The following is a 57,671-nucleotide window of genomic DNA, read 5'->3' as shown; positions in this document are numbered from 1 at the left end:
AAAACAGTATACGGTAATTTCTCGTTTGCGTCAATTTTCAATAAAGCAATGTCCATTTTAGAATCGGTTCCAATGAGTTTTGCCACATATGATTTTTTGTTATTTAAGGTAATTTCAATTTCTGATGCGCCTTTAATAACGTGATTGTTGGTTACGATATAACCGTCTTCAGAAATGATTACACCGGAACCTGTTCCTACTTGTTCCTGGGATTGTCCGCCTTTATACCCATAAAAATATTCTAAAATGGGATTTGTAATCGTTCTGCGGGAGACGTTTTTAACGTGTACAACCGTATGGATGGTTTTTTCTGCTGCTTCAGTAAAATCAAGTACATCCGATGATAATCCTACTTTCTTTCCGTAGGAATCGGATGCCGTTGTGACTCCTGAATTTTTATCATTAGAAAAATATCCATTGGTGTCAAATAATAATTTGTATGAACCTAGTGTTACTACTCCGCTCAACAGGGAAACCATAAATAGTGTTGAAAATTTTTTCATAATTAAATTCGTTTATTAAGATATTTACCCGTAAAAATAAAACTAAAATTGATTCGGAAAATGTAGTTTAACGCTCTTTAACAATGATTAACATTTCATTAATAGTTCGTACTTTTGTTGGACTCAATACAAATTAAAATGCAACTAGAATTTTATAAATACCAAGGAACAGGAAATGATTTTGTGATGATTGATAATCGTTCGGAGTTTTTTCCAAAAGAGAATACACAACTGATTGAGCGTTTATGCGACAGACGCTTTGGAATAGGAGGCGATGGGCTGATTTTATTGGAAAATGATCCTGAAACTAATTTCAAAATGGTCTATTACAACTCAGATGGAAACCAAAGTTCTATGTGTGGCAATGGTGGAAGATGTTTAGTGGCTTTCGCCAAAAAGCTGAATGTAATCGAGAACGAAACTACTTTCATAGCAACAGATGGTTTGCACCACGCGACAATTGGCGATGACGGATTGGTTTCACTTCAAATGATTGATGTTGAAGAGATAAAAATAAGTCCAGATCATGTCTTTCTAAATACAGGTTCGCCACATCATGTACAATTGGTTGATGATTTAGAAAATTACAATATAAAGGAAAACGGAGCGGCCATTCGTTACGGAGATTTATATGGGAAAGCAGGAAGCAACATCAACTTTGTAAAACAAATTGATGACACCACTTTTTCGCTACGAACGTATGAAAGAGGCGTTGAAGATGAAACGCTTTCTTGCGGAACAGGCGCTACAGCAGTTGCAATTGCGATGAATGTGTTGGGAAAAACAGATGCTTCTTCCATTGATTTGAATGTAGAAGGCGGAAAATTAGTCGTTTCTTTTGACAAAAAAGATGGGCAGTTTACCCATGTTTTTCTTAAAGGACCAGCGGAATTTGTATTTAAAGGAACAATCGAGATTTAAATAAAATTCTAATTCAAAGATGAAAACATTAAAAGGCGACAACATCTATATTCGTGCATTAGAACCCAATGATTTGGAGTTTGTGTATGCGATAGAAAATGACCAGAGTATTTGGGAAGTCAGTAATACACATACTCCTTACAGCCGATTTTTAGTCAAACAATATTTAGAAAATGCCCATCAGGATATTTATGAGGCCAAGCAATTGCGATTGGCTATTTGTCAGGATCAGGATTTTCCCGCTTTGGGTTTAATCGATTTATTTGATTTTGATCCAAAGAATAACAGGGCAGGAGTAGGTATTGTTATCCAAGACAACGAAAACCGAAAACAGAATATTGGTTCGGAAGCTTTGGGGTTATTAATTGAATATGCCTTTTGCAATCTTAACTTACACCAATTATATGCAAATATAGGAACCGAAAATGTAGCTAGTAAAGCACTTTTTACTAAATTTGGATTCGAAATTATAGGCGTGAAGAAAGATTGGACCTTTGTGAACGGCGTCTATAAAGACGAAGCTATTTTTCAATTAATCAATACTAAATTTTAAATTTTTTAGTTTTGAATCAGTACCGTTTCAAAATCAAATGAATAGGAAGAATGACACTGTTGTGATTCCATAAAAAAAAATAATACCACATATGAATATTAAAAAAATTATCACCATTGCTTCTGTTGTTTTAATATCAATATTAATGATTTATGGATTAATATTATTAAAACAGATTTTTTCTGCCAACACAAAATTTACCGATAAAGAAGTCTATGTATATGTTCCAACGGATTCTAAATACGAAGATGTAAAGAAAATAATTGCACCGTATGTTGAGGATATGGAGCGTTTTGAAATGGTGGCTAATAAGAGAGGCTATTCTGAAAATGTAATTCCGGGTCGTTTTCTTTTCACAAAAGGAATGAACAGTTATGAATTAGTAAAAACCTTAAGACTTAATTCGCCTGTGAAATTGGCATTCAATAATCAGGAACGAGTGGAGAATTTAGCCGGACGTGTAGGTTCACAAATAGAAGCCGACAGTTTATCATTACTAAATTCGTTTAAGGATTCTATTTTCTTGAAAGAAAACGGGTTCAATGAAGAGAACGTTTTGGTACTATTTATTCCTAATACCTATGAAATTTATTGGAATACTACGGCTGAAAAGTTCCGCGATAAAATGATTAAAGAATACCGTAATTTCTGGAATAAAGAAAGAGTTGCCAAAGCGCAAAAACAAGGATTAACACCTATTGAAGCTACTATTCTGGCTTCAATTGTACACAAAGAATCCGTTAAAAAAGACGAGAGACCAAGAATTGCCGGGGTGTACTTGAATCGTTTAAGAGCTGCAATGCCTTTGCAAGCTGATCCAACCGTTATTTTTGCGATAAAAAAGAAATCAAATGATTTTGACCAAGTCATCAAAAGAGTTTTTTACAATGATTTGACGATGAGTCATCCCTACAATACGTATATGAATGTAGGGCTTCCTCCAGGACCTATCGCTATGCCTGATATTACAGCATTAGAAGCTGTTTTAGATCCTGAGAAAAATAATTTCATTTATTTCTGTGCCAGTGTAGAGCGTTTTGGATACCATGAGTTTGCCGCTACATTAGAAGAACACAATAAAAATGCCAAAAAATATTCCGATTGGATCAACAGCCAAGGCGTAAAAAGATAGTTTTGGGGCGGAATAAAAAAGCTATTTTTTTATTGCTGTTTTGGATGATTTTCCAAAGTGGTTTTTCACAAAACACATCGGATAGTTTCTTTAAACCGTCCGATTCTCTAGACATTAAAAGGCAAAATGCAGTTGTTATTTCCGAAGCACTTTTGGCTACGGGAACTTTAATAGCTTTGAATCAAGCTTGGTATGCTGAGTATCCCAAATCTGATTTTCATTTTATAAACGACAATTCAGAGTGGCTCCAAATGGATAAAGCAGGGCATGTGTTTTCATCATATCATTTGGGACGATTTGGTGCCGAAATGCTAGAATGGAGCGGTAGCAATAAAAAGAATCAAATACTATATGGAGCGGGTTTAGGCTTTGCATTTCTTACAGCTGTTGAGGTTTTAGATGGCTATTCCTCTGAATGGGGCGCTTCGCTGGGTGATGTTGTTGCAAATGCTTCTGGGACGGCTTTATATGTTTCACAAGAATTAATCTGGAAGGAACAACGTATTACGCCTAAATTCTCTTTTCATACTACAAAATATGCCAATTACAGACCTGAGGTTTTAGGAAGTTCATTAACAGAGCAAATTCTAAAAGATTACAATGGGCAAACCTATTGGCTTTCGGTCAATTTACATTCTTTTGCTAAAGGCTCAAAAATACCAAAATGGCTCAACTTAGCCTTGGGTTATGGGGCTGATGGTATGATAACCGGAAATAAAGAAGATAATCCCCCCATTTTAACTTCAAATCCACAAAGATTTAGACAATTTTATCTGAGTTTAGATGTAGATTTGACAAAAATTAAGACAAAATCCCACTTTTTGAAGACCGTTTTCTCCGTTTTTAATACGGTTAAAATTCCTGCACCGACAATCGAATTTGTGCACTTTAACGATATAAAATACCACTTCATCTATTTTTAGAAAAGTTTAACTGCTTGATTATCAGTATAATTATTTTTGTTGTATCTTTGCGCATAGAAATTTCTTAACGGGACAGCGTTTTGAAGAAAAACAATTTATGATAAAGAAGTGGTATTTTTACACTAGTCTGACTGTGATTACAGTTTTTTTAAGCTCAGGTTTTAAACCGTTTAACTTAGAAACCAGCCCTTGGTTTCTTATCAATGAAGAAGAAGGAACACACTACTTATTTCCTTCTGAAAAGCAAGAAGATTACATCAATTCGAACATCCCTTTTACTGGAAATTTTTTCGTTGGCTTTAAGGAAGCAATCGGATACAGAGAATCTGAAAGTAAATATAAAAAAATCAATTCTTTAGGATATTTAGGTAAATACCAATTTGGTATTGAAACTTTAAAGTCCGTTGGAGTTCGGAACAGTTCTGCTTTTTTGAACAGTCCGGAATTACAGGAAAAAGCATTTATAGCACTCTTAGCTAAAAATAAATGGGAACTGAAAAAAGAGATTGAAAAATACGAAGGAACAATACTCAACGGAATACATGTTACTGAATCTGGAATTTTAGCTGCGGCTCATCTTGGCGGTGCCGGATCAGTAAAAAAATATTTTAAAAATAAGGGTAAACGTTATTTTAGAGATGCTTACGGAACTTCCATAAGAACGTATATGAAACTATTTGGCGGTTATGATACTTCGTTTATAGTTGCAGATAGCAATGCAAACGTAAAAAATATACAGATCTAAAATAATAGTTTAAACAAAATATAAAAGGCTGTCAAAATTTTTAGTGACAGCCTTTTTTTTGATTCTAAATCAATTATTTCGCTTTAATAATTTCTCCATTCGGACGGACTACTAATTTCACGGTTTCCTTATCTTTTTTGATTTTAATGTTATATTGTTTTTTTATGACATCTCCTTCTGACTGTGAATAAAGGAAACTATCATTTACAATGGACCAACCTGGATATGCTCGGTAAATAGAATAGATAACCTCACCGGGAAGTTTTACATTTTTGAATTCTTCCACAACGCGTATTAATTTACCGTTTTCATTATAAGTAGCGGTCAATGAGCCATTTTTTACTTCCATTACTACAAGGTATTCCTCAAATCCTTCAGCATCTTTACCTAAATCAAAGGCAATGAATTTTTCTTCTACAGTTCGTACTCTTTGGTCTGGATTGTTGTCAGGTATATAAACAGAAAAATCTGACCCCACTCTTTTGATAACTACGCCTGGTAATTCTTCGATTTTAATTTTACCTTTAGTAGTTTCTTGTGAATATGATGCTATAGTAACGCTTAAAAAAAGTATAATAATTAGTGCTTTCATGATATTTAATTTTTAAATTAATTAATGATTTTTCGTAATTGTAATAAACTAATATATTCTAAGGCTTACTGTTTTACTCCCCCTTCTTTAGTTATTTAATTATCTATATATCAGTAATTTACAATTTTAAAATTTTAACAAAAATGAATATGCTTATGTAAATTTAGCTTTTTAATTTAGTTTCTTGCGTTAATTTATACTATAACTTATGTTAATAAAATCAGTGAAATCATTCTTTTTTTAATAGGAATAGTATGTTCATCCTTTTTAATAAAAAACAAAAAAAGTACCAATTTTTTGATTGGTACTTTATATAGAATTGAAAATTATATTGTTCTTTTTTATTCGAAACTGTTCATTAAAATTTCTAATATTTTAATGGCGGCTTCACTGATTTTTGTTCCGGGGCCAAATACGGCAACCGCACCGGCATCAAATAAAAACTGGTAATCTTGTGCAGGAATTACTCCGCCAACTACCACCATTATATCTTCTCGACCGTACTTTTTAAGTTCTTCGATTACTTGCGGTACAAGAGTTTTGTGCCCTGCGGCAAGAGAGGAAACTCCTAAAATATGTACATCGTTTTCTACTGCTTGTTTCGCAGCTTCAGCCGGTGTTTGAAAAAGTGGACCAATGTCTACATCAAAACCTACATCAGCATAACCTGTAGCTACCACTTTGGCACCTCTATCGTGTCCGTCTTGTCCCATTTTGGCAATCATGATTCGTGGGCGACGTCCCTCTTGTTTGGCAAATTCATCTGCTAGTTGTTTTGCTTTTTCAAAACTTTTATCGTCTTTTATTTCTTTACTATACACGCCGCTAAAAGATTTAATTTGTGCTTTGTATCTTCCAAAAACCGCTTCCAGGGCATCACTGATTTCTCCTAATGTAGTTCGGTTTCGAGCAGCTTCAACGGCAATTTCAAGTAAATTACCTTCTCCTGTTTGCGCACAAAGGGTTAGTTTTTTTAGTGAATTTTGTACTTTTTCTGTATCTCTGGTCGCTTTAATTCGGTCTAATTGTTCCAATTGTTGCTTGCGAACCATTTGATTATCCACATCCAAAATCTGTAAAGGGTCTTCTTTTTCTAATCGGTATTGATTCACACCCACAATAATATCCTGACCGCTGTCTATTCTGGCTTGTTTTCTGGCTGCCGCTTCCTCGATTCTAAGTTTCGGAATACCAGACTCAATGGCTTTAGTCATTCCGCCTAGTTCTTCCACTTCTTCAATAAGTTTCCAAGCATTTTCGGCAATTTCATTCGTCAAGCTTTCTACATAATAACTGCCGGCCCAAGGATCGACGGTTTTGGTAATTTTAGTTTCTTCTTGTAAATAGAGTTGCGTGTTTCGGGCTATTCTTGCCGAGAAATCCGTTGGTAAAGCGATAGCTTCATCTAAAGCATTGGTATGTAAAGATTGTGTTCCTCCAAAAGCGGCTGCCGCTGCTTCAATACAGGTTCGTGCTACATTATTAAAAGGATCTTGCTCCGTTAAACTCCAACCCGAAGTTTGGCAATGGGTTCTCAACGCTAATGATTTATCGTCTTTTGGTTCGAATTGTTTGACCAATTTTGCCCATATCATTCTTCCGGCACGCATTTTGGCAATTTCCATAAAATGGTTCATTCCAATCGCCCAGAAAAAGGATAATCTTGGAGCAAACTCATCAATTTTCATTCCGGTAGCTAATCCTGTTCTAATGTATTCCAATCCATCAGCCAGCGTGTAAGCTAATTCAATATCAGCAGTGGCTCCTGCTTCTTGCATGTGGTATCCGGAAATTGAAATCGAGTTGAATTTTGGCATTTTTTTGCTGGTAAATTCAAAAATATCAGCAATGATTTTCATCGAAGGTGTTGGCGGATAAATATATGTATTACGCACCATGAACTCTTTTAGAATGTCATTTTGGATAGTTCCTGAAAGTAACTCGGGTTTTACACCTTGTTCTTCGGCGGCAACAATATAAAAAGCCATAATAGGTAAAACGGCGCCATTCATCGTCATGGAAACAGACATTTCATCTAGTGGAATTTGGTCGAATAATACTTTCATATCTTCCACGGAATCAATCGCGACTCCTGCTTTTCCGACATCGCCTACCACTCGTTCATGATCCGAATCGTAGCCGCGATGCGTAGGTAAATCAAAAGCGATTGAAAGTCCTTTTTGACCCGCAGCCAAGTTTCGTCTATAAAAGGCATTGCTTTCTTCGGCAGTCGAAAATCCTGCATATTGGCGCACAGTCCATGGACGGCGAACGTACATCGTAGCGTAAGGTCCGCGTAAATTTGGTGCAAAACCAGCCACAAAATCAAGATGCTTGATGTTCTCAATATCCTGTTCCGAATAGGTTGGTTTTAGTTCGATTCCTTCTGCGGTTAGAAATGCATCAGACAAAGAATTTTCATTCTCCACTTTCAACTGTGTGCTTTCTAATTTTATATGTTGTAAATCTTTTCTTTTCATTTGTTTAGTACCAAATTACACGAATGCTGATGAATTTTTAATTTTAATTAGCCGAAATTTCTGAATGTTATTCAAGATTCAATCGCTCTTGTTCTATTTTTTCTGCCAGACGTTTTTCGATTATTGGTGTAATCAAGGTTTTTCTTGGTTTGACTTTTACAAAAGGAAACAATTCTAAATCATGTTTCATTTTATCCTGTTTATTAGGATGCTTGTTTGTGCCTAATAGAATTTCTTTCCCAGAATCAAATAGTTCCTGAGCTGTATCAGCACTTTCCTGAATTTTCCTTTTGATGATTCCATTGTTAAGTTGTTTCAAGAAACCACCATTTGCCTCAATATCTTTGAATAAAGCCAATGCTTTTTCAGCTAATTGATTGGTAAGATTTTCTATATAATAACTGCCATCAGCCGGATTATTAACTTTGTCAAAATAACTTTCATTTTTGAGAATCAACAATTGATTTCGCGCAATTCGGTCACCAAATTCATTGTCTTTGTGGTACAAGGCATCATAAGGCAAATTAGCAATAGCATCCGCTCCGCCAATAATTGCGCTCATACATTCAGTTGTGGTACGCAACATGTTTACATTATAATCGTATAATGTTTTGTTTCGTTTTGTAGGAGAAACGATAATGTTGCAATCTAAATTGTGGTTGTATTCCTTGGCAATCAGATTAAAAACTAATCGCAACGCACGCAGTTTTGCAATTTCAAAAAAGTAATTTGTCCCAACGGCTACTTCAAAAACTATTGGTTGGTTTATAACTTCAATTCTATTAAAATATTCATTGGCTTGTCCTAAACTATAAGCAATTTGCTGAACCATGTTGGCACCGGCATTCTGATACAAAGCGGTATTGATACTAATTAACGATACTGATGTCGCTGCTGCCGAAAGTAAATTTAGGGTGTCAAAGTTGCTTTTTTCTTTGGTTGTAAACCAGTTCCCGTCTTTGGCTAATTGCCCAATTGGATCCAAATTGCAAAAAATAATGATATTATTTTTCTTTGCAAAAGCATCTATTTTTTTAACGAAATCGATTGAAATAAATCCTAGATTAAAATAAACGGTAACTTTTTCTAATGGTAATTGCTCCAATAGATTAGTAATATCAATTGATTCGTTTTCTATTGTAAACCGAAGGCTATCTGCACCACGACTCAAGGAATCTAATGCTCTTTCGATTGATTTTTCAATATCGTAAACAAATATATTTTGGCAAATTCTAAAATTAGTTGCTTTTGTAGAAACAGGAAAAGCTTTAGTAAATTCATCTTTGTGATAAAAAGGTTTTACCTGAATATCTTCCGGAGAATTCCAAACTAAGGTTTCATTATAATCCGCTCCTTTGAGTTCAAATTGGATTTTTTGTTTCCATTGTTTGGAGGAAATGGGATTGAAATCATCGAAAAGGTTTGTAGCCATTTTGTTTGTTATTTTCCTCACCCCAGCCCTCTTCAAAGGAGAGGGAGCCGAAACTTGGTGTTATGTTTTTAATAATTACTATAAATTTTACGCTCCCTTCCCTTTGGGAAGGGTTGGGATGGGATTTTATTTTTTTTCAATCGTGTCGCCTTCGAATTCAATGATATAAATATCTTCACTATCTTTTTTCATATAGTATTTCTCTCTGGCGTATTTTTCTATCTGTTCTGAATTTTTTAATTGTTTTATATTCTCTTGGTCTTTTTTTATTTCTTCCTTGTAATAATTGGCATTGTCTTCCAATTCGTTGATTTGTTTGTCTAAAACACGATGTCCGAAATAGGAATAGTTGTCCAAGAAAATCATCCAAGTAGCAAAAAACAACAAGACCCAGACATATTTGTTACTTAAAAATTTAAACCAAGGTTTGTCTTTATACGGATTTGTCATTTTTTATTTTTTTTTAGCCCCGATTAAAGTGAAAATCCTTTTAGTAGGTGATGATGACGAAGGAAGATTCACCTACTAAAAGATTGCAATCTCGTCTTCAGGACGAGACGGGAAATAGCTCCTAATAATTATTACTCTAAAATTACAACTAAATTATAGAATTTTTTGATTTATTACAGCACGAACGACATCAATGGCTACCGTATTGTATTTGTCGTTTGGTATAATAATGTCTGCAAATGCTTTGGTTGGTTCTATAAACTGTTCGTGCATTGGTTTCAATGTTGTTTGATATCTGTTGATTACTTCATGCATATCTCGGCCACGTTCAGCAATATCACGTCTCATACGACGGATTAATCGTTCGTCAGAATCCGCATGAACATATATTTTTACATCAAATAATTCTCTTAATTCTGGGTTTGCAAGGATTAAAATCCCTTCCACAATCATCACTTTTCGGGGATGTGTGAAAACGGTATCGTCCGTTCTATTGTGCGTTACAAACGAATAAACGGGTTGATTAATATTGTTTCCTTCTTTTAATTCTTTAAGGTGAGTTACCAATAATTCGAAATCAATGGCACGCGGATGATCAAAATTAATTAATGCTCTTTCATCAAATGACAGTCCGTGATTTTCTTTGTAATACGAGTCTTGCGAAATAATTCCTACTTCGGTTTCTGGTAATTCATTCATGATTTGATGTACAACGGTTGTTTTTCCGCTTCCTGTACCACCTGCAATTCCTATAATGAGCATAATTTTTTTGTTATGTATTTTATCGGGACAAAAATAGGAATTTAATTGGGAGTGAATTTTATTTTTTGAGGAAATCTTGCTAATTTAATATATTTATTGGGAGTTATTAATTGACATTTTTTTCTATCTTTAGTTTCTAAAACAGACTATTTTGTATTCACAAATCAATAAAAACATAAGTCGCTATGTCACTTTTGAACCAAAAGAATTAGAAATTTTTAATTCTTTATTGGAATATAAAACGGTTCCCAAGAAAACGATTTTACTTCATGAAGGCGAAATGTGCAATTTTGAAGCTTTTGTAATCAAAGGTTGTGTCCGGAAATATTATATTGATGCCAATGGTTTTGAAGTTATTTTGCAATTTGCCATCGAAAATGCCTGGGTAAGTGATATTTCTTTTAGTATTTATGAAGAAAGACCAAGTAGGGTATATATTGAAACATTGGAAGATTGTGAGTTTTTTATGTTTAGCCCTGACACTAAAGAAGAACTATTCGTTAGAGCACCAAAATTTGAACGCGCTTTCCGTATCCTAATGCAAAGGAGTCTTGCGGTTACTCAAAACCGTTTATTTAATACTATTTCCAAAACTGCCACCGAGAAATATTTAGAGTTTCTCGACCATTACCCCACACTTTCTCAGCGCGTAGCACAGCATTATATTGCTTCTTATTTGGGTATTTCTGCTGAGTTTCTGAGTAAGATTAGAACTAAAATCGCCAAACACTAAATTCTCGTTATTTTTCATTTCTTGTCCTAGTTCAATGTATGCTTTTTTTTTTTGACGCAACTTTGTACCACAATATTAAAGAACAAGACAATGGAAAACACAGATAAAATAATGGACGATGTAATTACGAATTCAGTTTTGCATAAAGCTGATACTCGCGGTCATGCTAATCATGGTTGGTTAGAATCCTATCACACTTTCAGTTTTGCAAATTACCACAATCCAGAACGTATGAGTTTTGGTGTGTTGCGCGTTCTGAATGATGACAGAGTCAATCAAGGAATGGGTTTTGGGAAACATCCGCATGATAATATGGAAATTATTTCTATTCCGCTTGAAGGTGATTTAGAGCACCAAGACAGTATGGGAAATACTACCGTAATCAAGGAAGGTGATATTCAAGCGATGAGTGCCGGTACCGGAATTTTTCATAGCGAGTACAATAAAAACAAAGACCAGTTGGTTAAATTTTTACAGATATGGATTTATCCGAATCAAAAAAATGTAACGCCTCGTTATGATCAAATTACATTAGATTTAAATGATCGTCACAATAAATTGCAGCAAATTTTATCACCAAATCCAGAAGATGAAGGTGTTTGGATTCATCAAGATGCTTGGTTTCATATTGGGAAATTTGACAACAATTTTTCTACTTCGTATGAATTGAAAAAACCTGGAAATGGAATTTATGCTTTTGTTTTAAAAGGGGATTTCACGATAGGAAACATCGCTTTAAATGAACGTGATGGATTAGGAATTTGGGATACCAATGCAATTAAAATTACCGCTAATTCATCCAATGCCGAAATCTTATTGATGGAAGTGCCAATGAAATTGTAATTATATAAACGAGTAAAAGAAATAACTAATAAAAAATAAAAATACTATGTCAACAACAAAATGGGTAATTGACCCAACACACTCAGAAATTGGTTTTAAAGTGAAACACATGATGTTCACTAATGTTTCAGGTAAATTTTCAAAATTTGATGCAACGATTGAAGCAGAAGACAACGATTTTGAAAACGCAAAAATTGAATTCACTGGAGCAATTGATTCTGTAACAACAGGGAATGCAGATAGAGATACTCATTTATTGAGTCCAGACTTTTTTGATGCTGCTCAGTTTCCAGAAATTAAATTTAGCGCAACTTCTTTTACCAAAATTAATGAAGGAGAATATGAATTGGTTGGTGATTTAACATTACACGGTGTTACAAAATCAGTGAAATTAGCTGCAGAATATGGAGGATTAATGAAAGATCCATGGGGAAATACTAAAATGGCTCTTGCATTAGAAGGAAAAATCAACAGAAAAGATTGGGGTTTAAACTGGAATTCGGCTCTTGAAACTGGTGGTGTTTTAGTAAGCGAAGAAGTTCGTTTGAATATCGAATTGCAATTTTTGCAACAATAATTGTATAGTAAATAAACACAAATCGCAAAGAATTATTTTCTTTGGGGTTTGTGTTTTTTAAAAATAGAATGATGGAAACCATAAACATTTTATACATAGGAAGACATCTGGAAATTTTGGCAACTGTAGTCCGATTAATAAATGCAAACGAGAATTGGAATGGAGTAGGCGTTATGAATGATGAGGAAGCGAAGGAAATTTTTCTAAAAAAAGATTTTTCACTTGTATTGTTAGGTTCCGGAATTCAGGAACAAAGCGAAACTGAATTGTGCACTTTTTTCAACAAACAGAATCCAAATATAGTTATTGTTCAGCATTATGGAGGCGGAAGTGGTTTGCTGAAAGGTGAAATTTTACTTGCCCTAAAGAATAATGAAAATTAGCAGAAACAAAAAAGAGAGCCATGTGACTCTCTTTTTTTATTTTATAAAAAACTATTATTTGTTTTTCTTTGCTTTAATCATCATTTCCAATTGATCCCAAAGTTCTTCGGGAATTGCTTCAAGTAAATTGAACTGTCCGGCACCTTTCAACCATTCACCACCATCAATTGTTATAACATCTCCGTTGATGTATGCAGAAAAGTCAGAAACTAAATAAGCCGCTAGATTGGCTAATTCCTGATGATCTCCCACACGTTTTAACGGTACTTTTTTAGCCATATCAAATTTTTCGGCTAGATCTCCTGGTAATAATCGGTCCCAAGCGCCCTTAGTTGGGAATGGTCCCGGGGCAATTGCATTAGAACGAATTCCATATTTTGCCCATTCTACCGCAAGACTTCGTGTCATGGCCAAAACTCCAGCTTTTGCAGTAGCACTAGGCACCACGTAAGCAGAACCTGTCCAAGCGTAAGTCGTAACAATATTCAAAATGGTAGATGATTTTTGTTTGGTGTCAATCCAATGTTTCCCAAAAGCAAGTGTACAGTTTTTTGATCCTTTTAAAACGATATCAATTACAGTATCAAAGGCATTAGCAGATAATCTTTCAGTAGGAGAAATGAAATTTCCAGCAGCATTATTCAGTAAAACATCTACTTTACCAAAAGCTTTCAAAACTTCTTGTAGCATATTTTCCACTTCTTCATAATGACGCACATCACATTGAATAGGTAGGCATGTTCCACCCGTTTCCGTTTCCAGTTCTGCAGCAGTATTTTTTAGTTTTTCTAAATCTCTGGAAGTAATGGCAACTTGCGCTCCCAATTCCAAGAAATATTTAGTCATTGCTTTTCCTAAACCGCTTCCGCCTCCGGTTACGACAATCACTTTGCCTTTTAGGGCGTCGTCGCGTAACATTTTATCTGTATAACTCATATTTTTGATATTTTTTTATTGTAAATATAATAAATTAAATAGTATGCATGCATAATAAAAAATAAATTTCAATACTGATTTTAGATGGCGCACAATCTTTTAGCGACTTCTTCCAGCGTAGCATTGTCTTTGGCAAAGCAAAACCGAATTAATTTCAGGTCTTTTCCATCGGCATAAAAAGTTGAAATAGGAATTGCAGCCACTCCATGTTCCATGATAAGTCGTTTGCAAAAATCAACATCACTTTCATTTGATATAGCTTCATACGAAGCCACTTGAAAATAAGTTCCTTCGCACGGCATAAGTCTGAATCGGCTGTCTTTTAATAATTGTCTGAAATAATCCCGTTTGTCCTGATATAATTTACCGATTTCGGCTATAGAAACGATGTCTAAATACTCACTAATGGCAACCTGACAAATACTATTTACACTAAAAACTAAAAATTGATGCACTTTTTTGATTTCTTTCATCAGGTATTCAGGAGCTACTAAATAGCCCACTTTCCATCCCGTAACATGGAATGATTTTCCGAAAGAGGAAACCATCACAGAACGGTTTAATAGTTTCTCTCGTGTATGAGCTGAAATATGTTTCTCCTGGAAAGTAATGTATTCATAAACTTCATCAGAAAGAAGTATAATATCAGGATATTTTTCGAGCAGAATTTCCAAGGCTTCAAAATCAGATTCCGATAAAATTTTCCCCGTTGGATTATGCGGATTATTGATGATTATCATTTTGGTTTTTGAAGTACATGCCTTTTCGATAATTTCCCAATTTGGAGTATAATCATCATTAAGTGCTACCCGAACTGGATTTGCGTTGCACAATAATACGGGCGCTTCATAGCAATCATAACTTGGATCTAAGATAATTACATCATCATTATTTTTGACTAAAGCTGTTATGGTGGTAAAAATGACTTGAGTAGCTCCGGCGGTAACTAGCAATTGCGTTTCAGGCTGAATAGTTCTTAAGTAGGAGTTTTTGACTAGTGTCGCTATTTTTGATAATAAGGGTACATAGCCAGACATAGGCGTGTATTGATGCACATTTTCTTTCGCCAGTTTAGCGACAATATCAGTTAATCGTTCGTCAACAGGAAAGTTTGGAAAACCTTGAGAAAGATTGATGGCATTATATTCAGCTGCCATTTTTGACATAACCGTAAAAATACTCGTGCTGATATTTGGTAGTTTACTCATAAAAAAATAACATTGATTACTTTATAAAAGTAGTAGTTTAATCCTAATTTTAATTTTTTACGAGCTGATAATTATCAAAAATTTAAGTTATAACTTTTCTTATTTATTTGCTAAACGTATTCTAAAAAAAAACTACCAATTGGTAGCTTTTTCTTTATGGTTATTAGTGATTTAATTTGCATTAACAATCTCGCCATCTGGTTTGACAATTAATTTACGAACTTCATTGCCTTTTTTTATTTTAAGATTGTACTCTTTTTTAATAATATCCCCTTCTTTTTGAGAATATAAATACTTGTCATTTATAATCTGCCAACCTGGATATGTTTTGTAAATGGAGTAAATTATACTATTGGGAAGTTTTATATTTTTATAATTCTCAATAACGCTAGTCAATTTACCTTTTTCATTATATGTTGCAGTCAATATACCTTTATCGGTTTCCATGATCACTAAATAATTTTCAAATCCTTCATAATCTCTCCCTAAATCATAGGCTATGAATTTGTCTTCAAGTGCTCTTATATTTTTATCTAGGTTTCTATCAGGTAGGTATATGGAGAAATCTTTACCGGCACTTTTAATTACAACTCCTGGTAAATTTTCCATTTTAATATTTCCTTGCCCTGAATTAACTTCTTTATCTTGGGAATAAGATAGTGTGCTTATACCTAAAAAAAATAAAACAATTATATATGATTTCATGATACTTTGTTTTTGAATTAATAGTCTAATAAATAATACATTAATGATAAAAATAATTAATAAGGCTTAATTGATTTCTTCCCCTTTTTGTTATTTGTGATTTATTTAAATCATTGTAATTCATAACATTAGTAGTTTTATTTTTTGAAGTTTGAATAAAAAAGTACTTTGGGCATTAGTAAAATTACTTTTTTTTTACAGGTAGACAGGTTAATTTTTTTGTAAATAATGTTAATATAAATAAGGATTTTATGGGTTTTTTTAGCAGGAAAATCCATTTGCAATAACGAAGAAACAAAGACATATTTGCTGTATCGAAATAATAAAGAACCTTTTAGTAAGTATTTTTTTTAGGTTATTTAATAGACATAGGGAAGTGTTTCAAAAAGTTTAATTTTGAAATGAAATTGCAATACTATAAAAGAAGTATTTTGGTATTGTTTGGAAAGTGATTGACCTCTAATTGAGATTTAAGAATCCAATTATAAGTTCCAAAAAAGAAACATTATATTTTATGAATGATGAAAATAGTTGGGCGGTTGTGTAAATCCACTTTTGCTTTTTTCCAATCAGAAGCTCGCATGGTTTTGATATATTCTGTTGGTAAAGTAATATCTGTTGCAATACAAAGATGAGTGGCGGGATTTATAGCCTGTAAGATATCCTCCAGCATTTTATTATTTCGATACGGAGTTTCTATGAAAATTTGAGATTGGTTTTTATCCTGAGATAATTTTTCTAAATTCTTCAGAGCTGTCTTTTTTTCTCCTTTTTCAATAGGCAAGTAGCCATTAAACGTAAAACTTTGGCCATTCATTCCGGAAGCCATCATCGCCAAAAGAATAGAAGAAGGTCCAACTAAGGGTATAACTTGGATTCCTTTTTCATGTGCTAATTTTACAATAACTGCACCGGGATCAGCTACACCGGGGCAACCAGCTTCGCTCATTAATCCCATATTTTTTCCTTCTAATAAAGGTTTAATGAAATCTAAATGTTCTTTGGTTTCGGTATGTTTGTTTAACACAAAAAGTTTTAGCTCGGATTGTTTCTTTTCAGGATTTACGCCTTTAATTGATTTTCGGGCAGTTTTTTCATTTTCAACAATATAATAATCAATGAAATCAATACTTCTTTTTACGGTTTGAGGCAACACATCCATTGGATCGCAATCGCCCATTGTAGTAGGGATTAAGTACAGTTTTCCTAATAAAGTAGTTGTTTGCATTGCTGTAGTTTTACGTTTCTAAAGTAAATTTTTTATTGATTTTTTGTATAATTTTTAAATCTAAAAATTATTGATGCTTGTCTATTAATTTTTTTGCAATTATATCGCAAACTTCATCAAGCATATTATAAACTATGTCAAATCCATTGGGTAAACCAAAATAAGGATCCGGAACATCTACTTTTTCGTTTGGAAATAATTCATCTAAAATGAGTTGTACTTTTAGTTTTTGTTCTTGATTTTCGGCAAGCTCAATGACGTCGTTATAATTAGAATTATCCATTACATAAATATAATCAAATGAATCGAAATCAGATTTGCTGAATTGTCTTCCTTTTTGATCTGAAATATTTATTTTATTTTTTTTTGCTACGGCAACGGAACGATCGTCCGGTTTATGGCCAACGTGCCAAGAACCAGTTCCTGCTGAATCAACTTTGAATTTATTTTTTGGGAGCTTGGAGGCTAATATGCCTTCGGCTAAGGGTGATCGACAAATATTGCCTAAACAGACCATTAAAATTTTCACGGACATGATTCGTTTACAGCGTTAATTTTTTATTGATATCTTCAACAAATTTCTTGAATTGTTTGTCGGTAGCAACTAAATTATCAACGGTTTTACAGGCGTGTAATACGGTAGCATGATCCCTGTCCCCAATTTGAGAACCAATATTTGCTAAAGATGCTTTTGTGAATTTTTTTGCAAAAAACATTGCCAATTGTCTGGCTTGAACAACGTGCCTTTTTCTGGTTTTTGATTGTAACGTTTCTAAATCCAATTGGAAATAATCCGAAACAATTTTTTGAATGTAATCGATAGAAATTTCTCGTTTTACATTTTTAACAAATTTTTCGACAACACTTTTAGCAAGCTCCAGCGTAACTTCTTTTTTATTAAATGAAGATTGTGCAATCAAGGAAATAATGGCTCCTTCCAGTTCTCTTACATTCGATTTGATATTACGGGCAACATATTCTATTATTTCTTCAGGGATTTCTACACCATCTCTGTACAATATATTTTTTAGGATAGAAATTCTGGTTTCATAATCCGGTTGGTGCAATTCAGCAGACAATCCCCATTTGAAACGAGATAACAATCGTTGTTCAATATCTTGCATGTCAACTGGCGCCTTGTCTGATGTCAAGATTACCTGTTTACCATTTTGGTGCAAATAATTGAAGATATGGAAAAATACATCTTGCGTTCCAGACTTTCCAGAAAGGAACTGAACGTCATCAATAATTAAAACATCAATTAATTGATAAAAGTGGATGAAATCATTTCGGTTGTTTTTCTTAACCGAGTCAATATATTGTTGTGTGAAAATCTCAGCTGAAATGTATAAAACTGTTTTTTCTGGGTACTTGTCTTTTATTTCTACACCAATAGCGTGAGCTAGGTGGGTTTTTCCTAGTCCAACTCCTCCAAAAATCAACAACGGATTAAATGAAGTTCCTCCAGGTTTATTGGCAACAGCCATACCTGCAGAACGCGCTAGTCTATTAGAATCTCCTTCTAGAAAATTATCAAAACTGTAATTAGCATTCAGTTGAGATTCAATTTTTAAATTTCGGATTCCTGGGATTACAAATGGATTTTTTAATTCAGGGTTTAAGTTTTTGAATGGAGCATCAACTTCTTGTGGCTTCATAGGAACTCTGTTGGCACTTGGCAATTGCTCCGTAAACGGTTGTTTATTGCCATAAGTGTTTTCCATTCTGATTTTATAAAGTAACTTAGCGTTTTTTCCAAGTTCTTTAGTAAGTGCAACTTTTAACAATTTCACATAGTGTTCTTCCAGCCATTCGTAGAAAAATTTACTTGGAACTTGAATATATAATGCGTTATCGGTAAGTTCAACTGATTTGATTGGTTCGAACCAAGTTTTGTAAGCTTGATCCTGAATGTTGTCTTTTATAAAAGACAAACAGTTTTCCCATACTGATTGAGCAGTTTTGTTCATATATTCTGTTAAATTATTTTTAATTGGTAATTGTTATCTTACAAAAAAAAAGATGTTTTCTTATTATTTATCGGGGTAACAAATATGTGAACAAATTTCTGTAAAAAAAAATATATTGGACAATAATTTTCCAAATTATTGTCGTAAGGAGCGTTTTGAATTTAAAATTTTTAATACATAATTAATGAAAGATCATCAAATACAAGTTAGGGTGCGTTACTCTGAAACGGATCAAATGGGCGTTGTTTATCACGGAAATTATATCCCTTATTTTGAGATAGGAAGAGTGGAATGGCTTAGAAACAAAGGGGTTTCGTATAAAAGTATGGAAGAAAGTGGAATTGCACTTCCGATAGTTTCCATGAATATAAATTATAAAAAATCAGCTCGCTATGATGAGTTGCTTACCGTTCACACTGTTTTCAAAAGTCAGAGTTCTGTGAAGATAGAATTTGATTGCGCTATTTATAATGAGTCTGATGAGTTATTAACAACTGCCCAATTTATCCTTGTTTTTGTGTCCTTAAAAACAGGTCGTCCTACCGCTCCGCCAGATTATATTTTAGAACTCTTAAAAACAATAGAATAAATTATAAAATAAGCAATTTTGAGTAGAAATTAGATTCGTTTTATATCGATTTCAAACATTGAATTAAAAATGTCGAATACCATTTCGGCATTTTTTTTTCGGGTTTTTATTTCAATTTTGCCTATCGGAAGTCCTGAATCTTCATTTATTTCCATTTCTTGACTTACAATTTCAAGTTTTTTTTCCTTAATTACCCGCATCACTTTATTCATATTTTGATAATCAAATGTGATTGAAAAATGAATATCTATCGTTTTTTCGACAATTTCACAGGTTTCCAGAACCATTTGTGCGGTCGTTTTATAAGCAGAAATTAATCCTCCAACACCTAATTTCACGCCGCCAAATATTCGGACGACAACAATAAGTATATTGGTTACAGAAAAAGACTGAATTTGTCCATAAATAGGCATTCCTGCACTATTACTTGGTTCGCCATCATCATTAGCTCTATACGTTACAGAATCTGCACCTATTTGATACGCATAACAAAAATGTCCTGCATTAGGGTGGAGTTTTCGTAAGGTTTCGATTATTGGTTTTACTGCTTCTTCCGATTGAATTGGAAAGGCGTAACCAAAAAATTTACTGTTTTTTTCTTTGAATAATAATTCTTCAGAGGTAAATTCAATGGTATTATAGGTGTCTTTAAATTCCAAAAGCTACTTTTCTAAATTATTTTTTTGTCAAATAAATGGACAACATCTTCTTTTCCTACTTGTAAATTCCAAACTTGGAATCCTAACGCAAGTGCTGCATCAGTATTTTCTTTTTTGTCATCAATAAACAAAGTGCGTTTTGGTGTTAATTCATGTTTTTTTACCAAGTAATTGAAAATTTCTGCGTCAGGTTTTCGCATGCCTAATTCAAAAGAAAAATAAACCCTTTCAAAACATTCATAAAATTCTCTGTAAAAGGTCATTCCGGCTGTATGCTGAAATTTATCGATGTGAATTGCATCTGTATTACTTAGTAGGAATAAGCGGTATTTTTGCGAAAGCATTTGTAAAAATTCAAGTCTGTACAATGGGAAATCCAATAAAATGGTATTCCAAGCGCTTCTAACCTCGTCTATCGAAGCATTAGGCATGTGTTTCTGGAATCCTTCAATAAATTGAATTTCAGAAATTTTTCCTTTTTCAAATGATATATTGAGTTCATTTAAATCCTCAGTCCATTCTTTTAAACCTAATTTAGTAAACTCGACAATAGGGGCTTCTTTGTCTAAGTTGATAAAAATATCTCCAAAATCAAAAATTATAGTATTAATCATAGTTTCTAGATAGTATTAATTGATCATTACCAATAGATTGTTTTTTGAACTGGTTTTTAGCAAGATTTGGAGCTTTTGTTCCGTCCTTAAATTCGACACTTCCAATAAATATTCTAGCTTCGTCCCAAAGATTGGCATCAATAAATGTTTGTAAAGTTTGTCGTCCGCCTTCTATAATAATGGATTGAATTTGATGCTGATATAGTGATTGTATTATTTGGGTTGCTATATTTTGTTCAAAATCAATATACTCAAAGATACAGTTTTCTTTCTCAATTGGTCGTTTCGATTTAGAAAATAGGATTGTTTTAACTTGATTGTCAAATATATAATTGTCTTTTGGAATGCGATTGTTTTGGTCTAAAACTATTCTAATCGGGTTGTTTCCAGACCAGTCCCGTGCATTTAATTTTGGATTGTCATCAATGGCAGTTTGAGTTCCCACCAAAATAGCTTGTTCTTCCGTTCTCCACTTGTGTACTAATTGTCTTGAATATGGATTGGTAATCCAGACCGGTTTTTTTTCTGATTTTTCTTTTGGCGCGATAAAACCATCTTGGCTTTCGGCCCATTTCAAAATAATATAAGGTCTTTTCTTTTCGTGAAATGTAAAAAACCTTTTATTAAGTTCATTGCATTCTTCTTCAAGAATTCCTACGGTAACATGTATTCCGGCTTCCATTAGTTTTTTGATTCCGTTTCCTGCCACTTTTACATTGGGGTCAACAGTTCCGATAACTACATTTGGAATTTTATTTTTGATAATCAAATCACAACAAGGTGGCGTTTTGCCAAAATGACTACACGGCTCTAAACTCACATAAATAGTCGCTTTTTTCAACAACGATTTGTCTTTTACAGAATTCACAGCGTTTACTTCAGCATGCGGTTCTCCAGCTTTTTTATGCCAGCCTTCGCCAATGATTTTGTCGTCATAAACAATAACACTGCCTACCAAAGGATTTGGGTATGTTGTTCCCAAACCATTTTTGGCTAATTCAATGCAACGTCGGATGTATTTTTCATGTATTTTCACAACACAAAAGTAGTTATTTTTGAGTTTAGTCCCAATCCCGAGGTTTCGGGACGAGATTAGTTTTGAAACTTTCTAAAATAACACTAAACAATTTCTATTTTTGCAGGTAAAATTAGTTTTTGAAGAAAATGGAAAATTACAGCATTAGAAAAATAAAAAAAGAGGACAATCAAGCAGTTGCAGCATTGATAAGAGCGGTTTTTGACGAATTAAACATTCCAAAAGTAGGAACTGCTTATGAAGATCCGTATTTGGATTTAATGTTTGAGGAATATAATAAGCCAAAATCGGTTTATTATGTTGTAGAAAAGGATGGAAAAATCATAGGTTCTGCCGGTGTTGCACCACTTGAAAATGAAGCGGAAACTATCTGTGAACTTCAAAAAATGTATTTTCTCCCAGAAACCCGAGGACTTGGAATTGGAAGTCAAATGATGGCTCAATGTTTACAAAGTGCCAAAGATTTTGGTTTTGAAAAATGCTATTTGGAAACAATGCCTTTTATGCTTGATGCTCAAAAACTCTATAAGAAAGTAGGTTTTGAATACATTTGTTCTCCTATGGGAAGTACAGGTCATACCAGTTGTCCTATTTGGATGCTTAAAACATTATAAATTTTAAATGAAAAAGAGCTCTTTTAAAATTAAAGAATACAGAACCCAATTTATTCAAGAACTGACTCCAATTTATGATGCTGGAGAAGCAGAGAGTTTTTTCTATTTAATATTAGAAGAAAAACATCAATTGAAAAGAATAGACTTGGCGTTGCATCCTGATTTAGTTTTTTCGGAGGAAGAAATCGTAGTTTGGAACTCGATTTTAGAACAATTGAAACTGGAAATTCCAGTACAATATCTTTTAGGGAAAACGAGTTTTTATGGATTGGATTTTGAAGTCAATGAGAACGTTTTAATTCCAAGACCTGAAACCGAAGAATTAGTTGAATGGATTTTAGAAAGTCAAAAGTCGAATCCTGAAACTTCGGGAGAAAGCTTAAAAGATTTGAAAATTTTGGATATTGGAACTGGAAGTGGTTGTATAGCCATTTCATTAGCAAAAAATCTTCCAAATGCCACAGTTTTTGCAATAGATGTTTCTGAAAAGGCTTTGGCTACAGCCAAAACAAATGCAGAAAATAATTCCGTCAACGTTACTTTTATCAATCAAAATATTCTTGAAACGCAAGATTTAGAGCAACAATTTGATATTATTGTTTCTAATCCGCCTTATGTTCGAAATTTAGAAAAGGAAGAAATTAAGAAAAATGTATTGGACAATGAACCGCATTTGGCACTTTTTGTAGCAGATGATGACGCGTTGATTTTTTATAAAAAAATAGCCGAATTGGCTCAGAAAAACCTCTCTGAAAATGGGCAATTGTATTTTGAAATTAATCAATATCTAGGCAAAGAAATGGTTGATTTTCTCGAAAAAATGAATTTCAAAAACATCGAATTACGAAAAGATATTTACGGCAATGACAGGATGCTTAGTTGTCATTGCGAGGAACGAAGCAATCGCATCTAACTTTGGTTATTATTTATGCAAAAGTTCTCGTTTTACGGGGTTTGCGTGAGGGGTAGGAGCGAGTTACCTTGTAACGCGGATGACCCGACGGCATTAAAAAAAGGGGCAACTAGCACGTATGATTAGTTAGCCCTTTTTTTTAATGTGGTCACGCCCAAATTGTTTTGAAAAATATTAAATGTGATCTTTGTTCCTCGCAATGAAGTTGATTACTGCAACTATTCGTATCGCAATGCTTCAATTGGGTCTAGCATAGCCGCTTTTATTGCAGGATATAAACCAGAAGCGATAGCAACCATAAAACTGGTTATAAATGCCGCCATGATTGCGCTCCACGGAATTACAAATGCAAAACTCATAGCAGTAGCAATACCAAAACCAATTAAGATTCCGAAAATTATCCCTACCAATCCGCCTAATTGGCCGATAAGCAAAGTTTCTATAAAAAATTGAAAAGCAATTGTTGTTTTTTTTGCTCCTAAGGCTTTTCGAACGCCTATTTCCCGCGTGCGTTCGGTTACTGAAACAATCATAATATTCATCAAAGCAATCGAAGATCCAAGAACGGTAATAATACCAATAAGCCAAGAAGCAAGTCCCAGATATTGTGTGATTCCAAGGATTCTGTTGATTAAGTCATCACTGCGAACGAGTCCAAAATTATTATCTTCAACGGGACTTAATTTACGAACCCTGCGCATGATGCTGTTAGCATTGTCAATTGCTTGGTCTAGCAATTCTTTTTTACTAACCATAACACTTACCGTATAATTGATGTTAGGCGCCGTGAATAAGGAACGTGCTAATTGTATTGGGATTAAAACCCGCAAATCCTGACTGTTACCAAAAGTTGATCCTTTCTCTTTTAATACTCCAATAACCCTAAACTTAGCGCCTCTGATTGAAATTATTTTATCAATGGGATTCACGTCTTTTAACAATCCTTTTTCAAAATCAGAACCTACAATACACACATACGCATTGTTGTCAATATCAAATCCTGTAAAATTTCGTCCAGCACTGGTTTCCAGTCCGGAATTACTCATGAAAAATTCATCGACACCTACAATTGAATTTTCAGGATCCGTTTTTGAAGATTCAAATTTTACTTCAGCGCCAGAAGTAGCGGTAAACGAAAGTGAAGTTTCAGTAAAAGGATAGTTGTATTTATTCTTAAAAGCCACCGCTTCAGGATACGAAATAATAGGATTAATTATTTCACGTTCGTCTCTTCCCTGTCTTCTCACAGTGTTTTCATACTGTTTTAAGTTGAAGGTATTGGCTCCCATTGATGCAAAATCAGAGGAAATAGTATTTTCTAAAGCAGAAACAACAGTAAGGATACTAACTAAAGCTGTGATTCCAATAGCGATAATCAACACAGTTAGAACGGTTCTCAACAATTGTGTTCTGATGGAACCGAATGCAATTCGAATATTTTCTTTGAATAATTTTAACATCATAGCAGTTTGACACGAAAATACAATTTTTGTTACAAATTTCCTTTTCAAAAATCCTAATTTATTTTTTAGGAGCTATTTAATTCGTCAGTTCGCTTCGCTCGTGTCCAGCTTTTCGCTACAACCTGTCAGTGAAAATAATTTGTTTTTAATTGCCTAAAAGGAGCTTCCTTTGGTCGCTCTTTCAGGCAAGAAAACAATATTATTTTTCACTTCCCTATTTTCGCTGCAAACGAAGTTCACTGAACTCCTATGAAAAATAGAAATTAAGTGAAGTAATCTGGGCTAAACATCTGGTAATAAAATGATGAAATTTGTAAACAGATTTATTTTAAAAATAAGATATTTGCAAAGAATTAGAATTTGGAGTTTTTCAAAAATTCCCAAATCTGAAAATCTAAAATCCAATAATCAAAAAATGGCATCAAAACCGAGCATTCCTAAAGGAACCAGAGATTTTTCACCAACTGAGGTGGCAAAACGAAACTATATCATTCAGATTATAAAAAGTAATTTCGAGAAATTTGGTTTTCAACCTATAGAAACTCCTTCGTTCGAAAATTCCGAAACCTTAATGGGTAAATACGGAGAAGAAGGCGATCGTTTGATTTTTAAAATATTGAATTCAGGAGACTATTTGGCCAAAGCCAATGCGACACATTTAGAAAATAAAGACAGTACGAAATTAACGTCAAGTATTTCTGAGAAAGCCTTGCGTTATGACTTAACCGTTCCGTTTGCACGTTATGTGGTACAACATCAAAACGATATAGAATTTCCATTTAAAAGATACCAAATTCAACCTGTTTGGAGAGCAGATCGTCCGCAAAAAGGACGTTTCAGAGAGTTTTTTCAGTGTGATGCGGATGTGGTAGGTTCTAAATCATTGTGGCAAGAAGTAGAATTGGTGCAATTGTATGATACTGTTTTTTCTGCTCTAGGTTTAGAAGGTGTAATCATCAAAATCAATAACAGGAAAATATTATCCGGAATTGCGGAAGTAATTGGTGCTTCGGATAAATTGATTGATTTTACGGTTGCGTTAGACAAACTCGATAAAATAGGTGAGGACGGCGTGAAAAAGGAAATGATGGAGAAAGGAATTTCAGAAGAAGCGATTCTGAAAGTACAGCCGCTATTTAATTTTACAGGAACTATTTCAGAGAAAATAAACCAACTTTCTGTTTTGCTTGCGGAGTCCAGTGAAGGAATGAAAGGAGTTGAAGAGCTGCGTTTTATTTGTGAAAACGTTTCGGAACTAGGATTGTCAACAGCAATTTTAGACTTAGATGTAACCTTGGCAAGAGGACTGAATTATTACACAGGTGCTATTTTTGAAGTGGCTCCGCCAAAATCTGTAGCAATGGGATCCATTGGCGGCGGTGGAAGGTACGATGATTTGACTGGAATTTTCGGATTGAAAAATATGAGTGGCGTGGGGATTTCTTTTGGATTGGATCGAATCTATTTGGTTGTCGAAGAATTGAATTTATTTCCTGAAACCGTAACGGCAACTTCTAAAGCGTTGTTTATAAATTATGGTGATACAGAAGCTTTTTATGCAATGAAAGCGATAAAAGAATTAAGGAATTCAGGTGTGAAGGTAGAATTGTATCCGGATAATGCGAAAGTAGCAAAGCAGTTTCAACATGCAGATAAAAGAGGGATTCCTTTTGCAGTAATCGCAGGAGAACAAGAAATGGCTACCAATTCTTTTTCTCTTAAAAATTTAGTGAGTGGAGAGCAGACTTCAGTGGATTTTGAAGGCTTGAAAAACGCATTATTGTAGTTTTATTTTAAAAGTATAAAAAAAGCTTCGTCTACTAAACGAAGCTTTTTTTAATATAAAATAATGGTGAATTAATAATTTGTAGGGATTCTTTAGTTTTTCATTTACAGAAAAATAACTGTAAATAATTGAAACAAATTTATATAAACTATATCGAGATAGTCTTAAAATTATATTAAAATTTTGAGTGTGTAAAAATTGTTTTGAAGAGTATAAAATTTAAAAAGAATTATAAATTCGATAAAAAGATGACAATTTGACATTTTAAAAGAATTGGCAGTACTTTTGCACTCCAAAGAAAAGAATAAAAATGAAGTTTAAGAATATTTTTAAAAATACAAGTAATATGACTACTGAAAATACAGAAATTGATCAAGAAATAGATGATGTGACATTAGAAAACAATGCAAATGGAGAGCAAATCATTATTGAGGAATTAAGTCTGGAAGAGCAATTGACTCAAGACTTAGCCAAAGAGAAAGACAAGTATTTACGATTATTTGCAGAATTTGAAAATTACAAACGTAGAACTACTAAAGAGCGTATAGAGTTGTTTAAAACTGCTAATCAAGAAGTTTTGCTTGCAATGCTTCCTGTATTAGATGATTTTGACAGAGCTTTGGTTGAAATTAGCAAATCGGAAGACGAATTGTTAACAAAAGGAGTGGAGCTTATTCATGAAAAACTAAAAAGCACTTTAGTTTCTAAAGGATTAGAGCAAGTTGAGGTTAAGGCTGGAGACGCTTTTGATGCTGATTTTGCTGAAGCAATTACTCAGATTCCAGCGCCAAAGATGAAGGGAAAAATTGTTGATGTTCTTGAAAAAGGATACAAATTAGGAGACAAGATCATTCGTTTTCCAAAAGTTGTAATAGGGCAGTAGTAGATTCGCGATTAATCGCGTATTTATATCACGCATGGATGCGCATCGCAGTGCGTTTCAACATAAGAAAAAATAAAAATGAAAAAAGATTTTTACGAAATATTAGGCATTTCAAAAAGTGCTGATGCTGCTGAAATTAAAAAAGCATATAGAAAAAACGCTTTACAGTACCATCCTGACAAAAATCCTGGAGACAAATCGGCAGAAGATAAGTTTAAATTAGCTGCTGAAGCTTACGAAGTATTAAGCGATCCTCAGAAAAAAGCAAAATACGATCAATATGGGCATCAAGCTTTTGATGGTTCAGGCGGTTTTGGTGGAGGCGGTCATGGCGGAATGAATATGGATGACATATTCAGTCAGTTTGGTGATATTTTCGGAGGCGGTTTTGGTGGTTTCGGAGGCGGAGGCGGTGGAGGCGTTCGTCGTGCTAAAGGAAGCAACCTTCGCATCAAAGTAAAATTGACATTGGAAGAAATTGCCAATGGCGTTGAGAAAAAAGTAAAAGTAAAACGTAAAGTTCAAGCACCTGGAGTGACCTACAAAACATGTTCTACCTGTAATGGTCAAGGACAAGTGATGCGCGTTACGAATACCATTTTGGGCAGAATGCAATCAGCTTCTACGTGTCCAACCTGTAGTGGTTCAGGTCAAATTTTAGATAAAAAACCATCAGAAGCAGATTCACAAGGAATGATTCTTGAGGATGAAACGGTTTCAATAAAAATACCTGCGGGTGTTGTAGACGGAATGCAATTGAAAGTTTCTAATAAAGGAAACGATGCTCCGGGAAACAGTATTCCAGGAGATTTGATTGTTGCAATTGAAGAATTGGAGCATGAGTTCTTGAAACGTGAAGGAGAGAATTTACATTACGATTTATACATCAGTTTTGCTGAAGCGGTTCTTGGAATTTCCAAAGATATTGAAGCTATAAACGGAAAAGTGAGAATCAAACTGGAAGAAGGAATTCAATCCGGTAAAATTCTAAGATTAAAAGGAAAAGGAATTCCAAGTATCAATGGCTACGGAAACGGAGATTTATTGGTTCATGTAAATGTTTGGACTCCAAAAACACTGAACAAAGAACAAAAACAGTTTTTCGAAAAAAATCTTACGGATGAGAATTTTATTCCAAATCCAGAAAAATCAGACAAATCATTTTTTGAAAAAGTGAAAGACATGTTTTCATAATAAAAAGTAGCCATACAATTTATTGATGCTGTTTAAAATATATTCCCCATCCTTGTTAAAATAAGGATGGGTTTTTTATGTAACTATTCTAAGTATTTTGGTACTAATTATTTACTTTTACACCAACTAAAAAATAAGCATGAATAACATTCTTGAAGTGAATAAAGTTGTCAAGCAATACGGTGATTATGTGGCGCTTAACGAGGTTTCATTAACTGTCCCAAAAGGAAGTATTTACGGACTTTTAGGTCCAAATGGAGCCGGAAAAACATCACTTATCCGAATTATAAACCAAATTACATTGCCTGATAGCGGTGAAATTATTTTGGATGGTGAAAGACTGCAACCCAAACATGTTCAATATATAGGCTATTTACCCGAAGAAAGAGGATTGTATAACACGATGAAAGTGGGAGAACAATGCTTGTATTTGGCTCAAATGAAAGGGCTTTCTAAGGCTGAAGCCAAAAAACAACTGGAATATTGGTTCGATAGATTAGAAATTCAAGGTTGGTGGAATAAGAAAATCCAAGAGCTTTCTAAGGGAATGGCTCAGAAAATCCAATTTGTAGTTTGCGTTTTGCACAAGCCTAAACTATTGATTTTTGATGAACCTTTTTCTGGTTTTGATCCCGTAAATGCTAATATTATCAAAGATGAAATTCTGGCTTTGCGAGATCAAGGAGCGACGATAATTTTCTCTACACACCGTATGGAAAGCGTAGAAGAATTGTGTGATCATATTGCTTTAATCCACAAATCGAATAAACTCATTGAAGGGAAATTAGATGATGTAAAAAGACAATTTAAAACCAATAGTTTTGAAGTGGGCATTTTATCGGAGAATGTAGAAGGATTGATGTATGCTATTACACAGAAATTCACCGTTGGTCCGGCTAATTTTAAATCATTGAATAACGAATTAAAACTGGAAATTCAACTAGGGAATGCCACGCCAAATGAGTTATTGAATATCTTGACCCAATGCGGACAAGTAACACATTTTGTGGAAAAAATTCCAAGTGTAAATGATATTTTTATTCAAACAGTAACACAATAGACTTTTTAGACTTCTTAGATTTTTAGAAAATCTAAAGGTTTATAATTCTAACAGTCTAAAATGTCTAACAATCTAACCATCTAAAATGTCTATAGTATCATTAATTATAAAAAGAGAGTTTATTGCCAAGGTGCGAAATAAATCCTTTATTGTTATGACTTTTTTAAGTCCGTTACTATTTGTGGGAATTGCCGTTTTTGTGGCGTATTTAAGTTCCATGAAAGCAGATACCAAACGAATCGCTATTCATGACGAATCAGGTATGTTTGTAAAGGAATTTACGTCGCAGAACAATAAAAATAAAGCGTTCAAATACCTTGATTTGTCTTTGATAGATTTAAAATTCCTGAAAGACAGTATCACAAATGAAAGCTATGAAGGATTATTGTATATCCCAAAGGCGAGTAATACTAAGGATTTCGAAAGTAAAATCCAGTTTATTTCAAACAGTAGTCCCAGTATTTCATTCATTGAAAATGTTCAGGATGTAATTGCAAATAAATTAACTAAAAACAATTTAGAAAAAGCTCATTTAGATACGCTGGCAATTAAAAATGCCCAGTCAAAAGTGAATATCAGTCTGACAAAAGCATCTGGTGAAGAAAGTGTCAAAGGACTTAACGAAATCAAAATCGGGATTGGTGGCGCATTTGGATATCTTATTATGATGTTCATAATCATATATGGAAACATGGTGATGCGAAGTGTCATCGAAGAAAAAACCAGCCGAATAGTAGAAATTATAATTTCCTCAGTCAAACCATTTCAATTGATGATGGGAAAAATCATAGGAACTTCATTGGCAGGATTGTTGCAATTCCTTATTTGGGCAATAATCGGAATGTCATTAATGTTTGCAGCCTCTGTATTTTTTGGAGTAAATGTGGGTCCTACAGCCAGAGTTTCACCAGAAATAATGCAAACTGCACAGCAAGAAATGACAGGAACTGCTCAAATGTATATTAAGGAATTATGGAATTTACCTATTGCAAGTATCTTGATTGGATTTGTGATTTACTTCATTGGCGGCTATTTTCTGTACAGTTCCTTTTATGCCGCAATTGGTGCCGCAGTAGATAATCAAACGGATTCACAGCAATTTTTGTTGCCAATCATTATGCCGTTAATGTTGAGCGTTTACGTTGGTTTTTTTACAGTTATCAATGATCCACATGGTACAGTTGCAGTTGTTTTTTCAATGATTCCGCTTACCTCACCAATAGTAATGTTGATGCGAATTCCGTTTGGCGTACCTTTGTGGCAAATCGCCATATCTGTAACATTGTTGTTCGGAAGTTTCTTATGTGTCGTTTGGTTTGCTGCAAAAATATACCGAATAGGAATACTTATGTATGGCAAAAAACCAACGTGGAGTGAAATGTACCGCTGGTTGAAATATTAAATTTAGATTAATTCGGTTATTCGTTTAATCGATTAAACAAATAGCCGAATTAACGATTAAACAAATTATCAAAAATGAGTAAAATACTAATCATAGAAGACGAAGCCGCAATTCGAAGAGTACTTACAAAAATACTCTCTGAAGAAAATGATACCTATCAGGTTGAAGAAGCTGAAGATGGTGTTGCAGGTCTCGAAAAAATAAAGAACAACGATTACGATTTGGTTTTGTGCGACATTAAAATGCCAAAAATGGATGGTGTTGAGGTATTGGAAGCAGTCAAAAAAATCAAACCCGAAATTCCTATGGTGATGATTTCCGGTCATGGCGATATGGAAACGGCAATTAATACCATGCGTTTGGGAGCGTTTGATTACATTTCAAAACCACCCGATTTAAACCGATTATTGAATACGGTTCGCAATGCTTTAGACAAAAAACAGCTCGTAGTTGAGAATAAAATCCTAAAGAAAAAAGTCAGTAAGAATTACGAAATGATTGGCGAAAGTGAAGCCATCAATCACATTAAAGTGATGATTGAGAAAGTAGCACAAACCGAAGCCAGAGTTTTAATCACGGGTCCTAACGGAACCGGAAAAGAATTGGTTGCCCATCAATTACACGAAAAGAGCGAGCGCGCTAATTTCCCTTTAATTGAAGTAAACTGTGCTGCGATTCCATCTGAATTGATAGAAAGTGAATTATTCGGTCACGTAAAAGGAGCGTTTACTTCGGCTGTCAAAGATCGCGCAGGAAAATTTGAAGCGGCGGATAAAGGGACTATTTTCTTAGATGAAATTGGTGATATGAGTCTTTCGGCGCAAGCCAAAGTATTGCGTGCTTTGCAGGAAAGTATGATTACCAGAGTGGGAGCGGACAAAGACATCAAAGTCGATGTTCGTGTGGTTGCAGCTACCAATAAAGATTTGAAAGTCGAAATTGCCGAAGGGCGTTTCCGGGAAGATTTGTACCATCGTTTGGCAGTAATTTTGATAAAAGTTCCAGCTTTGAATGAAAGACGAGATGATATCCCGATGTTGATTTCTCATTTTGCGGATAAAATTGCTTCTGAGCAAGGAAATGCAGTGAAAAAATTCTCTTCAGCAGCGATTAATTTGTTGAAAGAATACGATTGGACAGGAAATATACGTGAGTTGAGAAATGTAGTAGAGCGCTTAATTATCCTTGGCGGAAGCGAAATTTCAGAGAATGATGTGAAGTTGTTTGCATCGAAATAAAATTAATTTAATGATTTTAAAATTTAACTATTTAAAGATTTGGCACTAGTTTAATCTTTTAATTTTTTAATTTTTAATCTTTCAATCATAAGAAATGAAACTAAAAAAAATAAACGAAGAGTTACAACAAGCCTTAATTGAAAACGGTTTGACTGAAGCCAATGCGATGCAAAAAGAAACATTTTCGACACTGAAAAGTGGTTCGGATTGTATTATTATTGCACCAAAAGGAAGCGGGAAATCAACAACAATTGTGCTAAATGTAATTCAGAGATTGGCAGGCGCAACTGAAGAATCACCAAGGGCTTTGATTATTGTTGAAGACAAAGCGAAAGTATTGGAAATGGAATCTCTTTTTGAAAAATACGGAAAGAATTCTAATTTAGAAGTTTATGGTGTCCATGACAAAGGTGATATGGAATATGATAAAAATTATATCTCCAGCGGAATTGATGTGTTGATTGGGACTCCAAATAAGTTGAGCGAAATGTTTACTACGGCTGGATTTAACGTAAACCGATTGAAAATGTTTATCCTTGATGATGCTGATCCAATCTTGAAATTGCGTCATGAAACAAAAATAATGCGTATTTCGAATAGTATTGTGAGAACCCAACGTATTATTTTTTCGGAACAATTCACGGAACGTATTGAAGTCCTTGCAGAGAAAATGTTAGAGGAGCCTTATGAATTCGACTTTGATGAAGAAGATGATGAAGAAGATGAGGATGAAGACGAGGAAGATTTTGAGGAGGAAGAAAACTTCGAGGCAGATGTAGACGATGATTTTGAGGAATTAGAAGGTGATGAGGAAAACGGTAATAAATAATTAAATAAAGAATAAAATGGGATTAATGAAAGTGTTTTCGGGAAGTGAAATTTTAGCTTTAGCGTTACAAGAAAGAATTGAAGCGATTGGTGTAGATGTAGTCGTGAAAAATAATATACAATCGGCTCGATTGGGAGGATTTGGAAATTCAGATTTAGCAGTTGAATTGTTTGTTCAGGAAACCGAGTTTGCAAAAGTAAACCCTGTTATTGAAGAATTCAGAATGAGTATTTAATTCATTCACAATAAAAGAAATAGAATGAAATATAAAATGTTGGTTTTGGACATGGATGATACTTTGTTGAACGATGATCATACCATTTCAAACGAAAATAAAGTGATGTTGTCTAAGGCAAGAGAATTGGGGGTGCATATTGTTTTGGCATCCGGAAGACCAACGCCAGCAATGATTGCTTACGCTAAAGAATTACAATTGGATAATTCGTATATGATATCATATAATGGCGCTGTTATTACAGATTTAAAAGAAGATAAAGTCATTTTTGAGCAAACGTTAACCCAAGGGCAAATCCATGAATTGTATGATTACAGTTTGAAAAGTAAGACACACATTATTACTTACGTTAATGGGAAAATTGTAAGTGAAACGGATTCTGAATATATTGAAATCGAAAAAAATATTACGGGTTTAGAACATAATAAAGTGGTAAGTTTTAAAGAGGAAGTTCAATCTTCAGCTGTGAAATGTATTTTGTTAGAAGAGCCTGGTTACTTAAAAGAAGTAGAAAAAGACTTGAAAGCGGCAATGCCACATCTTAGTGTCAGCATGTCAAAGCCCTTTTTTCTTGAAGTAGCGCAAAATGGAATTGATAAAGGAGCCAGTATCAAATTTTTAGCCGAAAGACTAAATATTCTTCAAAGTGAGATTATTGCTGTAGGAAATGCAGGGAATGATTTAACCATGATTGAATATGCAGGATTGGGCGTTTGGGTTGATAATGTAGATCCTGAATTGAGAGATAAAGGAGATGTTATTGTAGCTTCTAATAATAATCATGGCGTGGCTGAAGTGGTGAGACGATTTATCTTGAATTAAATCTTAAATCAAAAAATAATAATTTATCATCCGATACTTTGTTTCGTAAAAGAGACTAAGTGTCGGATTTAGTTTTTAATAAAATATGCATTATAGAAAAATTTATAGATTTAGTTCGTAAATTTGCACACTCAATTTTTTGACAACGATTTCATTAATTGAGTTATCTTATGGAAAACAGAAAAAAAGTAGCCTTTTATACCTTAGGCTGTAAACTAAACTTCTCAGAGACTTCTACAATTGCCCGTAACTTACAAGACGAAGGATTTGACCGCGTAGATTTTGAAGAAGTGGCTGATATGTACGTGATTAATACCTGTTCAGTTACTGAAAATGCTGATAAGCAGTTCAAACAAGTAGTGCGAAAAGCAATGAAATTGAATGATAAAGCATTTGTTGCGGCTGTGGGTTGTTATGCGCAATTGAAACCGGAAGAATTAGCAAGCGTAGATGGAGTGGATTTAGTTCTTGGAGCAACTGAAAAATTTAAATTGGCAGATTATATCAATGATTTGTCTAAAAATGATTTTGGCGAAGTGCATTCATGCGAAATTGCAGAAGCTGATTTTTATGTGGGAAGTTACTCAATAGGAGACAGAACCCGAGCATTTTTGAAAGTTCAGGATGGTTGTGATTATAAATGTACGTATTGCACAATTCCGTTAGCAAGAGGGATTTCGAGAAGTGACGAGTTAGAAAATGTATTGAAAAATGCTTCAGAAATTTCGAAACAAAATATCAAGGAAATTGTTCTTACCGGAGTAAATATTGGGGATTACGGAAAAGGAGAATTTGGAAATAAAAAACACGAACATACCTTCTTAGAATTAGTTCAGGAATTAGACAAAGTAGATGGAATCGAAAGATTGCGAATTTCATCTATTGAACCCAATTTATTGAAAAATGAAACCATAGAATTTGTATCGAAAAGTAGAACTTTTGTTCCGCATTTTCACATTCCGTTGCAATCAGGAAGCAATGATATTTTAAAGTTGATGAAACGCCGTTACCAACGTGAAGTATATACTGAAAGAGTAAACAAAATCCGGGAAGTAATGCCGCACGCTTGTATAGGTGTGGATGTAATTGTAGGTTTTCCGGGTGAAACAGACGAGCATTTCCTAGAGACCTACCATTTCTTGAATGAAATGAATATTTCGTATTTACACGTATTCACGTATTCGGAACGAGATAATACTGAAGCTGCTGCAATGGAAGGAGTTGTTCCTGCTAATGTTCGTGCTAAACGCAGCAAAATGTTGCGCGGTTTGTCCGTAAAAAAACGCCGTGCTTTTTACGAAAGTCAATTGGGAAGTAATAGAACTGTTTTGTTCGAAAGTGAAAATAAAGAAGGATACATTCACGGTTTTACTGAAAATTACGTAAAAGTAAAAACGCCTTGGAATCCTGAATTAGTCAATACCTTACACGAAATTAATTTAACAAAAATTGATGAAGATGGAAGTGTACGAATGGATTTTGTTTCGGCTTTGGTTTAATTATTAAACATGTAAGTCATCTAAGTTTTTTAAACCATTAAGAGATTAAGAAAATTAAGCATAAGACTTAATGAAACTTATTCTCTTAATGGTTTTTGGTCATTCGACTTTAAGACTTTTGACTTTCGACTAATTTTAAGGATTTGTAGACCAAATACTGCTGTTTTTGATAAATACGCGTCGGTTTAATTTCAGTTGCGCGATGATTAATTCGGCCATATCTTCTGCCTGCATTACGGTTTCCGGATTACCGTCTGTCAATTTTAATTCTTTGGCCATATCAGTAGCAACAGTACTCGGCGTTAATGCCGTTACACGAATATTATGTTTGCGAACTTCTTGCATCAATGATTCCGTTAATCCTAAAACAGCAAATTTTGAAGCACTATAAGCACTCGTTAACGCATTTCCGCTTAATCCTGCTGTTGAAGAAATATTGATGATATCACCCGTTTGTCTTTCAATCATATTTGGCAAAACGGCACGAGTTACGTAATAGGTTCCCATTAAGTTTACTTGGATAATGCGTTCCCAATCCGTTGGTTCTAATTCTAAGAATTTTCCAAAAGCGGCTATTCCGGCATTATTGATTAAAATATCAATGGTTCCAAATTCGGCTAATGCTTTCTCAACGGCAGCGTTTACCGAATTGATATCAGCAACATCAGCAGTTATTGCCAGTGCTTTTACTCTTAAAGAACGCACTTTTGCAGCTACACTGTATATCTCTTCCTGTGTTCTGGCAACCAAAATTATATTTACACCTTCTTTGGCTAATGCCAAAGCAATCGCTTTTCCAATTCCTTTTCCTGCGCCGGTGATTAGGGCATTTTTATTTTTTAAATCTGTCATTTTGTATATTATTTTAGGTCAATAAGAGACCAAGTTTACTGTAAAAGTAGTACGTTTTATAGTTGAAATCTATTTTGATTTTCTATTTAATCTAAATTTAACGTTCTGTTATTTGACTGAAATGAATATTATTTTTTGTCTAAAGTTAATTTGTAAATATCTGTTTCCAAGACTTCCGTGTCTTTATCTTCACAAAGCAGGAATTCTATTTTTTCTTTTGAATTGGAGTACAAAGTCAATCCTTCGAATTTATGGGTGCTGCTAATTTTTTGGGTAAAATCGATTTTCATGGTTTTCAGGTTGATGCTCCCAATAAGGCTTCCTAAAACTTCGCCATCATCATATGTAGATTCGGTATCTTCGGCTGTGGCCAAAAAATAAATGCTATCACCGACTAAAATAGCATCGGTAAAACTACTGCGCACTCCTTTTATTTTTGGGAGTTTGTAGGCATTAGAAAGAATACTGAAATCATTGGTAAGGTTTTTTCCTTCGATGGTGAAAAGGACATTTTTATTGGAGCTTCCGTTGCCTCGATTTAATAAAAACCAACTTTCGCCATTATAGATGGCGCCTTCGAGGTTGAAATCTTCGGGTTTTATTTCTCCAAAATTTTGCATGACGGCATATAAATCGGTGAGGTCATTTGTGGCGATTATCTTTTTATCAGTAGCATTGACTTGTATCATTTTGTTCCTTTTCTCGGTGGAACCGGAGCCAAAAACGTACAAACTATCACCAAAATGGGTTATGGCTTCAAAATCAGCTTTGTCTTTTTTGAGTGTGTTCTCTGTTGGGTTTTCCAGTAACGGATGGCGTTTTAAATCTTTGGAATCCATTTGATATTCATAAAGAAAACCACTGTTGTCACCAATAATCAGTAGGGAGTTGTCTTTGTAAATAAGTCCTGATGCAGAACCAATACCTATGATTTGAAATAATAATTCGAGTGTGAATTTTTCCATTGTATTTGATTTGAATAGGAGTGCCTAGCCCAGATAGAAGAGGAAATCCTTTTATTATTTTTCTTTAAAATAATAAAAGATTGCAACGAATAGCTGGAAAATGCTCCTTATAATTTGTTATATTTGAGTTTACAAAGATAAAATATTTCTTATGAAGTCTATAAACCCCGATGATTTTAAAGTGATTGGCAAAATTGATTTGTCTAAAATCCCTACAAACTTGTTTAATGGAGCCAGTGAGGATGATAAAGAGGAAAAGCTGGACAAAGTTCAGGAGAAATTGAGCGAGTTGCAGGATGTGATGTACGCGCACAATCGATACGGCGTTTTGATTTGCTTGCAAGGCATGGATACTTCTGGGAAGGATAGTCTGATTCGGGAAGTTTTCAAGGAATTTAATCCGCGTGGTGTTGAGGTGCATAGTTTTAAAACACCCAATTCAACGGAACTGGAACACGATTACCTGTGGCGACATTATTTGGCTTTGCCAGAAAAAGGGAAATTCGCTGTTTTTAACAGAACACATTATGAGAATGTTTTGGTGACACGCGTTCACCCAGAATATATTATGAATGAAAATTTGCCTGGAATTGAAAAAGTAGAAGATGTGACGCCACAGTTTTGGCAAGATCGATTGGAGCAAATTAATAATTTTGAAAAGCACATTACACAAAACGGAACTATTGTTTTGAAGTTTTACTTTCATATGAGTAAGGAAGAGCAACGCAAGCGCTTGCTGCGTAGATTAGAAGAAGTAGAGCACCATTGGAAATTTTCGCCCGGAGATTTGAAAGAGCGCGAGCATTGGGATGAGTACATGGAGTATTATGAGGAGGCAATTAATAAAACGGCTACTGAAAATGCGCCGTGGTATATTATTCCTGCTGATGATAAGGAAATGGCACGTTATGTTGTTGCCAAAATTATTTGGGAAGAAATGCAAAAATATACTGATATTAAGGAACCACAGTTAGACGAAAAAGTTAAAGCTAATTTTGAAATGTATAAAGAAATGCTGAAGAAAGAGAGTTAATTTAATAGATTTTCTTACTAAAGTTACTTGAAGTTTATTATTGTATTACGGTATTGTTAGTATGTAAAATAATTGTTTTTATTACTTTAAAAATTCAGCCAACTCTTGGCTTTTTGTTAATATTCAATTCATTCAGAGTTTAAATTCACTGCATTACTTTGCTTGAAATTTAAACAATCAACCAAAATGAAAAGAATTATTTTACCAATGTTATTTTTAGTATCCTTAATCTCATGTGAGAATGATGCTAAATCTTCTAATGAAACAACGAGTGTTGTTTTAGCTAATCAATCAGCAACTCCTGTGTTATTGAAAAAGCAAGCTGGTTTTGAAAGCTTAGAGCTTTTTTCATTGATTGGTTCTGACGATGTTTTGGCAGGAAGCCCAAATTTTGTTTTTGGAGGTTCTGCAGATGGATCAGGATTATTGAAAAATGCTGATGGTACTTTTACTTTTTTGGTGAATCACGAAGACAATTTTGCGGTATCAAGAGTAACTTTTGACAAAACATTCAAACCTACAAAAGGAGAATATTTATTGAACTCTAATGGTGGAACTTGGAGGTTATGCGGTGCTACAATGGCAACGGTTGCTGAAAATGGTTTTGGACCATTGTATTTGACATGTGGAGAATCTGGTGAAGAATCTCGCACTCATGCCATAAATCCTTTTGGAGATGTTGCTTCTGCTTCGGTTTCTAAAGAATTACCTGCTTTAGGAAGAATAAGTGCTGAAAATGCTTTGCCATTAAAAGCGTCTGCATTTGCAGGAAAAACGGTAGTTGTTATTGGAGATGATGATTCAGGAACGTATGGCGGTCAAGTATTTATGTATGTTTCAAACACTGTAGGTGATTTAACGAATGGTTCTTTATACATGATGAAAAGAACGGATAACAATCAGAGAGAGAAAGATATGGTTGTTAATCAATCGTACGGTGTTTCTTTTGTTAAAATTGAGAACCACACTACAATGACTGGAGCGGCTATAAATGCTTCTGTAAATACATTAAAAGGAATCAAATTTGGAAGAGTAGAGGATTTGGATTATAAAAAAGGTTCAGATGCTGGAGCAAGAGAAATCTATTTTAATGTTACAGGACAAAATACAACCGGAACCAATGCAGATGCTTCAAGAACAAAATATGGTAGAGTTTACAAATTGAACTTGGATGCAAGCAATCCTTTGGCTGGTACTCTTGAAGTAATTCTTGATGGAGATGACCGTACCGGAATTGCAGGGAAATTCCAAAATCCAGATAATATCTGTGTGACAAAAAACTACGTTTATGTTCAGGAAGATGCCAATGGATATGGTGATGAAACACATGACGCTTACATCTATCAATACAACATGGCGACAAAACAATTGAAAGTGGTTGTGGAGTTAGACCACCGTCGTACGGCTACAGATGCTACTAAATATAATGTAGGAGGAACAAGTAAATTTGGGGATTGGGAATACGGAGCCATGATTGATGTTTCTGAACAATTAGGGATTGATGATACTTTCTTATTGAGTGTTCAGCCTCATACTTGGAGAGGGACAAAATATAAAGGTGTTGATGGAGGAACGAATCGTCCAAATGAAGATCAGGCAAGCCAAATTGTTTTAATCAAAGGATTAGCACGATAATAAACCCAATCAAATAGTTACAAATCTCCACGGTTTCTTAGTAGGAACCGTGGTTTTTGTTTTTTGCAATTTTTTAAAGTTATTCGCATTTATCATGAAAAACAGTTTCATTTTATTGGTTCTAATTGTATTGGTCTCTTGTCAAAATGCTATTCCTAAGCATGAAACGGTAAATAATGTATTCAAATCAGATATTTTAAAAGTCATAGATGAGGTTTCTAAACTGGAACATTTAATAAAGTTAAATTCCTCAACAGTTCAGCTTCAAAAACAATTTCTAATTGCGCACAGCAATTACAAGCAAGTGGAAACGATTAGTGAGTATTATTTTCCTGCTGTCTCTAAAGCTATAAATGGTCCAGCTTTGGCTGAATTTGAAGAAAATGATGGAAAGACTTTGCCTCCCGAAGGATTTCAAGTGATTGAAGAATTTATTTTTCCGGCATATAATCCAAAATCAAAAGCGGAGTTGCTGAAAGAAATGGGAATTCTATCGGCTAATTTAAAGCGTTTGGACAAAGTATCAAAGACAAATGAATTCACAGATTCCCACGTTTTTGATGCGATGCGTTTGGAAGTTTTTAGAATCATAACCTTGGGAATAACCGGATTTGATTCCCCAATTGCTCAAAAATCTATTCCAGAAGCAGCATCAGCATTAGAAAGTATTGAGAAATATTATAAAATTTATGCTGCTAATTCACCCGATGAATCTTTTCAGAAGGTTTTAAAAACGATTAAAAAAGGCAAGGAATATTTAAAAAAGAATACCAACTTTAATGCCTTCGACCGCGCTTTTTTTATTCGAGAAATCGCTAATCCGTTAAGTGTCGGTTTGTCTAAAACGCAAGTCAGCTTAAAAATTCCTTTTATAAAAGAAACAAGAGGATTAAAAACAACGGCACAGACACTTTTTGATGAAAACGCTTTTGATGCCGAAGCTTTCTCGGCGTTTCCAGATTACGAAACAACACCTGAAAAAATAGAATTAGGGAAATTATTGTTTAATGATCCTGTTTTATCAGGAGATAATTCTCGTTCGTGTGCTTCCTGTCACCATTCAGATAAAGCATTTACGGATGGTTTGGAGAAATCAGTTTCATTAGACGGTACATCGTTGGTAAAAAGAAATACGCCGACACTTACTAACATTGCATTTCAGCGTGCTTTCTTCTCAGATTCCAGAGTTAATTATTTAGAAGATCAGGCTGTAGCGGTAATTATAAATGAAAATGAAATGCATGGTTCTTTAGCAAAATCAGTTGTAGCTTTAAAAAAACAACCGAGTTATGTTGCCAAGTTCCAAAAAGCATTTCCTAAAACCGAAATAGATGAATTTGGGATAAAGAACGCATTGGCATCCTACATAAGATCATTGAGTAATTATGATTCAAAGTTTGATGGGTTTATGAGAGGAGAGGAAAAATTTGATTTGGATGAAATTGCAGGTTTTAATTTATTCACTGGAAAGGCAAAATGTGCTACTTGTCATTTTATTCCATTAACAAACGGAACGGTACCACCAAGTTTTATGAAATCAGAAAGTGAAGTGCTGGGCGTTCCTAATAAGCATAAAAAATTAGATGCTGATTTGGGTAAATTTGAATTAACGAAAGCCGAAATTCATCGAAATTCTTTCAAAACACCAACCATAAGAAATATAGAATTAACTGCGCCTTACATGCACAATGGCGTTTTTAAAACACTGGAAGAAGTGATTGATTTTTATAATGATGGCGGTGGAAACGGATTGGGATTTAATTTGCAAAACCAAACGTTACCTGAAGATAAACTGGTTCTTACTAACTTAGAAAAAAAACAGCTTATAGCCTTTATGAAAACTTTGACAGATAAAAAGTATTCCCGATAGTAAACAAAAAATGCGCTGAAATTCAGCGCATTTTTTATAACTAACTCAATATTTTTTTATAGTTTGAAACCATAAGCTAAACGTACACCAACTTGTCCTACTCCTCTACCAAGAGAACCGTTACTGTTTAAACGATCAAAATGATTGTAGTGTGTATAGTTCAAAGAAATATCTATGTACTTAGTAGCATAACCTATACTTGGAGATAACAATAAAGAAGTTTTATCTCTGGTATTTTCTACATTACTTGTTGCAAATGCTGCACCAGCTTCTCCCATTAGGTAAAATTGGTCATTCCATACGAAAGCTTTAAAACCTGCTTTAGCTGGGATAATACCTAAATCTTTTCCTTCTGTTTGACCAGCAAACCCATCAGCTTTGCTTACAAATAAATTAGTGTAACCTGTAGTCAACGTCAAAGAATATCTTTTTGATAAATCATATTGTCCTCTTACATCCGCACCAAGTGATAATTTGTAAGGGTCGTTAGTTGAATATCCTGCATTTGCACCAAATCCTAAACGGAATCCTTGATCGTAATTTGTAGCTGTAGTTGTTGTTTCTTGTGCTTGTACATTGTTAGCAAACATCATTGCTATTGCGAATACAAATAACATTTTGATTTTTCCTTTCGTTTTCATAATTGTAATATTTTTTATTAATAATTTTTTTGGTGTTATCATGATTTTATTTAATTCAAAACAACGTTACAAATGTATAGCCCTCATAAGCCTGTTTTGTTATAGAATTACTTGGTTTTGTTATAGAATTCCTTGTTGGGTGAAATTATGTACTAAAAAAGAAGTGTTATATATGTAATAGTATTGATGCAATTGAAAGCTTCTAATTATCTTTGCCATCAAAAAAAAGCAAAAGTGAATTTATCTCAATACTTCAAAGAGTTTTCTTATAATATTAAATTAGCTTATCCTGTAGTTCTGGGAATGTTAGGACATACATTAATAGGTATCGTTGATAATTTCATGGTAGGAAAATTAGGTTCTACTGAGTTAGCAGCGGTTTCGCTGGGTAATAGTTTTATATTTATTGCTTTGTCTTTGGGAATAGGTTTTTCTACCGCAATTACCCCATTAGTGGCTGAGGCTGATGCTGAAAAAAATGATCAAAAAATCCGCACTACTTTTCATCATGGGTTGCTTTTATGTACGATTTTAGGAGTTGTATTATTTATTCTGACTGTGCTATCTAAACAAATTATGTATTTCATGCACCAACCCAAAGAAGTTGCTGAAATGGCTGCTCCTTACATTGATTGGGTAGCGTTTTCTTTAATTCCGGTAATTATGTATCAGGGCTACAAACAATTTGCCGATGGATTGTCTAAAACAAAATATTCCATGTACGCCATATTTATGGCTAACATAGTGCATGTCTTTTTTAATTATGTGCTGATTTATGGAATTTGGATTTTTCCAAAATTAGGAATTCTGGGTGCTGCATTGGGAACGGTATTGTCCAGAATAATGATGGTAGTTTTTATGCATTACCTGATGAAAAGAAACTCGGCATTGAAAAAATATTTTAAGAATTTCAGTTTCAAAGAAATTCGAAAATCAATTCTGAAAAAAATCATCAACCTTGGTTTACCTTCAGCAATGCAAATGTTATTTGAAGTAACGTTGTTTACTGCGGCGATTTGGCTTTCAGGTTCTTTGGGAAAAAATAGTCAGGCTGCCAATCAGATTGCACTTATTTTGGCATCCTCCACTTTTATGGTTGCAATGGGATTAAGTGTTACAGCAATGATTCGAGTGAGCCATACCAAAGGAATGAATGATTATAAGAACTTGATTGTCGTGGCAAGATCAATTTTTCTTTTGGCGATTATTCTAGAAACTTTTTTTGCGATAATCTTTGTGGTATTCCATAATTTTTTACCGCATCTATTCTTGAATATGACAGATTCAGCTCAAATGCTTGACAATGAAGAAATTATCTTAATCACTTCAAAACTGTTATTGATTGCAGCCATTTTCCAAATTTCGGATGGAATTCAAGTAGTTGTTTTAGGAGCGTTACGTGGTTTACAAGATGTAAAAATACCTATGTACATTACCTTTGTGGCCTATTGGGTTATTGGTTTTCCTATTTCTTATTATTTAGGAAAATACACAGAACTGAAAGCTGTTGGAATCTGGATCGGACTTTTAGCGGGATTAACTGCTGCCGCTTTATTTTTGTATATTCGCTTTGCGAGATTGACAAGAAAGTTGGTGATGCAAAACGAAAATAAATAAAATAATAAATTACTTAAATATTAAATTACTTAAATATTAAATTCATGGAATTACCAAAATTTTTACTAGGCGATAATACTGATTTTCCCGAAGATATTTTCATCATACACCTTGATTACCCAAGATTTATCATCAATTTGAAAGATGATGAAGTAGAGTTTATGGAAGAAGCTGAAGATCTAGACGAGGCAGAATTAAATTCAGAAATGGAAGGTTTAATCGTTCTTGCCAATGAGTTTTATGATCGAGAAATTAAACTTTACGAGGAGTAGTTAAATTTTTGTCTTACCAAATTTATATTCAAATGAAAAATGTATTTATGTATTCTATGTTTGTTTTCGGTACAATACTTATAATTAAAGGGGTTTTTAACTTTTTTCCGTTTGAAATTAAATCAAATGTAAACGCAAGTGAAGCCTATAATTCTGGACATATTGTAGGATATATTATTGGTAAATTTGGTAAGATTGCTCTTGGTGTTTTAATGTTAAAGTATGGATACCAAACTTATTTAGAAGGAAAAAGAAGAACAGAATAGATTAGTCTTTTTTAAAATATTTTTCCAATAATTTTTGAGCGGCTGCAAAGGGTGAAATTTCATCATTTTGCACCGCTTTTTTTGTTGATTCCAGTGATTTTTGAATTTCTGGATTGTTGTAAAAATTAGTTTTCAACTGCTCGTTGATAGTTTCCAACATCCAATATTGGTTTTGTTCTTTCCGTTTTTCAAAGAAGTAATTATTGCCTTTTGTAAGTTCCAGAAATTTCTGAATGGTTTCCCAAACATCGGATATTCCTTCGTGAGTTATGGCGCTACAGGCAGCAGTTGTGGGTGTCCACCCTGATTTTTTGGCAGGGAAAAGATGCAATGCTCTATTGAATTCTAGTTTAGCAAGATGCGCTCTTTTGACATTATCGCCATCGGCTTTGTTAATGACAATTGCATCCGCCATTTCCATGATTCCGCGTTTGATACCTTGTAATTCATCGCCCGCACCAGAAATTTTCAATAAAAGAAAAAAATCAACCATGCTGTGAACGGCAGTTTCACTTTGGCCTACGCCAACGGTTTCTATGATGATGGTATCAAAACCGGCAGCCTCACAAAGCGTTATGGTTTCGCGGGTTTTACGAGCTACACCTCCTAATGTTTCTCCTGAAGCTGAAGGTCGTATAAAAGCATTTTTATCTTTAACGAGTTCTTCCATTCGGGTTTTGTCACCCAAAATACTTCCATGTGAAATTGTGCTGCTGGGATCAACGGCAAGTACCGCTACTTTTTTTCCTAAACCAGTCAAGTATTTTCCAAAAGCTTCAATGAAGGTGCTTTTTCCAACGCCTGGAACACCTGTAATTCCTATTCTGACAGATTTGTTGGCATAAGGTAAGCAGGTATTTATCACTTCGTTGGCTTTAGCCAAATGATTGACATTCGTGCTTTCGACTAAAGTAATCGCACGACTCAATGCCGTAATATTTTCCTCTAAAATTCCTTTAACGAGTTCTTTTGCCGAAGGTTGTATTTTTCTAAATTGCTGAATATGCTCAACAGCAACGGCACTGACAATTTCAGGAGCAGAAATTCCTGGTTTTTCGTTTAAGGCGCTTGGATGGTGTTTTTTATTTGGCAAAACTATTTTTTAGAATAGTAAAAATAATAAAAACAATCTTGAATAGACGGTCATTTTCTTAAAATGTGATTTCATTTTAATGGTTCCTCTTTTGCGGGGGATATATCACAAATTTTATTTTTTTGAATTCATTTTATTTCTTATTAGTCAATATCTTTGCTGTATTATGACTAACTTCATCCTAATCTTTGTTTTCCTATTCCTTGGGATTGTATTCCAAAATATAAAAGGGTTTCCTGTAACTATTTATAAGCTCTTAAACAAGATTGTTATTTACATCTGTCTTCCAGCTTTAGCATTATATTATATCCCAAAAATAAAATGGAGCAATGAATTGCTGTTCCCAATTGGAGTTGCTTGGATTGGTTTTGTTGTTTCCTATTTGCTTTTTAGTTTTTTAGGTGCCAAATTCGGTTGGTCAAAAAAACTTATTGGTTGTTTAATTTTAACAGCAGGTTTAGGAAATACTTCCTTTTTAGGTTTTCCAATAATTGAGGCATTATATGGGGAAGAAGGTTTGAAAACGGCTATTTTAGTCGATCAACCCGGTTCTTTTGTGGTACTTTCTACCTTAGGAATTCTAGTGGCAACTTTATATTCCAGTGGCAATCCAAATGGTTTTCAAATCGCTAAAAAAATTCTTCTTTTTCCGCCATTTATAACTTTTTTGATTGCCTGTTTGATGAATGTTTTTAATGTCGACTTCCATGAATACGTACAGCTTGTATTTCAAAAATTGGGAAGTGGAGTAACACCTTTGGCTTTGCTTTCTGTTGGTTTGCAACTGCGCTTTGACCGAAAAAGCCAGCATTGGAGGTTTTTAGGACTGGGACTTCTGTATAAATTAATATTGACTCCTGCTCTCATTTACGTATTGTATGTCGTAATTTTGCAACAGCATTCTAAAATTATTCAAGTTGCTATAATGGAGTCAGCTATGGCGCCTATGATAACGGCTTGTATTTTAGCCTCTACCCACGGTTTAAAACCCCGTTTAAGCAGCATGATGATAGGTTTCGGAATTCCATTATCGTTTATCACCTTGTTATTTTGGTATTTTGTGGTTCAGTATGTTTAATTTTCTGAAACTCATCAGAACCAATAATTAGTAATATAGTTTAAAAAATATGAATTCATCTCTTGATACTACATCAAAAATAGATACAACTCCCATTGCGCAGCAAACCGTTTATTCTATATTATTTTCTATCGCATTCGCCCATTTATTGAATGATTTATTACAAGCCGTAATTCCTGCAGCGTATCCTATTTTAAAAGAAAATTTCAATTTAACCTTCACGCAAATCGGATTAATCACTTTGGCGTATCAACTGGCGGCCTCTATATTACAGCCTTTGGTTGGTTTGTATACCGATAAAAGGCCGAAGCCTTTCTCCCAAATTTTCGGAATGCTGTTTACTTTATCCGGAATTGTATGTTTATCGTATGCTTCTAGTTTTGAAATGATTATAATTTCGGTTGTTTTGGTCGGAATTGGTTCTTCCATTTTTCACCCGGAAGCTTCCCGAATCTCCTTTTTGGCATCAGGTGGAAAGCGAGGTTTGGCACAATCCATTTTTCAGTTGGGGGGGAATGCCGGAACAGCAATCGGACCTTTATTAGTTGCCTTAATTGTAGTTCCTAATTCACAATATTACATTATTTGGTTTGTGGTTGTTGCCATCATCGGATTGATTGTTTTGAGTAGAATCGCGCTTTGGTATCAAAATCATTTGAGTTTAAGAAGTGCAAAGAAAGCCGTAATCGATTTGCCTAATTTATCCCAAAAAAAGATTGTCATCTCAGTAGGGATTTTACTGGTTTTGATCTTTTCAAAATTCTTTTACATGGCCAGCATGTCCAGTTATTTTACGTTTTATTTAATCGAAAAATTTGGATTATCGGTTCAGGAAGCGCAATTTCATTTGGTTTTATTTTTGGCTTCTTGCGCCATAGGAACCTTAATTGGCGGACCGTTAGGTGATAAATTCGGAAGAAAATATGTGATTTGGTTTTCAGTCTTGGGAGCCGCACCTTTCACTTTATTGTTGCCTTATGTTGATTTGTTTTGGACAGGCGTTTTGTCGGTTGTAATTGGAATCATAATTTCCTCTGCATTTCCGGCTATCTTAGTTTATGCGCAAGAATTATTGCCTAAAAAACTCGGAATGGTTTCTGGCCTTTTCTATGGTTTTGCCTTTGGAATGGGTGGTTTAGGTTCCGCTTTATTGGGAAATCTCGCCGATCACACCAGCATAACGTACGTTTATTATCTTTGTGCCTATTTGCCTTTGATAGGGATTATAGCGCTCTTTTTACCTAATTTAAAGAAAAAATAACACTTCTTTTTAGGAGCTTTTTCCTGCTCTGCACTGTATTCCCGATTAATAAAAACTACGGCTGAAAAAGCCTTTTTTTTCTAAATCGGCAGATGCCGTTGCGATCAGGGCTAGGGCATTTCGTTTCCTGATTGCTTTCTGTTTTCCATAAACATTAGTACAACTTTAAGATTAGTTTTCTCCTTTATTGCTTTTATTTCAATACCTTACAGTGTTACTAATCAATAAATTAAATTACTATGGCAACAGTACGATTAAGCGATATTGCTCCTGATTTTGAAGCAGAAACGTCACAAGGAAAAATAAAATTTCATGAATGGTTAGGAGATTCTTGGGGAGTTCTTTTCTCTCATCCAGCTGATTTTACACCTGTTTGCACCACTGAGTTAGGAACAGTTGCGAATTATTATCCTGAATTTAAAAAACGAAATGTAAAAGTAATCGCATTGAGTGTTGATGGAGTAGCTTCACACATGGAATGGATCAAAGACATCAACGAAACTCAAAATACAACAGTAAACTTCCCCATAATTGCCGATGAAGACAAGCGTATAGCTGAATTGTATGATATGATTCATCCCAATGCAAGTGAGAGTTTCACGGTACGTTCGGTTTTTATAATTGGACCAGACAAAAAAATAAAATTAACACTCACTTATCCTGCGTCAACCGGTAGAAATTTTGATGAATTATTGCGTGTAATTGATAGTTTGCAATTGACAGCAAAATATAGCGTAGCAACACCGGCAAACTGGAAAGATGGTGATAAGGTGGTAATCTCGACCTCGGTTAAGGACGAAGATATTGCTGCTAAATTTCCAAAAGGCTACGAAAGAATAAAACCCTATTTAAGAATGACACCGCAGCCTAATAAATAGTAATTTTCAGTATATCTTTTAAATAAAAAGCAGAATGAATTTATTTTCATTCTGCTTTTTCTATTTTGTCAAAAGTTTAATTTTTTACTTCTTATTGGTAATTAATAACCCCGTAATAATGATTCCCATACTTATTATTTGGGTTAGTAAAATGGCTTGGTTAAGAAAAAAATACGCCAAAATCCCACTGAATACCGGAATCAAATAATAAATTAACGCTGTTTTTGACGTCCCAATTAATCGAATGGCTTCGTTCCATAAATAAAATGAAATTAAGGAAGCGCAGATGCCTACATAGGAGGTTACCAAGACTGTTTTGGTGTCAAAAATTACTTTTTTGTAATAGACATGTTCATACATATAAAACGGAAACAGTAAAATTGTACCAATTACAAAAACACTGAATAAAAACACTTTTGGACTTAATTCATCTGGTTTTTGTCGAACCAATATCGTGTAATAAGCAAAAAAGAAGCAAGCTACAAGCATTAATAAATCCCCAATGGTAAAGTTGATATGCAGTAATGCATGTAAGGAACCTTTGGAAATAAGCACTAGGACTCCTGTGATTATGGTTGCAATTCCCACTATTTTTATATTGGAGACTTTCTCTTTAAAAATAATTCTGGAGAGTACAACAATAAATAACGGAATTGAAATGGCGATTAACGATAAATTTACTGCACTTGTTGTTTTTCCTGCAAAGTAAATCAGCGTATTAAAAATAGTGATGCCCAATACTGCTGTAAGCGTAAGATAACTAATGTGTTTCTTTACAATTTTGAAACTTTTAATCGTACTTTTTATAGCAAATGGAGCCAAAACAATACACGCAACTGTCCAGCGCCAAAAAGCCAATCCAACAGGAGGAATGTGACCTTTGATCCCACTTGCAATTACCATATTTACAGACCATAGCAAGGTAGCAAATAAGGCAAATAAAACACCTTTAGTCGTATTGCTCATTAAATCAAATTATGAATTTTTGCATATTGTAACAACATAATCGTCTTAGCGTCTTGCATTTGACCGCTTTCGATCATAGCATACGCTTCGTCGAAAGGCATTTCCATTACATCTATATTTTCTTCTTCGTGTGCTACTCCGCCACCGTCGCTTACTTTCATAGATTCATCGTATTCACCAACAAATAAATATAAAATTTCAGTTACAGCACCTGGCGACATATACGTTTCCATCACCTTTTTGACCTTAGAAATACGATATCCTGTTTCTTCTTCAGTTTCTCGAATGATGCATTGCTCCGGATTGTCAGCGTCCAAAAGTCCGGCACAAACCTCTATCATCATTCCGGTTTCATTTCCGTTAAGATACGTTGGCAAACGAAACTGTCTCGTTAGAATAACTGTTTTTTGTTTTTTGTTATAAAGTAAAATAGCAGCGCCGTTTCCTCTATCGTAGACTTCTCTTTTTTGGGTAATCCAAGAGTCGTCTTTTTTTTGATAATCAAAAGTTACCTTGTTTAAGATGTACCAATTGTCAGATAGCAATTCTGTTTTTTGTATTTTGATAGTTGGATTTTTCATTTTATTTTGTAAAAATATTTTAAGGATTTCGAGGTTTAGCAGCTAGGTTTTTATACGTGGAGCCCCAGTTGTTATTGTTGGTATCATTAGGAGTGCCATCGGCAGTGAGCAGTGCATCTTGGTCATTTTTATCGTATTTCCATACCCATGCACATACAGAAACTCCTCTATTGTACAGCATTAAGAAAATAGCGAGGATCCATTAAAATCCCTGCATTCATAGGTGCTGTTTCTCCAAAAAGGACTGGTAAATTTTGCTGTTTTAATAAATCCAGCCTATTGTCTATTGCAGTTTCACTAGCTAATAGCCATTTTTCATAAGCGTGAATATCAAAGACAATATTAGAATTTTTTTGTAGAAAAGAATTCCCTTTTTTTAGCAAAACACTTTCGTCTTGTCCTTGTTCAGCACAAGGTACAAGAATGATAGAGGGATTGCCTGTAGTTCTAATAATGGCAACAAGTTCTGTCATGTCTTGTTCCCAGACTTCATCAGTATAACCATCAGCTCTGTCAAATCTGTAGGGCTCATTCCATACTTCGATCCATACATCAGGTTGATTTTTAAAATGCAACGCCCATTCTTGTAGTTTTTCTTGATAGGGTTTCCACCAAATGGTTTGTGAAGGACTTTTGCCTGTAAATTCTGTTTCTGTTTTTCCGTCCCAACCAAAACCGCATAAAATAGTAATTCTGTTATTTTTTCGGTTTCCATCCACAATACTTTGTAATGAATGTAAAAAAGAACCATTACTGTCTTTTATAGGCATACCGGTTAAGGGTTGTTCTTGAACATTGCCTATAAATTCCCGAGCTATGTCCATATTCCAACTACTCATTTTGGTATCATTTGCCCCAAAAACTTGAAATGAATTTGTTCCAATCAACTGAATGGGTTCGTTGTCTTTCAAGATTTTATTCCCTTTGACGCTATATTTTTGATTGTCAGTGCTTAAAGTAATATCTTGCTCCTCCCTACAAGACAAAAGCATACTAAAACAAGCAAATAGAATTGCGTACTGTAAAAATTTTTCTTGTTTTGGTATCATGGTGAGCTGAAAATGGGTTAGCTATTCAATTACTAAAGTATAAAAAAAACGCTCTGAATTTTCAGAGCGTTTGGTAATCTTATTTTAGAATAGTTTGCTTTCTGTCTGGACCTACAGAAACTATTTTGATAGGAACTTCTACTTCTTTTTCAATGAATGCAATGTATTCTTTCAACTCTGTCGGTAATTCATCGTAGGTTGTCATACCTGTCAAATCTTGTTTCCATCCTTTAAAATCCTGGTATACTGGAGTTACATTTTCTGGTTCTATGTTATAAGGGAAATGAGAAATTTTCTCTCCTTTATAATTGTAGTCCGTACATACTTTTAAGGTTTCAAAACCTGAAAGCACATCACCTTTCATCATCATCAATTGTGTTACACCATTAACCTGAACAGCATATTTAAGTGCTACTAAGTCTAACCAGCCACAACGTCTTTGTCTTCCGGTTACGGATCCAAATTCATTTCCTACACGTGCCATAGTTGCACCATCTTCGTCAAAAAGTTCAGTAGGGAATGGACCACTTCCTACGCGTGTTACGTAAGCTTTGAAAATTCCGTATACTTCCTTGATTTTATTTGGAGCAATCCCTAAACCGGTACAAGCACCAGCAGCAGTAGTATTTGATGAAGTTACAAATGGATATGTTCCAAAATCAACATCTAATAATGAACCTTGAGCACCTTCACATAATATTGATTTACCTGCTTTTTGAGCTTGGTGTAAATACTCTTCGCTATCAATGAAATCTAATTTTTTTAATTCTTCGATTGCTTCAAAGAATTCAGTTTCCATTTCAGCTAAATTGTATTGAATTGATACATCGTAAAATTTGATCATTTCTTCATGCTTGTCAGCCAAAGCTCTGTAACGATCTGCAAAATCTTCTAATTCAATATCACCTACACGAATACCATTTCTTCCTGTTTTGTCCATATATGTTGGACCAATACCTTTTAACGTAGAGCCAATTTTTGCTTTACCTTTAGAAGCCTCAGAAGCCGCATCTAATAAACGGTGAGTAGGCAAAATTAAATGTGCTTTTCTTGAAATGATTAATTTGCTTTTGATATCTAAATTAAATTTTTCAAGACCTTCAATTTCTTTTTGAAAAACTACAGGATCAATTACTACTCCATTTCCAATGATGTTTACAGCAGTTTTATGAAAAATACCAGAAGGAATAGTTCTAAGAACATGTTTTATTCCGTCAAATTCCAAAGTATGTCCTGCATTTGGACCTCCTTGAAAACGAGCAATAATGTCATAATTTGAAGTTAGAACATCAACAATTTTTCCTTTTCCTTCATCTCCCCATTGTAATCCTAGTAATAAATCTACGGTCATTCTATCTGTTATTTGTAGTTAGTTTTTATGTTTATGAACGATTTTGTTCGTCCAAGTTGTTCTTTTGTCTTTTGGTTCCATAGAGATACAATGAGTGATTGGTTATCTCTATATCAAATATTTCTTCGATTGTTTTTTTGATACTTTGAATTCTTGGATCACAAAACTCAATTACTTCGCCAGTATCAGTCATTATAATATGATCGTGCTGTTTGTCAAAATATGATTTTTCATAATGTGCCTGATTTTGTCCAAATTGGTGTTTACGCACTAAAGCACAATCTAATAGCAATTCGATCGTGTTGTAAAGAGTTGCTCTACTCACACGATAGTTTTTATTTTTCATTTTGATATAAAGGTTCTCTACATCAAAATGTTCTTCGCTATCGTAAATTTCCTGAAGGATAGCATAACGTTCAGGAGTCTTGCGATGTCCTTTTTTTTCAAGATACATTGTAAAAACATTTTTTACAATTTCTTGGTTTTTGGTGTTATCTGTGGAAATGAGTGTCATATGCGGGCAAAGATAAATTTTTTAGTTTAAAGTATAAAGTTTAAGGTTTGTTTAGTTTCAAGTTTTTTAATTTCAAGAGGAGCAAATTGAGATTTGAAACTAAAAACAGGATTTTTTTCTATGTTTTATAAACCCTTGTTACTTTATCGATTCCGTCAATTTTTTTGATGTTGTTGATCATTTTTTTCAAAATGGTATTGTTTTGAACAATTACTGCAACTTGACCATGAAAAATTCCTGCATCAGTACTCAAAGAAATACTCTGAATATTAACATGCATATTGTTTGAAATTACCTTTGTTAATTGGTTTGTAAGTCCTAAAACATCCATTCCGGTTATGTTTATGATGGCTTTAAATTCTTCTTGTGAAGAGTCAATCCATTTTGCTGACATGATTCGGTATGCGTAGTTTGATTGCATGCCAATGGCGTTTGGACAATCTTTTTTATGCACTTTTATACCTTCGTTGATTGTTACAAATCCAAAAACATCATCGCCAGGAATTGGATTGCAGCAAGGCGATAATTTGTAATCCAGCTTGTCGTGTTCTTTCCCAAAAACGAGCATGTCATAATTACTGCTTATTACTGGTTTATGAATATCCTCATCCGAAGTGCTACTTGGAGAGCGTTTCATTTTATTTTTGAAAAAATTAATGAAAGTATTGCTCTTTTGCGCAGCGTAATCCTTGAGCTGTTGGTTTTCAATAGCCCCGATTCCTACTCTGTAGAATAAATCCAGGCTTGTTTTTAGTTTGAAAAAATTGACTAATTCATTAATCACTTGTTCGCTTAAAGTGATTTTTAAATGCTTTAATTTTCGGGTCAACAGTTCTTTTCCTTCTTCGCCAATTTTCTTGGTATTCTCGTTTAGAACGTTTTTTATCTTTGTTTTGGCTCTCGAAGTGGTCACATAATCCAGCCAGTTAATGGTTGGTTTTTGATGTTGTGAAGTAATAACTTCTATTTGATCCCCACTTTTTAATTCGAAATTTAAAGGGACTAATTTCCCGTTAACGCGTGTTCCTCTGGTTCGAATTCCTATTTCGGAGTGAATACTGAACGCAAAATCCAGTGAAGTGGCTCCTTTAGGCAATGATTTTATTTCTCCTTTTGGAGTAAAAACAAAGATTTCTTTGGAATATAAATTCATTTTGAAATCTTCTACAAAATCTACTGCATTTGTTTCGGAATTTTCTAAAGCTTCTTTTAGTAAGTTTAACCATACATCCAAACCACTTTCTTCGGTAGCACCGTTCTTATATTTATAATGTGCGGCATATCCTTTTTCGGCAATTTCATCCATACGTTCGCTTCGAACTTGTACTTCAACCCATCGCCCTTTTGGTCCCATTACTGTAATGTGCAAGGCTTCGTAACCGGTAGACTTTGGTGATGAAATCCAATCGCGTAAACGGCTTGGACTAGGTCTGTAATGATCCGTAACAATAGAATATATTTTCCAAGCAACGAATTTTTCTTCATGTGGAGTCGCTTTGTATACAATACGCAACGCAAACTTATCATACACTTCATCAAAACTCACGTTTTGCGCCTGCATTTTTCTGCGAATAGAATAGATAGATTTTGGACGTCCTTTTATAATGTATTCAACTCCTTCGGCATCTAAAGAGGCTTTCAGGACATTAGAAATATCTTCAATATAAGCATCTTGCTCTTCTTTGGTTTCTTTTATTTTACTTACAATTTCTTTATAAATAGCAGGTTCCGTGTATTTTAACCCTAAGTCTTCCAGTTTGGTCTTTATGTTATACAAGCCGAGTCTATGTGCCAAAGGTGCATAAATATAAAGGGTTTCCGATGCAATTTTGGTTTGTTTGTCTTCCTGCATCGATTCCATAGTCTGCATATTGTGCAAACGATCGGCTAGTTTAATCAGAATTACGCGTACATCATCGTTCAACGTCAATATCATTTTACGGAAATTCTCTGCTTGCATGGAAACATTCAGATCTTTTTGTACCAATGATATTTTTGTTAATCCTTCAACGATTTGAGCCACTTTTGGATTAAACAAACGTTCTATATCTTGTATGGTAGTTGGCGTGTCTTCTACAACATCATGTAATAATGCTGCAGCGATGGATGTAGCTCCCAAACCTATCTCGGAAGCAACAATTTTTGCCACAGCAATAGGGTGGAAGATATAGGCTTCACCTGATTTTCTGCGTTGCTCTTTATGAGCTTCTACGGAAACGTCAAATGCTTTTCGGATGAGTTTTTTATCTTCAGGTGTTAAAGTTTGGTAACTTATGCGAAGCAATTCTTTATATTCTTGGGCAATTGCCTTGTTTTCTTTTTCTAAATCTATTTCTGTCATAACGGCATTGTTCATTTCCTAAAAATAAGAATAAGTTGGGAGATATGCAAATGTATATTTGAATTTTAAACGAAAGAAACTAGAGTTTTTTTTAAATTTTTAATCAAAAATCTAAAACCCTCTCTGTCTTTTGGCTTCAAAAATCAAGATGGCGGCTGCAACCGAAACATTCATTGAATCGATCTCGCCCTGCATTGGAATAATAATATTTTGGGTTGCTTCTTTTCGCCATTCTTCCGTCAATCCTGTGGCTTCTGTTCCTACAACTAAAGCGGTTGGCGCAGTGTAATCCTGTGTGTGATACGAAGTCGAGTTTTGTAAAGTCGCACAATAAAAATTGATTTTTCGTTCTTTCAAAAACGCAATAATCTCTGATGTGGTTCCGGTTGCAATTCGGTTGGTGAATAAACAGCCCACGCTGGAACGCACAATATTTGGATTGTATAAATCGCTTTTTGGATTGGCAATAATTACCGCATCAAGATTAGCAGCATCGGCAGTACGAAGTAAAGCTCCTATATTTCCGGGTTTTTCTGGTGCTTCGGCAATAAGAATCAATGGGTTTTCAGATAATTTCAAATCAGATAATTGCATCGATTTGGTTTTGGCTACAGCCAAAATACCTTCAGTGGTATCTCTGTAAGCGAGTTTCTGATAGACTTCTTTATTAATTTCTATCAGCTCGGCATTTTTAGATAATTGACGCGCTTCGTTTTCCGAACAAATTTCAGGTAAAAATAACAGCGTTTCCATTTCGTAACCGCCCTTGATGGCAATAGAAATTTCGCGTTTTCCCTCAATTAAAAAGGTTCCGGATTGTTTACGTGCTTTTGCTTTTTCCTGCAATTGCACTAAAGATTTTATGTATGGATTTTGTATCGAAGTGATTTGTTTCAAGAGGTACAACTATTTAATTTATAGGAAACAAAGATACATAGAGAAAATTCAGTTTTCTATATTTGGATTCGAATATTTATCTGCAGTAATGAACCTTGATTAAATGTAGACAATATGAGTTGGTTACACGAGTATTTTCTTTAATTTTGCCTGAATCATATGCAATTGATAGCATTTTTTTTATCCATTTTTAAATCCAAAAAAACAGCATGTTCCATTTATTAGACATCATCGGTACGATGGCTTTTGCCATGTCTGGGGCTTTGACGGCAATGAATAAAAAAATGGATCCTTTTGGGGTATTTATTATTGCATTTGTAACTGCCGTGGGTGGCGGAACCTTGCGAGACATCATGATTGGGAGAACTCCAGTAGGATGGATGCTGGATTTAAAATACGTTTATGTGATAATCATCGGATTTATACTAGCCATTATTTTTAGAAAAAAATTCGACAGATTGCGAACTTCTTTGTTTTTATTTGACACCATTGGGTTGGGAGTTTTTACTTTAATAGGTCTTGAAAAAGGAATAAACATTGGACTTCATCCAGTCATTTGTGTAGCTTTAGGAACTATGACAGCTTGTTTTGGAGGTGTT

At 34.2% G+C, this 57,671-nt stretch carries 59 protein-coding genes (2 of these 59 cut by a window edge); 32 read left to right on the top strand and 27 right to left on the bottom strand.

The window, feature by feature from the left end; translation table 11 throughout:
* Positions 1 to 503: the 5' portion of a S1C family serine protease gene (locus tag ACNQF8_RS00735; protein ID WP_417953459.1), read on the bottom strand. It extends 898 nt beyond the left edge of the window; only the first 503 of its 1,401 coding nucleotides appear in the window; it begins with the start codon at positions 501 to 503; its stop codon lies off the left edge, out of view.
* Positions 504 to 641: 138 nt separating this feature from the next.
* On the opposite strand from ACNQF8_RS00735, the gene dapF reads away from it, so the two are divergent.
* From dapF to ACNQF8_RS00710, 5 genes are all read left to right on the top strand, one after another.
* Complete coding sequence (gene dapF, locus ACNQF8_RS00730) at positions 642 to 1,424, top strand: diaminopimelate epimerase (RefSeq protein WP_417950386.1); 783 nt, start codon at positions 642 to 644, stop codon at positions 1,422 to 1,424.
* A 19-nt stretch (positions 1,425 to 1,443) separates the two neighbouring features.
* Positions 1,444 to 1,977: a GNAT family N-acetyltransferase gene (locus tag ACNQF8_RS00725; RefSeq protein WP_417953458.1), complete on the top strand. Its 534-nt coding sequence runs from the start codon at positions 1,444 to 1,446 to the stop codon at positions 1,975 to 1,977.
* 91 nt (positions 1,978 to 2,068) lie between these two features.
* The gene (mltG, locus tag ACNQF8_RS00720) at positions 2,069 to 3,109 is read left to right on the top strand and encodes an endolytic transglycosylase MltG (RefSeq protein ID WP_417953457.1); all 1,041 of its coding nucleotides are present in this window, start codon (positions 2,069 to 2,071) and stop codon (positions 3,107 to 3,109) included.
* A 44-nt stretch (positions 3,110 to 3,153) separates the two neighbouring features.
* Positions 3,154 to 4,032 carry a DUF2279 domain-containing protein gene (locus ACNQF8_RS00715; protein ID WP_417953494.1) on the top strand — a complete coding sequence of 293 codons (879 nt, stop codon included), beginning with the start codon at positions 3,154 to 3,156 and terminating at the stop codon, positions 4,030 to 4,032.
* A 97-nt stretch (positions 4,033 to 4,129) separates the two neighbouring features.
* Positions 4,130 to 4,777, top strand: a complete 648-nt coding sequence (locus tag ACNQF8_RS00710; protein WP_417950383.1) for a peptidoglycan-binding protein LysM — start codon at positions 4,130 to 4,132, stop codon at positions 4,775 to 4,777.
* A gap of 73 nt (positions 4,778 to 4,850) precedes the next feature.
* On the opposite strand, the gene ACNQF8_RS00705 is transcribed toward ACNQF8_RS00710, so the two are convergent.
* The 5 genes from ACNQF8_RS00705 to udk all read right to left on the bottom strand — a co-directional run bounded on the left by ACNQF8_RS00705 (position 4,851) and on the right by udk (position 10,493).
* Positions 4,851 to 5,369, bottom strand: coding sequence for a hypothetical protein (locus ACNQF8_RS00705; RefSeq protein WP_417950382.1), 519 nt, complete (start codon positions 5,367 to 5,369; stop codon positions 4,851 to 4,853).
* A gap of 341 nt (positions 5,370 to 5,710) precedes the next feature.
* Entirely contained in the window at positions 5,711 to 7,849 is a 2,139-nt protein-coding gene (gene scpA, locus ACNQF8_RS00700) for a methylmalonyl-CoA mutase (RefSeq protein WP_417953456.1), read from the bottom strand.
* 67 nt (positions 7,850 to 7,916) lie between these two features.
* A complete protein-coding gene (locus ACNQF8_RS00695) occupies positions 7,917 to 9,281 on the bottom strand; it encodes a methylmalonyl-CoA mutase subunit beta (protein WP_417953455.1) in 1,365 nt (454 codons plus the stop codon).
* A 126-nt stretch (positions 9,282 to 9,407) separates the two neighbouring features.
* Entirely contained in the window at positions 9,408 to 9,731 is a 324-nt protein-coding gene (locus tag ACNQF8_RS00690) for an FtsB family cell division protein (protein WP_417950379.1), read from the bottom strand.
* Positions 9,732 to 9,884: 153 nt separating this feature from the next.
* Positions 9,885 to 10,493 (bottom strand): uridine kinase, encoded by a 609-nt coding sequence (gene udk / locus ACNQF8_RS00685; protein ID WP_315207301.1) that lies wholly within the window; start codon positions 10,491 to 10,493, stop codon positions 9,885 to 9,887.
* 151 nt (positions 10,494 to 10,644) lie between these two features.
* Between udk and ACNQF8_RS00680 the strand changes: the two genes are divergently transcribed.
* The 4 genes from ACNQF8_RS00680 (at position 10,645) to ACNQF8_RS00665 (ending at position 13,029) form a co-directional block, all read left to right on the top strand.
* A complete protein-coding gene (locus tag ACNQF8_RS00680) occupies positions 10,645 to 11,226 on the top strand; it encodes a Crp/Fnr family transcriptional regulator (protein ID WP_417950378.1) in 582 nt (193 codons plus the stop codon).
* A 90-nt stretch (positions 11,227 to 11,316) separates the two neighbouring features.
* Positions 11,317 to 12,069 carry a pirin family protein gene (locus ACNQF8_RS00675; RefSeq protein WP_417950377.1) on the top strand — a complete coding sequence of 251 codons (753 nt, stop codon included), beginning with the start codon at positions 11,317 to 11,319 and terminating at the stop codon, positions 12,067 to 12,069.
* Positions 12,070 to 12,115: 46 nt separating this feature from the next.
* Positions 12,116 to 12,646 (top strand): YceI family protein, encoded by a 531-nt coding sequence (locus ACNQF8_RS00670; RefSeq protein ID WP_417950376.1) that lies wholly within the window; start codon positions 12,116 to 12,118, stop codon positions 12,644 to 12,646.
* A gap of 71 nt (positions 12,647 to 12,717) precedes the next feature.
* Positions 12,718 to 13,029 carry a response regulator gene (locus ACNQF8_RS00665; RefSeq protein ID WP_417950375.1) on the top strand — a complete coding sequence of 104 codons (312 nt, stop codon included), beginning with the start codon at positions 12,718 to 12,720 and terminating at the stop codon, positions 13,027 to 13,029.
* A 54-nt stretch (positions 13,030 to 13,083) separates the two neighbouring features.
* Here ACNQF8_RS00665 and ACNQF8_RS00660 read toward each other — a convergent pair whose 3' ends face one another.
* The 6 genes from ACNQF8_RS00660 to dnaA form a co-directional block, all read right to left on the bottom strand.
* Complete coding sequence (locus ACNQF8_RS00660; RefSeq protein WP_165151789.1) at positions 13,084 to 13,965, bottom strand: SDR family oxidoreductase; 882 nt, start codon at positions 13,963 to 13,965, stop codon at positions 13,084 to 13,086.
* Positions 13,966 to 14,045: 80 nt separating this feature from the next.
* Positions 14,046 to 15,173 carry a methionine aminotransferase gene (locus ACNQF8_RS00655; protein WP_417953454.1) on the bottom strand — a complete coding sequence of 376 codons (1,128 nt, stop codon included), beginning with the start codon at positions 15,171 to 15,173 and terminating at the stop codon, positions 14,046 to 14,048.
* A 171-nt stretch (positions 15,174 to 15,344) separates the two neighbouring features.
* Positions 15,345 to 15,878, bottom strand: coding sequence for a hypothetical protein (locus tag ACNQF8_RS00650; RefSeq protein ID WP_417953453.1), 534 nt, complete (start codon positions 15,876 to 15,878; stop codon positions 15,345 to 15,347).
* Positions 15,879 to 16,383: 505 nt separating this feature from the next.
* Positions 16,384 to 17,106 carry an SAM-dependent methyltransferase gene (locus ACNQF8_RS00645; protein WP_417950373.1) on the bottom strand — a complete coding sequence of 241 codons (723 nt, stop codon included), beginning with the start codon at positions 17,104 to 17,106 and terminating at the stop codon, positions 16,384 to 16,386.
* A 67-nt stretch (positions 17,107 to 17,173) separates the two neighbouring features.
* A complete protein-coding gene (locus tag ACNQF8_RS00640; protein ID WP_315207274.1) occupies positions 17,174 to 17,641 on the bottom strand; it encodes a low molecular weight protein-tyrosine-phosphatase in 468 nt (155 codons plus the stop codon).
* 7 nt (positions 17,642 to 17,648) lie between these two features.
* Positions 17,649 to 19,076, bottom strand: a complete 1,428-nt coding sequence (gene dnaA / locus ACNQF8_RS00635) for a chromosomal replication initiator protein DnaA (RefSeq protein WP_035674283.1) — start codon at positions 19,074 to 19,076, stop codon at positions 17,649 to 17,651.
* A gap of 184 nt (positions 19,077 to 19,260) precedes the next feature.
* On the opposite strand from dnaA, the gene ACNQF8_RS00630 reads away from it, so the two are divergent.
* Positions 19,261 to 19,665: an acyl-CoA thioesterase gene (locus ACNQF8_RS00630; protein ID WP_282714892.1), complete on the top strand. Its 405-nt coding sequence runs from the start codon at positions 19,261 to 19,263 to the stop codon at positions 19,663 to 19,665.
* Between the two features lie 29 nt (positions 19,666 to 19,694).
* Here ACNQF8_RS00630 and ACNQF8_RS00625 read toward each other — a convergent pair whose 3' ends face one another.
* The 3 genes from ACNQF8_RS00625 to ribD are packed head-to-tail and all read right to left on the bottom strand — an operon-like array spanning position 19,695 to position 21,974.
* Positions 19,695 to 20,324, bottom strand: a complete 630-nt coding sequence (locus tag ACNQF8_RS00625; protein ID WP_417953452.1) for an IMPACT family protein — start codon at positions 20,322 to 20,324, stop codon at positions 19,695 to 19,697.
* 11 nt (positions 20,325 to 20,335) lie between these two features.
* Positions 20,336 to 20,938, bottom strand: a complete 603-nt coding sequence (locus ACNQF8_RS00620; RefSeq protein WP_417953451.1) for an HAD family hydrolase — start codon at positions 20,936 to 20,938, stop codon at positions 20,336 to 20,338.
* Positions 20,931 to 21,974, bottom strand: coding sequence for a bifunctional diaminohydroxyphosphoribosylaminopyrimidine deaminase/5-amino-6-(5-phosphoribosylamino)uracil reductase RibD (gene ribD, locus ACNQF8_RS00615; RefSeq protein ID WP_417953450.1), 1,044 nt, complete (start codon positions 21,972 to 21,974; stop codon positions 20,931 to 20,933). Before ribD ends, ACNQF8_RS00620 begins: the two co-directional genes overlap by 8 nt.
* Positions 21,975 to 22,102: 128 nt before the next feature.
* On the opposite strand from ribD, the gene ACNQF8_RS00610 reads away from it, so the two are divergent.
* Together ACNQF8_RS00610 and prmC are read left to right on the top strand one after the other, a co-directional pair.
* Positions 22,103 to 22,588: a GNAT family N-acetyltransferase gene (locus ACNQF8_RS00610; RefSeq protein ID WP_315207257.1), complete on the top strand. Its 486-nt coding sequence runs from the start codon at positions 22,103 to 22,105 to the stop codon at positions 22,586 to 22,588.
* A 7-nt stretch (positions 22,589 to 22,595) separates the two neighbouring features.
* A complete protein-coding gene (gene prmC, locus ACNQF8_RS00605) occupies positions 22,596 to 23,501 on the top strand; it encodes a peptide chain release factor N(5)-glutamine methyltransferase (protein ID WP_417950369.1) in 906 nt (301 codons plus the stop codon).
* 218 nt (positions 23,502 to 23,719) lie between these two features.
* On the opposite strand, the gene ACNQF8_RS00600 is transcribed toward prmC, so the two are convergent.
* On the bottom strand, positions 23,720 to 24,964 hold the full coding sequence (locus ACNQF8_RS00600) for an ABC transporter permease (RefSeq protein WP_417950368.1): 1,245 nt from the start codon (positions 24,962 to 24,964) through the stop codon (positions 23,720 to 23,722).
* A gap of 415 nt (positions 24,965 to 25,379) precedes the next feature.
* Here ACNQF8_RS00600 and hisS point away from each other — a divergent pair, with 415 nt between their 5' ends.
* The 10 genes from hisS (at position 25,380) to mtaB (ending at position 35,912) form a co-directional block, all read left to right on the top strand.
* Positions 25,380 to 26,750, top strand: a complete 1,371-nt coding sequence (hisS, locus tag ACNQF8_RS00595) for a histidine--tRNA ligase (protein WP_417953449.1) — start codon at positions 25,380 to 25,382, stop codon at positions 26,748 to 26,750.
* Positions 26,751 to 27,060: 310 nt separating this feature from the next.
* Complete coding sequence (locus tag ACNQF8_RS00590) at positions 27,061 to 27,633, top strand: nucleotide exchange factor GrpE (protein WP_315207247.1); 573 nt, start codon at positions 27,061 to 27,063, stop codon at positions 27,631 to 27,633.
* 78 nt (positions 27,634 to 27,711) lie between these two features.
* Positions 27,712 to 28,827 carry a molecular chaperone DnaJ gene (dnaJ, locus tag ACNQF8_RS00585; RefSeq protein ID WP_417950366.1) on the top strand — a complete coding sequence of 372 codons (1,116 nt, stop codon included), beginning with the start codon at positions 27,712 to 27,714 and terminating at the stop codon, positions 28,825 to 28,827.
* Between the two features lie 139 nt (positions 28,828 to 28,966).
* Positions 28,967 to 29,887: an ABC transporter ATP-binding protein gene (locus ACNQF8_RS00580; protein ID WP_417950365.1), complete on the top strand. Its 921-nt coding sequence runs from the start codon at positions 28,967 to 28,969 to the stop codon at positions 29,885 to 29,887.
* 85 nt (positions 29,888 to 29,972) lie between these two features.
* Positions 29,973 to 31,289 (top strand): ABC transporter permease, encoded by a 1,317-nt coding sequence (locus ACNQF8_RS00575; RefSeq protein WP_417953448.1) that lies wholly within the window; start codon positions 29,973 to 29,975, stop codon positions 31,287 to 31,289.
* A gap of 74 nt (positions 31,290 to 31,363) precedes the next feature.
* Positions 31,364 to 32,527, top strand: a complete 1,164-nt coding sequence (locus ACNQF8_RS00570) for a sigma-54-dependent transcriptional regulator (protein ID WP_113665305.1) — start codon at positions 31,364 to 31,366, stop codon at positions 32,525 to 32,527.
* Between the two features lie 94 nt (positions 32,528 to 32,621).
* Positions 32,622 to 33,356 carry a DEAD/DEAH box helicase gene (locus ACNQF8_RS00565; protein ID WP_417953447.1) on the top strand — a complete coding sequence of 245 codons (735 nt, stop codon included), beginning with the start codon at positions 32,622 to 32,624 and terminating at the stop codon, positions 33,354 to 33,356.
* 16 nt (positions 33,357 to 33,372) lie between these two features.
* Positions 33,373 to 33,591, top strand: coding sequence for a DUF2007 domain-containing protein (locus ACNQF8_RS00560; protein WP_113665307.1), 219 nt, complete (start codon positions 33,373 to 33,375; stop codon positions 33,589 to 33,591).
* Between the two features lie 24 nt (positions 33,592 to 33,615).
* Positions 33,616 to 34,413 (top strand): Cof-type HAD-IIB family hydrolase, encoded by a 798-nt coding sequence (locus tag ACNQF8_RS00555; protein ID WP_315207224.1) that lies wholly within the window; start codon positions 33,616 to 33,618, stop codon positions 34,411 to 34,413.
* 170 nt (positions 34,414 to 34,583) lie between these two features.
* A complete protein-coding gene (gene mtaB, locus ACNQF8_RS00550; protein WP_417953446.1) occupies positions 34,584 to 35,912 on the top strand; it encodes a tRNA (N(6)-L-threonylcarbamoyladenosine(37)-C(2))-methylthiotransferase MtaB in 1,329 nt (442 codons plus the stop codon).
* Positions 35,913 to 36,047: 135 nt separating this feature from the next.
* Here mtaB and ACNQF8_RS00545 read toward each other — a convergent pair whose 3' ends face one another.
* Positions 36,048 to 36,764: a 3-ketoacyl-ACP reductase gene (locus tag ACNQF8_RS00545; protein ID WP_417953445.1), complete on the bottom strand. Its 717-nt coding sequence runs from the start codon at positions 36,762 to 36,764 to the stop codon at positions 36,048 to 36,050.
* 128 nt (positions 36,765 to 36,892) lie between these two features.
* Complete coding sequence (locus ACNQF8_RS00540) at positions 36,893 to 37,729, bottom strand: DUF6929 family protein (RefSeq protein ID WP_417953444.1); 837 nt, start codon at positions 37,727 to 37,729, stop codon at positions 36,893 to 36,895.
* 151 nt (positions 37,730 to 37,880) lie between these two features.
* Here ACNQF8_RS00540 and ACNQF8_RS00535 point away from each other — a divergent pair, with 151 nt between their 5' ends.
* The 3 genes from ACNQF8_RS00535 (at position 37,881) to ACNQF8_RS00525 (ending at position 42,267) form a co-directional block, all read left to right on the top strand.
* Entirely contained in the window at positions 37,881 to 38,762 is an 882-nt protein-coding gene (locus tag ACNQF8_RS00535) for a PPK2 family polyphosphate kinase (protein WP_417953443.1), read from the top strand.
* Between the two features lie 186 nt (positions 38,763 to 38,948).
* Positions 38,949 to 40,397 carry a PhoX family protein gene (locus ACNQF8_RS00530; RefSeq protein ID WP_417953442.1) on the top strand — a complete coding sequence of 483 codons (1,449 nt, stop codon included), beginning with the start codon at positions 38,949 to 38,951 and terminating at the stop codon, positions 40,395 to 40,397.
* A gap of 94 nt (positions 40,398 to 40,491) precedes the next feature.
* Positions 40,492 to 42,267: a cytochrome c peroxidase gene (locus tag ACNQF8_RS00525; RefSeq protein ID WP_417953441.1), complete on the top strand. Its 1,776-nt coding sequence runs from the start codon at positions 40,492 to 40,494 to the stop codon at positions 42,265 to 42,267.
* A gap of 56 nt (positions 42,268 to 42,323) precedes the next feature.
* Here the strand turns inward: ACNQF8_RS00525 and ACNQF8_RS00520 are convergent, their stop codons facing one another.
* Positions 42,324 to 42,908: a hypothetical protein gene (locus ACNQF8_RS00520; protein ID WP_417953440.1), complete on the bottom strand. Its 585-nt coding sequence runs from the start codon at positions 42,906 to 42,908 to the stop codon at positions 42,324 to 42,326.
* Between the two features lie 234 nt (positions 42,909 to 43,142).
* Between ACNQF8_RS00520 and ACNQF8_RS00515 the strand changes: the two genes are divergently transcribed.
* Genes ACNQF8_RS00515 through ACNQF8_RS00505 form a run of 3 tightly spaced genes read left to right on the top strand, consistent with a single transcriptional unit; the run spans position 43,143 to position 45,063 of the window.
* Positions 43,143 to 44,525: an MATE family efflux transporter gene (locus ACNQF8_RS00515; RefSeq protein WP_417953439.1), complete on the top strand. Its 1,383-nt coding sequence runs from the start codon at positions 43,143 to 43,145 to the stop codon at positions 44,523 to 44,525.
* 44 nt (positions 44,526 to 44,569) lie between these two features.
* On the top strand, positions 44,570 to 44,797 hold the full coding sequence (locus tag ACNQF8_RS00510) for a hypothetical protein (RefSeq protein WP_113633574.1): 228 nt from the start codon (positions 44,570 to 44,572) through the stop codon (positions 44,795 to 44,797).
* 32 nt (positions 44,798 to 44,829) lie between these two features.
* The gene (locus ACNQF8_RS00505) at positions 44,830 to 45,063 is read left to right on the top strand and encodes a hypothetical protein (protein WP_113633573.1); all 234 of its coding nucleotides are present in this window, start codon (positions 44,830 to 44,832) and stop codon (positions 45,061 to 45,063) included.
* Between the two features lies 1 nt (position 45,064).
* Here the strand turns inward: ACNQF8_RS00505 and meaB are convergent, their stop codons facing one another.
* Positions 45,065 to 46,156: a methylmalonyl Co-A mutase-associated GTPase MeaB gene (gene meaB, locus ACNQF8_RS00500; protein WP_417953438.1), complete on the bottom strand. Its 1,092-nt coding sequence runs from the start codon at positions 46,154 to 46,156 to the stop codon at positions 45,065 to 45,067.
* Positions 46,157 to 46,322: 166 nt separating this feature from the next.
* Here meaB and ACNQF8_RS00495 point away from each other — a divergent pair, with 166 nt between their 5' ends.
* The 3 genes from ACNQF8_RS00495 (at position 46,323) to ACNQF8_RS00485 (ending at position 49,373) form a co-directional block, all read left to right on the top strand.
* Positions 46,323 to 47,234, top strand: coding sequence for an AEC family transporter (locus tag ACNQF8_RS00495; protein ID WP_417950351.1), 912 nt, complete (start codon positions 46,323 to 46,325; stop codon positions 47,232 to 47,234).
* Positions 47,235 to 47,283: 49 nt separating this feature from the next.
* Complete coding sequence (locus tag ACNQF8_RS00490) at positions 47,284 to 48,495, top strand: MFS transporter (RefSeq protein WP_417953437.1); 1,212 nt, start codon at positions 47,284 to 47,286, stop codon at positions 48,493 to 48,495.
* Between the two features lie 239 nt (positions 48,496 to 48,734).
* Complete coding sequence (locus ACNQF8_RS00485) at positions 48,735 to 49,373, top strand: peroxiredoxin (RefSeq protein ID WP_417953436.1); 639 nt, start codon at positions 48,735 to 48,737, stop codon at positions 49,371 to 49,373.
* Positions 49,374 to 49,457: 84 nt separating this feature from the next.
* Here the strand turns inward: ACNQF8_RS00485 and ACNQF8_RS00480 are convergent, their stop codons facing one another.
* From ACNQF8_RS00480 to ACNQF8_RS00450, 7 genes are all read right to left on the bottom strand, one after another.
* A complete protein-coding gene (locus ACNQF8_RS00480; protein ID WP_417953435.1) occupies positions 49,458 to 50,339 on the bottom strand; it encodes a DMT family transporter in 882 nt (293 codons plus the stop codon).
* Positions 50,339 to 50,920: a GDP-mannose pyrophosphatase NudK gene (gene nudK / locus ACNQF8_RS00475; protein WP_417950347.1), complete on the bottom strand. Its 582-nt coding sequence runs from the start codon at positions 50,918 to 50,920 to the stop codon at positions 50,339 to 50,341. The genes ACNQF8_RS00480 and nudK overlap by 1 nt, the downstream gene beginning before the upstream one ends.
* 167 nt (positions 50,921 to 51,087) lie before the next feature.
* Entirely contained in the window at positions 51,088 to 51,969 is an 882-nt protein-coding gene (locus ACNQF8_RS00470) for a cellulase family glycosylhydrolase (RefSeq protein WP_417950346.1), read from the bottom strand.
* Positions 51,970 to 52,048: 79 nt separating this feature from the next.
* Positions 52,049 to 53,320, bottom strand: coding sequence for an adenylosuccinate synthase (locus ACNQF8_RS00465; protein WP_315207169.1), 1,272 nt, complete (start codon positions 53,318 to 53,320; stop codon positions 52,049 to 52,051).
* A gap of 31 nt (positions 53,321 to 53,351) precedes the next feature.
* A complete protein-coding gene (locus ACNQF8_RS00460) occupies positions 53,352 to 53,834 on the bottom strand; it encodes a Fur family transcriptional regulator (RefSeq protein WP_417950345.1) in 483 nt (160 codons plus the stop codon).
* Between the two features lie 118 nt (positions 53,835 to 53,952).
* Positions 53,953 to 56,175 (bottom strand): RelA/SpoT family protein, encoded by a 2,223-nt coding sequence (locus tag ACNQF8_RS00455; protein WP_417950344.1) that lies wholly within the window; start codon positions 56,173 to 56,175, stop codon positions 53,953 to 53,955.
* A gap of 111 nt (positions 56,176 to 56,286) precedes the next feature.
* A complete protein-coding gene (locus tag ACNQF8_RS00450; protein ID WP_417953434.1) occupies positions 56,287 to 57,072 on the bottom strand; it encodes a TrmH family RNA methyltransferase in 786 nt (261 codons plus the stop codon).
* A gap of 209 nt (positions 57,073 to 57,281) precedes the next feature.
* On the opposite strand from ACNQF8_RS00450, the gene ACNQF8_RS00445 reads away from it, so the two are divergent.
* On the top strand, positions 57,282 to 57,671 hold the 5' portion of the coding sequence (locus tag ACNQF8_RS00445) for a trimeric intracellular cation channel family protein (protein WP_417953433.1). The gene runs 213 nt beyond the window's last position; the window shows 390 of its 603 coding nt (coding positions 1-390); its start codon is at positions 57,282 to 57,284; the stop codon falls past the right edge of the window.

It is taken from the genome of Flavobacterium labens (genome assembly GCF_048286755.1).
GTDB lineage: Bacteria > Bacteroidota > Bacteroidia > Flavobacteriales > Flavobacteriaceae > Flavobacterium.
The sequence above is the reverse complement of the archived record's forward strand: the minus strand, read 5'-3'. Positions and strand labels throughout refer to the sequence as shown.

Bases quoted from the DNA above. Each gene is read 5' to 3' on its own strand.
- ACNQF8_RS00545 (WP_417953445.1), bottom strand. From the start codon at position 36,764: ATGACAGATTTAAAAAATAAAAATGCCCTAATCACCGGCGCAGGAAAA.
- ACNQF8_RS00610 (WP_315207257.1), top strand. From the start codon at position 22,103: ATGGAAAATTACAGCATTAGAAAAATAAAAAAAGAGGACAATCAAGCA.
- ACNQF8_RS00660 (WP_165151789.1), bottom strand. From the start codon at position 13,965: ATGAGTTATACAGATAAAATGTTACGCGACGACGCCCTAAAAGGCAAA.
- dnaA (WP_035674283.1), bottom strand. From the start codon at position 19,076: ATGAACAAAACTGCTCAATCAGTATGGGAAAACTGTTTGTCTTTTATA.
- ACNQF8_RS00525 (WP_417953441.1), top strand. From the start codon at position 40,492: ATGAAAAACAGTTTCATTTTATTGGTTCTAATTGTATTGGTCTCTTGT.
- nudK (WP_417950347.1), bottom strand. From the start codon at position 50,920: ATGAAAAATCCAACTATCAAAATACAAAAAACAGAATTGCTATCTGAC.
- ACNQF8_RS00695 (WP_417953455.1), bottom strand. From the start codon at position 9,281: ATGGCTACAAACCTTTTCGATGATTTCAATCCCATTTCCTCCAAACAA.
- ACNQF8_RS00655 (WP_417953454.1), bottom strand. From the start codon at position 15,173: ATGAGTAAACTACCAAATATCAGCACGAGTATTTTTACGGTTATGTCA.
- ACNQF8_RS00520 (WP_417953440.1), bottom strand. From the start codon at position 42,908: ATGAAAACGAAAGGAAAAATCAAAATGTTATTTGTATTCGCAATAGCA.
- ACNQF8_RS00710 (WP_417950383.1), top strand. From the start codon at position 4,130: ATGATAAAGAAGTGGTATTTTTACACTAGTCTGACTGTGATTACAGTT.
- ACNQF8_RS00505 (WP_113633573.1), top strand. From the start codon at position 44,830: ATGAAAAATGTATTTATGTATTCTATGTTTGTTTTCGGTACAATACTT.
- dapF (WP_417950386.1), top strand. From the start codon at position 642: ATGCAACTAGAATTTTATAAATACCAAGGAACAGGAAATGATTTTGTG.
- ACNQF8_RS00575 (WP_417953448.1), top strand. From the start codon at position 29,973: ATGTCTATAGTATCATTAATTATAAAAAGAGAGTTTATTGCCAAGGTG.
- ACNQF8_RS00715 (WP_417953494.1), top strand. From the start codon at position 3,154: ATGATTTTCCAAAGTGGTTTTTCACAAAACACATCGGATAGTTTCTTT.
- prmC (WP_417950369.1), top strand. From the start codon at position 22,596: ATGAAAAAGAGCTCTTTTAAAATTAAAGAATACAGAACCCAATTTATT.
- ACNQF8_RS00600 (WP_417950368.1), bottom strand. From the start codon at position 24,964: ATGATGTTAAAATTATTCAAAGAAAATATTCGAATTGCATTCGGTTCC.
- ACNQF8_RS00490 (WP_417953437.1), top strand. From the start codon at position 47,284: ATGAATTCATCTCTTGATACTACATCAAAAATAGATACAACTCCCATT.
- ACNQF8_RS00570 (WP_113665305.1), top strand. From the start codon at position 31,364: ATGAGTAAAATACTAATCATAGAAGACGAAGCCGCAATTCGAAGAGTA.
- scpA (WP_417953456.1), bottom strand. From the start codon at position 7,849: ATGAAAAGAAAAGATTTACAACATATAAAATTAGAAAGCACACAGTTG.
- ACNQF8_RS00530 (WP_417953442.1), top strand. From the start codon at position 38,949: ATGAAAAGAATTATTTTACCAATGTTATTTTTAGTATCCTTAATCTCA.
- ACNQF8_RS00705 (WP_417950382.1), bottom strand. From the start codon at position 5,369: ATGAAAGCACTAATTATTATACTTTTTTTAAGCGTTACTATAGCATCA.
- ACNQF8_RS00540 (WP_417953444.1), bottom strand. From the start codon at position 37,729: ATGGAAAAATTCACACTCGAATTATTATTTCAAATCATAGGTATTGGT.
- ACNQF8_RS00535 (WP_417953443.1), top strand. From the start codon at position 37,881: ATGAAGTCTATAAACCCCGATGATTTTAAAGTGATTGGCAAAATTGAT.
- hisS (WP_417953449.1), top strand. From the start codon at position 25,380: ATGGCATCAAAACCGAGCATTCCTAAAGGAACCAGAGATTTTTCACCA.
- ACNQF8_RS00455 (WP_417950344.1), bottom strand. From the start codon at position 56,175: ATGACAGAAATAGATTTAGAAAAAGAAAACAAGGCAATTGCCCAAGAA.
- ACNQF8_RS00510 (WP_113633574.1), top strand. From the start codon at position 44,570: ATGGAATTACCAAAATTTTTACTAGGCGATAATACTGATTTTCCCGAA.
- ACNQF8_RS00555 (WP_315207224.1), top strand. From the start codon at position 33,616: ATGAAATATAAAATGTTGGTTTTGGACATGGATGATACTTTGTTGAAC.
- ACNQF8_RS00485 (WP_417953436.1), top strand. From the start codon at position 48,735: ATGGCAACAGTACGATTAAGCGATATTGCTCCTGATTTTGAAGCAGAA.
- ACNQF8_RS00620 (WP_417953451.1), bottom strand. From the start codon at position 20,938: ATGATTAATACTATAATTTTTGATTTTGGAGATATTTTTATCAACTTA.
- ACNQF8_RS00690 (WP_417950379.1), bottom strand. From the start codon at position 9,731: ATGACAAATCCGTATAAAGACAAACCTTGGTTTAAATTTTTAAGTAAC.
- ACNQF8_RS00630 (WP_282714892.1), top strand. From the start codon at position 19,261: ATGAAAGATCATCAAATACAAGTTAGGGTGCGTTACTCTGAAACGGAT.
- mtaB (WP_417953446.1), top strand. From the start codon at position 34,584: ATGGAAAACAGAAAAAAAGTAGCCTTTTATACCTTAGGCTGTAAACTA.
- ACNQF8_RS00460 (WP_417950345.1), bottom strand. From the start codon at position 53,834: ATGACACTCATTTCCACAGATAACACCAAAAACCAAGAAATTGTAAAA.
- ACNQF8_RS00675 (WP_417950377.1), top strand. From the start codon at position 11,317: ATGGAAAACACAGATAAAATAATGGACGATGTAATTACGAATTCAGTT.
- ACNQF8_RS00725 (WP_417953458.1), top strand. From the start codon at position 1,444: ATGAAAACATTAAAAGGCGACAACATCTATATTCGTGCATTAGAACCC.
- ACNQF8_RS00645 (WP_417950373.1), bottom strand. From the start codon at position 17,106: ATGCAAACAACTACTTTATTAGGAAAACTGTACTTAATCCCTACTACA.
- ACNQF8_RS00560 (WP_113665307.1), top strand. From the start codon at position 33,373: ATGGGATTAATGAAAGTGTTTTCGGGAAGTGAAATTTTAGCTTTAGCG.
- ACNQF8_RS00670 (WP_417950376.1), top strand. From the start codon at position 12,116: ATGTCAACAACAAAATGGGTAATTGACCCAACACACTCAGAAATTGGT.
- ACNQF8_RS00495 (WP_417950351.1), top strand. From the start codon at position 46,323: ATGACTAACTTCATCCTAATCTTTGTTTTCCTATTCCTTGGGATTGTA.
- ACNQF8_RS00650 (WP_417953453.1), bottom strand. From the start codon at position 15,878: ATGAAATCATATATAATTGTTTTATTTTTTTTAGGTATAAGCACACTA.
- ACNQF8_RS00580 (WP_417950365.1), top strand. From the start codon at position 28,967: ATGAATAACATTCTTGAAGTGAATAAAGTTGTCAAGCAATACGGTGAT.
- udk (WP_315207301.1), bottom strand. From the start codon at position 10,493: ATGCTCATTATAGGAATTGCAGGTGGTACAGGAAGCGGAAAAACAACC.
- ACNQF8_RS00640 (WP_315207274.1), bottom strand. From the start codon at position 17,641: ATGTCCGTGAAAATTTTAATGGTCTGTTTAGGCAATATTTGTCGATCA.
- ACNQF8_RS00470 (WP_417950346.1), bottom strand. From the start codon at position 51,969: ATGATACCAAAACAAGAAAAATTTTTACAGTACGCAATTCTATTTGCT.
- ACNQF8_RS00565 (WP_417953447.1), top strand. From the start codon at position 32,622: ATGAAACTAAAAAAAATAAACGAAGAGTTACAACAAGCCTTAATTGAA.
- ACNQF8_RS00665 (WP_417950375.1), top strand. From the start codon at position 12,718: ATGGAAACCATAAACATTTTATACATAGGAAGACATCTGGAAATTTTG.
- mltG (WP_417953457.1), top strand. From the start codon at position 2,069: ATGAATATTAAAAAAATTATCACCATTGCTTCTGTTGTTTTAATATCA.
- ACNQF8_RS00465 (WP_315207169.1), bottom strand. From the start codon at position 53,320: ATGACCGTAGATTTATTACTAGGATTACAATGGGGAGATGAAGGAAAA.
- ACNQF8_RS00480 (WP_417953435.1), bottom strand. From the start codon at position 50,339: ATGAGCAATACGACTAAAGGTGTTTTATTTGCCTTATTTGCTACCTTG.
- ACNQF8_RS00590 (WP_315207247.1), top strand. From the start codon at position 27,061: ATGAAGTTTAAGAATATTTTTAAAAATACAAGTAATATGACTACTGAA.
- dnaJ (WP_417950366.1), top strand. From the start codon at position 27,712: ATGAAAAAAGATTTTTACGAAATATTAGGCATTTCAAAAAGTGCTGAT.